Below are 57671 nucleotides of genomic sequence, written 5' to 3'. Positions count from 1 at the left end.
TTTGGCATAAACTAACGCAACAGGCAATTTTGCCAGAAATAAAAACAGCACTAATATTGGTAACAGAATTAAAGAGTTTGGATGTGCCAAAAGTGATCTTAAATTGAGTTTAACCCCCGTCATAATAAAGAAAATAGGAATAAAGAAGCCATAACCAATTGAAGTCAATTTATCAGCAGTTTCCTGACTAGGCTCCAACAACTTCATTACAATGCCAGCTAAAAAGGCCCCTAAAATATTTTCCACTCCGACTCTTTCAGCAACTGTTACCAAAGCAAAAATTAAGAAAAAGGCCAAACGAACATCTAACTGCGTAGTTGATTTGGTCACTTTAACAAACCACAGATATGGCTGCTTAAAGTGCCACAACAGCAAAATAGCTACGCCAAAAAGCAAAATAATAAGCCACAATTGTCCGGTATTGCCACCATTAATCGCAGCATAAACCGTCAATAGCATTAACGGAATTACTTCTCCTAATACTGCAGTTAATAAAATCGTCTGACCTATCGGCCTATTTAAAATGTCCTTTTCTTTTAAGGTCGCAATTACTACTCCCAGTGCAATCGTCATGAAAATAATGGTTGCAAGCATCGTATCGCCAAATAAGCCAAACCATTTTAAAACTAATGCCAGGCAGACAGATAACACGGCTACGCCTAAAAACGCCTCTAATGCAATTTTAAAGGGTGAAATTTGATCCTGCTTTTTTTCTTGCTTATGCTTAGGTTTCAGTAAATCAAAGTTGATTTCCATCCCCGACAAAAACAATAGCAAAATGACGCCCAAGTTTGATAAAAACGCGAGGTCATGTGTTGGCTGTACAATGTTAAAACCACTGGCACCAAGAATAATACCAATGATAATTTCGGCAACGGCCGTAGGAACAGCATTTACCTTTAATCGGGCCATTAAGATAGGAACAATTAAGGCAAACAAAACAACTAGGAATAAAGACAATTGTGCCACCAGGATTACCTCCTCATTTATTCTTAGTCGATTATACAAAATATTGACGAGCAGAGAAAATAAAAAGGGACAGCAAGTATTCAATAAATTAAAATCTGCTGCACATGCACATAAAAACAGGTCACGACAATTATCATGACCTGTTTCTTTAATTAAAAATTGGCTGCTTTAACAAAGCGATTAGTGTCAATTGGATAGTACTTATTACCATTAATATTGACGCGGCCGCCATATGTCCGAACGGATTTGCCCTGCAAAAGCTTGGTAGTGCCAATACGAATTCCGGTAGTATCGTAAATATAAGCATTATGAGTTAACACCCGCTTGGAACCAACAATATTGCTAGCTACAACGTATTCATTTTCCCCAACTTGGAGATATTTTTTACCATTTATTATTTTTTCTTGTGCCACGGTTACCACTGTCCCGGCAGTTTTTAATGCTGCATCAGTACGTTTACCTTGAGCATCATATGTATAAGCATCATGCATCAAAGTTTTCTTACCAGTCGGTGCTTGAGAAACAGGGTCGGAATCAGTTGCAGGAGTATTCGTGGATTCAGTTGAATCAGTTGGGTCAGTTGTATTTGCTGGATTTGACGAATCGTCAGTAACCGTGCTGTCATCAGGAACGGTAGAAGTAACGGTTTCTGCTGCCTGCAAATCGTAATAGTGCTTCAAAAGTGAGTAAAAGTCATTCATTGAATAACCCCATTTTTTGAAGTAGCCGTCAGGATCGGTATGGTTAGTACCCCCTAAAAAGCGCGATACAGCATGATGGGACCAGATTGTCCCTTTACCAGTATTAGATGCATTAGAAGGCTTGATGTTATATCGGTGCAACAACTTAGCAGCATAAATGGCATCGTTATTCACACTTTTAGCAAATTTCTTTCTGCTAGTTTCTTGACAAAGTTCAATTTGAATAAAACGGTTGTTGGCTACTGCTCCAGCGCCCCAGACACCATAGTTAGGAGTCATCATTTGGATAACCTGCTTGTGATCTACAAAAGCGTGAACATAGGAGTACATATTTTTCCATTCACGGTTAAAATAAATGGCCTCATTATATGCGGATGCCCCGGGAGTTGCAGTTTCATGAATAACAATACCCTCCGGCTTTCCTTTTCTGTACTTAATTTTATTCCCATGAGCGTAAAACTTATTATACTTAATATTCTGCGTTTGGAGCATTTTGTGTAAGAAAGTAACGCCAACATAGCTGTTTTGTTTAGCAATTGAGTTAATGGAGGCAGCCTCTACCATCTGAGACTGATTAACGTTAAAAATAGGTGCAACTAAACCTACTCCGATAGCCACAGTAGTTATTAGTTTCTTTATCTTCATCTAATTTTTTCATTCCTTATTTTTGCTTGTTATAATTTAACTTTGTCTAGAAATTGCCTTTCTTAACATACTGGTGAATACCTACCCGATAATACTTAAGTCCATATATTGAAACTGCTCCACCGTAGGTTGCGACAGATTGACCCTTCTTTAACACCTTTTTATTGTCACGATTGCCATAATCGTTGTAAACAAAAGCATTTTTCTTGATCAGTCTCATTGTGCCGTCGATATTGCCACTGGCAATGTATTGATTTTCACCAATGCGATAATATTTTTTACCCTTAATAGTTTTAGTGCCGTAGGTAGCAATCACCTTGCCGGTATTGCCTACTTTAATTGCCTTGGCCTTTTTTACGCGTTTGCCTTTAGAATTGTAAATATAAGCGTTATGCATCAAGGTCTTGTTAACTTTTTTCTCACCCTTTGGAGCCTGAGAAGCCGGTGGAAGAGCACTGCCCATGTTTAAAATAGTATCGTTAACCCAGCCTTTACCGGCAATATACAAGCGCTTTTTGCCATTATAAAAAGTAATAGTCTTAGTTACAGTAACTGCATCACCTTTAGCAACTGAATCGGTTTTGGCAGATACTGAGTGGTCAGTTGGCCAAGCATAAGTGGCACCTGCTTTTTTAACAACATAGGATTTACTAGTGTTCGAAATCTTAGGATCGTATTGCGTTAAGTTCGAAGTTGTTATCCTAGTGTTTAAAATAGTGTTGTAATTATTGGCGGTAGCGTATGTACCAGTTAAAGCCTTGGTGGCATCTGCATAAGAAGCAGCATTTTCAAGCCATGCTCCTTTGTAGCGTTCTGGCTGCCAAGTAACACCTAAGCGAAGTTTTTGACCATTATCATCAAATGAATCCTGATAAGTATTGTATTTCCTAAACTTCGCTGTCACGTAGTAGCTCTTGCCATTTTTGTCTTCTTCACGTGTTTTAGAAGAATAGGTTGCTCCTTGCCAGCTGTCATCAGCCTTCATTCCGAATAAATTATTGGCATTAACAGCCAGACCGGATTTGCCCCAGTTAGATTCCACAATTGCCTGTGCAATCATAACTGAAGGGTATAACCCATATTTTTTAGAAACTTTTTGTGCCTGCTTAACAGCAGTATTTAAAAAGGTTGTTTCATCTGCGCTGGCTGCAGATACTGTCTCAGCTTTTGCTGGAGAATTGGCAATTAAGTTGTTGGTAACTGGCATCAAGAGCGATGCACCAAGCATAGCCGCTGAAAAGCCAGTGATTAGTCTTTTTTTCATAAATAAAATTTCCTCCTTAACCGACATCTTTATTGTATCGGGCAATTAAAGTATTAACAATAGAATCCGCTTATTTGTAGTCAAAAAGTAATATTGCTGATTTTAATATTACAAATAGTAATTTATTTGTCTAAGACTTTCCGTAAATGATACAAAAGATCTCGTTTTAATCTTTGCAGCTGCACTCGATTGATACCTGTCTTTTCAGCTAAAGCACTGATTGTTTGACCACCGAGCAAATGATCAAAAAACAACATAAGTTCTATCTGCGTCATTTGCGCTAGCTCTTTTTCAAGTGCCAAATGATTATTCCAGTTAGCGAGCAAGCCAACCTGCTCTGCGGAATCAAAAACAATTTCTTGCTCAGTTATCCGTTTTTGCTTACGCAATAAGTCCAAAGTATGCCAGATAATTTTGCGAAAACTAAGGCGATCAACTTCAGTTCTTTTTCTGCCTGTTAACCTCGTCAACATTTCTGCGTAAATTATTATACCCTCTTGCAAAAAGTCTTCGTAATTAGTATAGTCCATTCTGACGTGGGCGGACCTCAGTGCGCCTCTGACTAATTTTTGATTGTGCCAGGCAGTTATAAATGCTTCTCTACTAATCTTCATTGGTGACATTCCTCTATTTCAAATATGTCACAAGCGCTTGTGCTCTTATAGATTAGCAAGATTGCTTAAAAATTAAAAAACACAATATTAAGTTTTTAACTGCTAGATTAACAAGTATTTAACTTTTACTTTCATTTTCTTCAGGCTTGTCTCATATATCATAGTTGCAATAAATTTACGGGTAAAAAAAGAGTAAAAAAATACACGAACTTCGTAAAGATCGTGCATTTTCTTAAAATAGAGTATCGGGACGTTTACTGTTTGAATAGGCAGTTTTGTGAGCATCAGAAATTAATGGTAATTCATAATAATCAGCCAAATAATTGCCATATCGCGCATGCTTTTTATCTAATAATTCGGCCATTACCTTTTTTAATGATATTTCTTCCAGAGATTGGTGGGGATGAAAGTAAGAAGATTGGTCAATGAGAGAATCTCCGACAGAACTTTTGACCCGCCAGCCCAAATTACTTTTTAAATGTACTGTACCCAGGAGGTAAAGTGCGTGATTAAAAAATAAACTATCACTTACTTTACGGGGAATGTGACGACTGCAGTTATCATATGTAAAAATATAGCTAAAGCGATTAGTGGTTACAGATTTAAAAGCAGTTACATTATTTCGCAGTGACTCAAAACTTGCCATATTATGCAAAGCAACCCAGTCAATATTACCAGTATTGTAGCTACGCAAGGAAAAATACGCTAGGCGACCTGTGGCAATCACATTGTGCCCAACTAAATTAATCTTACGCGAAAATTCCCTTTGAAATTCTAGCCCAGCCAATAGACAATTCTGAGCAAAAGACGTTAGGTGCGCTTGAGTGCTACGGCAGCTTAAAACAATCCCCAAATTATAATCAAAAATTACGCTTTTGTACTTGCCTAAAAGTGGCTGTTTCTGAAACTGGTATAAAGCAATAGTTGCAGGATTTACACAATAAAATTCATCTTCAACCAAGTATTTATCTATTTCCTGATCTATGCCAATTCTCTGACGTAAAAGCTTTTGCGACCAAAAACGATATTTATGCCCACTAGGCAGGTTCCAGATATCACTTTCTTTTTTTGACAATTCATTCCTCTCCTTTAATTAAAGTAGACGAATACTATTATATCGAAAATGTTATCGCTTGCATAGATCAATCAAAGGTAAAAAAGCACAAAAAAACAAGAGCGATATAATCGCTCCTGTTTCTAAATTAGCTATAAGACTAATTATTTAGCAAAGTTTGCAACCTTAACGTATTGCTTAGCAGGTCCACCAATTCTGTAGTAAGCCTTACCATTCTTGAATGTGTAAGGTGAACCATAAGTAGTAACTTGTGAGCCAGCCTTCAATACCTTTCTGTTTGCACGCTTCTTGCTGGTCTTATATACATAAGCGTTGTGGCTTAATGTACGTGAAGTACCATCAATGTTGTCAGCCATTACGTATTGGTTGTCACCAATTCTGTAAACTAAGCTACCATCAGCAAGTTTAGATGCTTTACCAAATACATCAACTGTAGTGTAAGCAGCTAATGTCTTAGTACCAACACGCTTGTGATCCTTGTCGTAGATGTATGCATTGTGCATAACCTTCTTAGTTTCTTTAGCTGCTGGTTGGTATGAACCATCAACATATTTACTTTCTACGTAAAGGTTTGAATCTGAGCTGTTAACACGAGTGTATGACTTGTCGCCAACCTTGATTGGGTCACCAAATGTAGCAATGATGTCACCATTCTTAACAGTAGTCTTAGAATCAGTTACAGTGTTACCTTCAATCTTGTAAACTGGAACATCACCATCAGATTGAACAGTCTTGTATTCTGCACCCTTTACACCAACAGTCAAGTAGAATACAGCCTTAGTAGTCTTACCTTCAGCGTTAGTTGCACTTACAGTAACTGGGTATTTACCAGCAACCTTAGTGTTAACTTTACTTACATCAACAGTAGGTGTCATTGGAGTCTTGTCAGTAGAACTTACAGTTGTTGCAAATGCTTTAGCAATAGCATCAGTGTCTACAGTACCGTTAACAGGAACGTAGTTGAATTTAACGCTGTCTGGAAGCACATCAATGTTCTTAGTACCATTAAATGATTTGTTACCGTTGTAGTCAGTAAGTGTCATTGCTGGGAATGAATCGTCACCCTCAGTTGGGTTAGGATTTACTGTTACCAAGAAAGTGCCAGTCTTACCATTTGTAGCATAGAAGTGTAAAGTAACTGGGAATGAAGCTGCAGGTTTGTCAAAGCTCTCGTTAGCATCATTCTTAGTAGTTACACCAACAGCTTTAAGAGCGTCACGAACGTCCTTCTTTACGTCAGTAAAGTGAGCTGTTGCTGGTGTAGTACCATTAGTAGTAGTAACGCCAAGAGTGTACTTATTCTCAATAGCTTGAGTAACTCCTAAAACGCTGTAGCTGTTTGATGAAACATCAACAGATCCAGCATCTACAGCTCTACCAGTAGTTATGTCCTTAACATAAGGAGCACCAGTAAGGGCTGTGTTAGCAAGATTAAATGTATCACTTACTACAGGAGCATTAGAAATAACACCTGATTTATCTGACTTCCTGGTATATTCAGTATTGCCAGACTTAAGTGTATAATCAGTTTCAGCCTTTAAGCCAGTAATAGTTACATATACAAGAGCGCGATAAGTTTCTTTAACAGAAAGATTATTAGCGTTCTTACTGTCATCAACACCAGCTGCAAATGCTGGTGTACCATCTGTTGTATTAACACCAGTCAATTGTGTACTTGTAAATACCTTAGCTGATGAAGTAGATACAGCAGCGCCAGCTGGTAATGTTGGGTTTGCTAATGAAACAGTTAACTTAGATGCTGGATCACCGTCTGTCAAACTCAATGGGTTAGTAACACTAAGCTTAAAAGCTGCTGTAGTAGAACTATTATTAGTGGTTCCACCAACAACAGTAACATTAGTATCAGCAAATACTGTTGATACGCCGGTTGCAGCGACTGGAGCAACAGCTAATAAAGCAGCTGCAGCAGCACTAACAATTCTTAAATTTTTCTTCATGTGGTCTTTCCTCCTTGTGTATATACAAAATAGTAATAGGCTATAGGTTCAGTCGTAATGAGCCTACATTGTTACAACACCCTTCAAGCCGAATTCATAAGTTTATAACTCTTATGAGGTAGCTTTCGAGCTGAAGAACGCGCATGCGTACAGGCTTCGAACCTGAAGCATAGCTATTACTTACCACATTTCTTATTGTACCTACCTTTTGCTTAAATTGCAAGACATGTAGTTATTTAACATACTTTTGTAATAAACGCTTACAGCTTTGCAAGCCACTTTTAATTTTACCAGAATTAACAAAGCCCTTAACAGCAATACATTCAATGTTTTTCTGCACTAAAAAAGTTATTTTATTTCCAATTAAATTTTACAAAATAATAACAAAATAATTCGGAATAAAGTAAAAATCACGCCAAACTTGCCTTGACGTGATTTCCTATCTGTACTGATTATTTTTGCCTAAAAAACTGTTTGATTTTAATTATCGTTTCTTTAATCGTCTCCAAAAACTGCAGGTTATATTGACTGACCCTGAGTATTATCGAACAAACTAGTAACAGTTCGTTCAACATATGAAGCAGATTGTGGAGTTTTATACAGATCCACCCCTTCTTGCGCAAATGCTTTTGCATTTGCTATTATTTCCATTGCATTCTTTACCTCTGTGCCTGCCAAATTTGTGGCAGCATCCGGTAAAGACAAATTAACCTTTTTGTTTGCACCGTTTAAAAATACTAATTGTAAAGTTTTGGTCTTAGTTACCATATTATTTGCTCCTGTCTTAATCATTTTTAGTTGCGAAATTTTGTTATTCATCACCAATAGGAATACCCTGTCTTTGAATTAAAGTCGCTGCACCTAGATCATCACCCTGCAATTGTGCTAAAGCTGCACCTACTTTAGCCAAACTGCCAGCTGTTGCTCCCTCTTTAACGTTCTTTAGAATTCGTGATTTAGTACCGTCTTTGCTGTATTTAGAATTTAAAAATGTGTATTGGACTGATTGTTCTAATAATGCAAAATTCATATTATTTTTTCTTCCTTTTCTTAATAGTGTAATCAACCCGCGCGCCAGATGTCTTACACTATTACTAACGAAAACGGGCGGCAAAATGTAACATTTTTTCTTAAAAAATGGTCACGTAAAGGTGAAAAAACACCATTGAGTAGTCAAATCTGCTTAAACCATCTATAATTAAACTAAGTATTAGTAAGGAGGATAAATTCCTATTATGAAAAAAACGACAATTGGTACGATTGTAGCAGTAGTAATTATCGCTATTGGTGGTGGCATTTTTTATGCAACACAAAAATCCAATAATGATAAAGTTGAAGCTTCCTATAATAGTGCAATGACTACTGGTAAAAATGCGGTTGCTGATAAGGACTATTCAGAAGCAAGCTCTGCATTTGCCAAAGCTTTCAGTATCAAGAAAACTGACCAGGCTAAAGCTTATAAAAACCAGTCGGACAATATGGCTTCCGCAATTAGCGCAACTAAAAAAGGCAAATATAATGATGCGTTAAATGAAACTGCCAATGTAATTCAAAGAAAAAACGGCTATGCAGTCCTAGTAAAACAAGGTAAAAAATTAAAGACTACTATCGAAGATGTTCAGGATAATTATGAACATGAAATTCAACCAATCTTCCTCGCTGCATCCCAAGCAGAATTAGCTAAGCAATATCTTAAAGCAGCTGACCAATACCAAAAAGTGCTGGATCTGCCTTATATTGATGAACAATATTACAGTCAGTACAAGAAGAAGGCCGAAAACGGATTAGCAAATAATCAAAAAGCTGCTAAAGAAAATAATAATGGTTCTTCAAGTCAAAGCTACAATTCAATTTCAGGCAAAGGACCAGATACTGGCAATGCCGGTAAAACCGGTGAAGGTTCTATGGGCAACCACAAGGTACATGGTAAAACAGTTACTAATAAGCAAATAGCACAACTACGTAAACGTGTAGGCAAGTTTGGCTATGATTCAATGTCTTGGAGCCCGCAAGATTTGATCGATCTTTACAGAAAGTCTGGTCGAACTAAGCCAAGCAAAATTACCAAGCAAGATATTCAAAACTATCTTAAACCGTAACAAACAGTAATAAGCTAAACTCAATATACTGAACCGTCCCGATTACTACATGGGACGGTTTTTATTTAGCCGGTTTATCTATTTTATTGCAGTTGCGCAAAATGCTATAATTTTATTAATATAATTAAAAACTACCATATATAAGAGGTTAAATTGCTTCAATAGTTGCTTTTATAGCCTAAACTCTGTAAAATGACTATTGACTTTCACGTTTCCTATTTTTATTAAAGGAGTGTCTGCTTTGACTGAAAAAGAAAATAATAGCAAAGAAAAAGATAACGAAAAAGAACAAGAAAAAAAGAATAAAGAAGAAGAAATCAAGGTTGTGATGCCTGACGCTGAATGGACTACGATGCCAGAAGAAGAGTTTAAAGAGCAACCCGATTACCTTAAAGTTTTCGCTGACTTTTACATTGCTCAGTTTAACCAACGCGATTTGGAAATCATGAACTTATATGATACTAATTCCAACATGGTTGACATCAACCACTATCTGCTTAATAACATTAAATTCACTCGCAAAGAATTGGTTAAACATGTTTTGCAGTATCATGCTCAGAATTTCCAAAGCATAATTGACGAAATTGCTGCTAAAGATGGTGTTGATGCAGAAAAAATGACATCATATAAAGACTGGAATAACTGGTACGAAGAGCGTCGCAGTAAAATTTCAACTTCTTTATCATAATTTACTTGTACTAAAGCAAAAAAAAGAACAAAATAGATACTTGAATGAGAATGCCACATTGACATTCTCTTTTACTTAAAAATGAATATTTCAATATTGTCTATGGGAGCACATAATTACTATGGATAAAAAGAAGAAGCGGATTTCGGCCGCCGGTCTGTTAATTACCATCGGTATCGTTTATGGTGATATCGGAACTAGTCCGCTCTATGTAATGAAGTCAATTGTTACGGGTAACGGTGGGATTGCCAATGTTGATCGTGATCTGATTTTAGGATCAATTTCACTAATTTTCTGGACAGTAACATTACTTACCACCGTTAAATACGTTATGATTGCGCTCAGAGCTACCAACCGTGGTGAAGGTGGTATTTTTGCATTATATGCTTTGGTACGTAAACGAGCCAAATGGCTGGTCATGCCAGCACTGATCGGTGGGGCTGCCCTCTTAGCTGATGGGACATTGACGCCCGCCGTAACTGTCACAACCTCAATCGAGGGACTGAAGAACATGCACTTTGGTTCCCACGTTCCCGTTCCTAATCAGAATGCCGTCATCATTATTACGATCGCTATCCTGCTGGTACTTTTTTCAATTCAAATGCTTGGCACCAGCAGCATTGGTAAAGCATTTGGTCCTATAATGTTTGTCTGGTTTACGTTTTTAGGCGTTATTGGTCTCTATAATATGGCTAATGACTGGTCAATTTTAGAAGCACTGAATCCTGTTTGGGCTGTTAAAATTCTTTTTAGTCCATCTAACAAGGCCGGCATCTTCATTTTAGGTTCAATCTTTCTGGCCACTACCGGTGCAGAAGCACTCTATTCTGATGTCGGTCATGTTGGTAAAGGCAATATTCGCGGATCATGGCCTTATGTTTTTCTCTGCTTATCTTTAAACTATCTGGGCCAAGGTGTTTGGATTCTGCAAAATCCACATTACCAAACAAACGGTGGTGAACTGAATCCATTCTTTGAAGCTGTACCAGGAGATTTACGACTTTTTGCCATCATTTTGGCTACGGTTGCCGCAATTATTGCATCTCAGGCACTGATTACCGGTTCATTTACATTAGTATCTGAAGCAAGTGGTCTGAAATTTTTACCACGGATGAATATTAATTATCCTACTACTAAGCATGGACAAATTTACATTCCTTCCGTAAACAAAATGATTTGCGTGGCAACTATCGCTATCGTGATTTTTTTCCGGACTTCAGAACATATGGAAGCAGCTTACGGATTGTCAATCACAGTCACAATGTTAATGACGACATTGCTGCTCTTTGAATACTTAGGTTCAAAGCATCACCCATTAATTTTACGCCTTTGCTTTTTACTAGCCTTTGGCTTTATTGAAGGCATGTTCTTGATTTCCAGTTTGACCAAGTTTATGCATGGTGGTTACGTCACTGTTTTAATTGCCGGTTTCATTGGCGTCATTATGTTCATCTGGTACTTTGGCAATAAAGTGCGTGACAAGCATGAAGGTGCTCATACCTACGTTCGTTTGGACGAATACACTGATATGCTGACGGATCTAAGCCATGATGATGATTATCCCACATACGCTACTAACTTAGTTTATATGGCAAAAGTTAAATATAATAAGTTTGTCAAACGTGAAATCATGTACTCCATCTTGGATAAAAGACCTAAGCGTGCTCAGGCCTATTGGTTTGTAACTGTCAACATTACCAATGAACCTTTCACAGCCAGATATGCTGTTAATACTTTTGGCACTAAGAATGTCATTAACGTGCAGCTATATCTTGGGTTCAAGAAACAAACCAGTGTTAATGTTTATCTGCGCCAAATTGTCCATGATTTAATTAAAGATGGTACTATCGAGGCACAACCGCAGGAGTACACTACAACTCCCGGTCGTAAAGTGGGTGACTTCTCATTTGTAATTGTTAATGAAGTCGTCAGTCCTTTAACCAGACTTAAAGGCTTTGAAAAAGTTATGCTAAAGGCACGAGTTTGGTTACAAAACCTGTCTTCTAATCCAGCTTCATGGTTTGGATTGGAATACACAGACACTGTGGTCGAGGAAGTACCTCTCATTTTAGGTAAACCAAGACATAACTTGCATATTAAGCGGGTTGCACCACGTGACTATTCCAACTTAAAGAATAAAGAAACTGAATAATATAAAATAGCATCTGTGAATTAATTTTACAGGTGCTATTTTTAGTTAAAGAGATTTTTCTGGCTCTATAATTAAGTTAACAAAAAAAACATTGTTCTGATTGGAACAATGTTTTTATTTTTAATATTAATTACCAAATATGTACTCGTTTCTCTGGGTCAAGCCACATGCCATCTTCAGGCTTAACATCGAAGACTTTGTAAAAGTCATCTTGACATTGGCTTTGAACGTTGGCACGTAATGGACCAGGAGCATGAACATCAACAGCAGTTTGACTCTTAATTGATTCAGTCAATTGTTTATTAGCCCAAATGCGTGCAAAGTTTTCAAACAGTTTCTTCAAATCATCATTTTCATTCTTGGCAGCTTCAACAGCAGCAGTTAAACCACCCTGATCAGCAATATTCTCAGAAACTATTTGCTTACCATTGAGTTTAACTGGTCCATATTCGATACCGTCAAACAAATCAATTTCGGCTTGTGTCCGTTTCTTAAACTCAGCATAATCCTCATCAGTCCACCAATTAGTCATATTGCCTAATTCATCAAACTGTGCACCATTGTTATCAAAGGCATGGGAAACTTCATGAGCAATTACGGAACCGATGCCACCAAAGTTGGCAGCTCTGTCTTGCTTCAAATCATAAAATGGCTTCTGCAAAATGGCTGCAGGGAAAGTCAAATCGTTTCTTTGCGGATCATAACAGGCGTTAACTAAGTTACCAGGCATTGCCCAGACAGTTCTGTCAACCTCTTTGTGCAACTGTTCAAAATTGTACTTTTGCTCTGCAATAGCAAAAGCCCGTTCATTAGAATAAAGACTGCCACCTTGACTAGCTGGAATAACCTTTAAACGATTATAGATCTCTTCAATTTTATCTGGATAACCAATCTTTAAAACCAAAGCATCGAGTTTAATGATTGCGCGTTTCTTAGTTTGCTCAGAAAGCCAATCGTTATTCTGCAGGCGTTCTTTGTAAACATCAAGCATACGGTGAATCATGTCTTCAACGTCTTTTTTGGCATCTTCACCAAAGTAGGTTTGGCCGTAATAAACCCCAACTACTTCGCTAAATGAACCATTTGCAATGTGATAAGCTTGTTTTTCACCACTTGACAATTGTGGTTGACCGTTAAGAGCCTGAGTAAATGGAAACGCTGCTTCACGAAAATCTTGTGACAAAACATCGGCAACATCATTAATAAAGTTGACCAGCATCCAGCCTTTGATTTCGGCAAAATTGTCCTTATTGATGATCTCATTAATATGATCCAGGTAGCGTGGTTCCTGCACAATAATTCTGTCAGGTTCTTCACCAATTACTTCCTTCAGGAAATAAGAAATTTGGAAATCTGAGAATTTAGCCTCAAAATCGGCAATCTTCATTGGATTATAAGTAGCTGGATAGTCTGCCCATTCTTCTGTAGACTTAACAATCTTAGATAGTTTAGCATCAAACTTAATAGCATCTTCTGCATATTTTTCTGCTTTTGCTTGATCAATACCAGCCATGGTTAACAGCTTAACTGATTGCTTTTGCAAAATATCTAACAATTGAGGGGCATCAGGAGTTTGATAAGTCGTAGTGTCAGGCAAGAAAGTTCCAGGACCTGCAAAATTCAACGCATTAACTTTGGTGTTCTTCATGTCAGGCTCAACATCAAGACCAAAAGGAATTGCAACAAAAGTTACTAAATCTGGTGCATTTAAATTAAAGTCAGAGAAATCTTTTAAACCATCAAGAAGTTCCAAGTCTGACTTAATTGGTGCAGCTCCATCAGCGTTTCTTTTATCGAAATCTCTAGCTAATTTGTATAACTTAACGGCTTCATCAAAATCAGGTACATTTGGTACTTCTTTTTTTCCAGCAGCAAAATCCGCAAAGTCCTGCATCAAATGCTTCTCAACGTCAACATCAATACCATCAAACGAGGCCATTCGTGACCGATCTTCCGGAATTTTAGTTTTTTCAATCCATTCTGAGTTAACAGCCAGGTATAGGTTGTCCTGCGGGCGTGCATCAAGCTTAGGTTCGATGATATTACCACTACCGCCTCGAACTGCGAAGTTTTTATTCATTCAGAGAGTCCTCCCTTTTCTATCTAAATTAAAAATAGACTAAATTAATATTATCATTCTAATTATACCCTTAACATTAAAAAAATTTTACAAAATTACTTATAAAGCGTGATATGCTTACGCAATTTTGCGTGCAAGGGCAATAAGAGCAATACCATCAGAAAAATGCCACAGGCAGCAATAATAAAGAATGGAATGTAACCCGCACGATCAATTATCATACCGCCAAATAAGGGACCAAAAGCCTGACCAATACCACGGGCAACATTAATTTCACCCTGATATTTGCCCTTGCTGTTTGCCGGAGATAAATCGTTAATGTATGCCGGAACCGCTGGAAAAGCAGTTGCTTCACCCAAAGTCAGAATAAACATTGATAGTGCAAAGTGAGCAAAATCTTTGGCAAAAATCAACGTGCCAAAAGAAATGGCAAACATGAGCGTGCCAAAAATAATTTGCTGAAACAAGTTCTTAAACAAGTTAGGATAGCGGGCTAAAATCACTTGAATAATGACTATTACGGCACCATTTAAAGTCCATAACAAGCTATACAAATGGAAAGGTATTCCTAATGAAACCATGTAAACCGACAGGTTTGACTCCCAGTTCATGTACATTAGCCATGTCACAGCCAAAGAAACCAAAAACCCGACCATTAACATCACGTTGTATTTGGGCATAGGATCAACTTTTTGCTTCACGCCCTTTTTAATACCGTTCTTTTTGCGCTTTTGGTGAAAAGTATTGATCGGACGATAATGAATTGCTGCATTAACACAGGCGATGGCAAACAGTGAAGCTGCTAAAATAAATAAGAACTCAATTGAAAAGTCGTAAAGATATCCTACCAGCAGCGTTCCTGTGACAGTACCGACATTTTGGGCAAAATAAATCAAATTAAAAACATAACGCCCTGAATATTTACGCAAACTTGTTGCTATTGAGTTAATTAAGGTACCATTCCAACCACTGATGCAACCGGTAAGAATAAGCCAAAACCAATATTGCGGCCAGCCATGGAAAAAAGCCATCATGAACAAAACAAAAGCATCCAGTCCTAATCCTGTAACAATTAAGGGGTATGGGTTCAGACGGTCATATAAGCGGCCAGCTAAAAGCGAACCCAATACATTGCTGGCACAATTGCAAAATAAAACAACCCCTATTACAGAAAGGCTGATGTGTAATTGCTTGTTTAAATAAACCGAAGTCAAGGGCCAAACAAAACTCGACCCGATCCACGTGGCCAGCTCCCCCAGTAAAAGCCAGCGTAACTTAATTTCTGTTTCTTCATGAGATCCATGTTTAAGTTTCATTTATTCAGTCCTTTCTTTTTTAGTTTCCATTTACCAGTTTAGCAAGAAGTATTAAAAAAGAACACCCCCATTTAAAATAGCTGAACTGATATTTTACATACAAAATAATAATTTTATTCTTAGAGAAAAAAGATGATCACCAGTAATTTGCTGCAATCATCTTTATTGCTATTTAATTAATGCAGGGTCTAAAAGAATTGACCCTTATTTTCTTGATAATACTTTTGATAGCGTCCTTTATAATTATGGAACATATACTTCAACAGCAGCCACCGTTTAAAATTGCGGTCCTGATCATAAAAGACTGTTGTACCATAACGTCCTTCATGAATTAGCTCCTCAGCCATTCTCTTTGCTTCATTATCAACGGCGTATTGCTTAAACACATTGACAGGTATGCCTAACCACAATTTATGTTTTGACTTTAATTTATTACCGTAAACCGGCTCCTTATCGTTTAAGCTGTCATAAACATAGTCATCCACATACCATTTCGCTAAGTTATAACCATTAAGTGTTACATAAAAGCTTGAACGACCTTGGCGCAGATTGATTTCAAAGAATTTATATTTACCATCTCGCGTATCATACTTAATATCAAAGTTGGCCATCCCCGTATAATTGATTTTTTCCAAGAATGATTCAACTTGCTCGTAAAGTTTTTCGTCATAATCAGGTAAAATTGCCATATAATTGCCAATTGACTGTGGTGTCGGATCCTCCAGCAACGGGTGACCCATGCACATCATCTTGATATGATGTTCCTTATCAACATAGGCGTTTAATACTCGCATGTAGGAATCATCACCGGGAATAAAATCCTGCAAAATCAAGTCTTCTTGATAGCCATTTTCATAAATCTTGGTGACAATGTCACGCAATTCAGTTTCATTATGAATGGTAAAAGCTTTTTTACGACCTTCAAACTGCACATCAAGCCAGGAAACAGGATCTTCCGGCTTGAGTTCCAGAGGATAGCCAAAGGGAAGTGCCAGATAATTTTCTGCCTTGTAATCAGCCAGCGTCACAATCTTGGTTTTAGGGTATGGCAAACCACATTCTTCAGCTATCTGGTAAAAGTTTTCTTTTGAAATTAGTTTTTGTAATAAATCGTAGTCAACATAGGGAACAACAAAAACTTGTTGCAGTTCTGCCTTATGTTTGGCAAGCAGTTCAGAATAGCCGTCTCCACACGAAATCAGAATTACCGGTTCTTCATGGTTCTGGTAAATTTTCATTTGCTCACGCATAACTTCAATAAAAGTAGGATCTTCACTGAAGCCATGATGTAACTCCACACTGACAATTTTAGAATAACGTGTTGCCGCCAGCTGACTGTCAGCCAGCGCCTTTACGCTGATACCGTATGCCTCGTTAAACGATCGGGCCATGCCGTAAACATTAATGTCACTGCCAAGTAAAATTGGCGTAAAGTTTCGTTTCATTAATAAATTGTTCTCCTCATTAAACCAGCTTGCCCTGCTTAATCAAGCTGGCAACTTCTGGTTGAACATGCTGGTATTTGGCAACTGTGCCCTCATAATCAACAAAGAATAATTTATACCATACCAAAAATGTATAAATAGTCCAAATTTGTCGACGATGGGAACCGTCACCCTTGTAGTTTTCATCAAGCAGGGCCAAAATTTTATCCTGCTCAAAAACGTCTTGTACGAAGTCTTCACTGAATAATTCGCGCACTTGTTTATAAAAACGGGGTTCTTGCAACCATTCTTTGATTGGGGTTGGGAAGCCTAATTTTGGTCGTTTAGCCCATTCATCCGGTAAAACCTTTTCTGAAGCCTTGCGCAAAGCATACTTAGTGTCATGCTTGTTCACCAAGTAATCAGTTGGAATTGAATTGGCTCTTTCTGCAACCTTTTTATCAAGGTATGGCACCCTTAACTCCAGGGAATGGGCCATAGAAATTTTATCCGCTTTTTGTTCAATATCATTTAACATAAAGTGGTGCAAGTCAATGTACTGCATCTGCCGGACATTGTCGAGGTCTTTTACCTTTTTGAAGTCACTTTGATAAATCCCGTTGACAGTTAATTTATTCCGATAAGATGGCTTTAAAACACTGTTAGCATCTTCAGATGTAAAGATAGTCGGATAATCCATGTCATAGATTACTGATTGACCAACGTAAAATTCACTTGGTTCAGCTAAGTTGGTGTACAAATGAACTTTCCCTGGGAAGTTCGGCATTTTTTTAATTCTATGTGCCAGTTTAACCCTGGTCTTCTTCGGCAACTTTTTGCATTGGGAAGTAAACACTTTAATAATGCTGTTGTGCGTGTGCATCCCGTAGTTAACGTAACCGGCAAACAACTCATCCGCACCTTCGCCAGACAAAGCAACTGTCACATGTTTACGTGCCATCTTGCATAAATACCATAATGGAATTATTGACGGGTTAGCATCCGGCTCATCCATGTGGTACTGCATTTCCGGGAAGTCATGCATGGCCTCATCTGCCTTAACCTTATCAGAAAAGAAATGCCAGCCCTTGATATCAGCCAAGGCTTTGGCCTTTGAAGCTTCATCATAAGTTGCATCATCAAAAGAAATTGAGAAGACATCATCCGGATTTAATATACTAGTGATGTAACTTGAATCCACGCCTTCTGATAAGAAGGCACCAACTGGGACATCGGCAATATGGTGCAATTTAACTGACTCGTGTAAATCTTCGTCAATTTTGTTGACAGTTTCTTCAAAGCTTAAAGTATTGGCCTTATATTCTGCATCCCAGTACTGATGGATTTTCATTTCACCATCTTTATATTCGAACCAGTGACCGGCAGGAAATCTATAAATTCCCTTGAAAAAAGTTTCATGCAAATCATTATACTGGTTCATCAAGTATGGTTTAACAGCTTCAATGTTTAAACGTCTTTTAAAACCAGGCATTGCCAAAAAGCTTTTGATTTCTGAGCCTATCGTTAAATGACCATTCTCATCACTGTAATAAAGTGGCTTAATGCCAAAGAAATCGCGTGCACCATATAAGGTCTGGGTATTGTCATCCCAAATCGCAAAAGCAAACATGCCACGAACACGCTTGAGCAAGCCATCCATGCCCCACTCTTCAAAGCCATGCAGAAGAACTTCTGTATCGGACTTAGTGGTAAAAGTATGACCTGCAGCAATTAATTCATCCCTCAATGGCTGGAAGTTGTAGATTTCACCATTGAAGATAATGGCCATTGTTTTGTCTTCGTTGTAAATTGGTTGACTGCCGCCACGCAAATCAATGATTGATAATCTTCTAAACCCTAAAGCAACTTTATCGTTGGTATAAAAACCATCTGAATCAGGACCACGATGCATAATTGCCGCCATCATTTTACCGATAACGGCTTGTTTATCATTTATTTCTGGATTATAAAATGCAACAATTCCGCACATTGCTTATCTTCCCTTAATTTATGTTACTTTGTATATTTTTGTCTTTAATTTAACTTTTCTATTATATGCTAAAAGCCGGGCAAATTCCAAATTGCCCGTCGCGACTTTACTAAATATAAAAAATTCTGCGTTTGCTGGCAGCACCATAACCAAAAGCCTGAATATAATGCCTCTGTATGTCAATATTCACAATATAACCCGCAAATTCGGTTTGGTGATCAATTTGTCTTTTCCAATTCTTGTTATATTTAGTGGTTAAAGCATGATTAGGACCCATCAGTGCCGAACAGTTAAACAAGATATACTGAATTCCGTTAATGCGGTATTGGTCTTCCCTGTGTCTATGACCGCAAAAGTAGGCAATAATGCGCGCATTTTTCACATTAGTAAAATCAAAGTCATTAGCTAAACGAAATTCTGGTGGAATTCCGTGGCTGGAATGCATCTGCCCTTTTTCACCCTGATTAAAAGCAACTAGTAGCTCGTGCAGAGAACGGCCATTATACTTTAAAGCATTTGAACCCTTACGATTAATCGGATTAGCATGACTCATAAAGATAATTTGCTTATTTGAGGACTGCTCCAGTATTTCAATGATTTCTTCAATTTGATCTTCTCTCACAGCCAAAGTAAGTTTCACATCATATTTTTTTCTGCCTTGTGCATCCAAATAGTAAGGCAAATCAGACGTATTAACGGAAATAAAACGCAAATCGTCCACATCATAATAAGAAACTCCATGTTGCCGGGTAATATAATGAATGCCTTTTTGTTTATACAAAGCAGGCCACATAATCCCTTCAAACTCATTTTCAGGAAAAGAGGCGCTTAAATCATGATGTTCATCAAATTTGTCATTTTCATCATGATTTCCCTTAATAAGCATATAAGGCACTTTGTCGGAAACAAATGAATCACGCAACTTAGTTAATTCACTTTCGCCCAAAAAGCCGGTATCAGAGCCATCAATCCAGTCGCCCAAATGAACTTTTAAACTTAACAATCCTGAGTCGTCAAGGTAAGAAAATTCGTTAACGTGAGTTAAGCCGTTCCAGCCATAAAAGTCCATACTGTTACGGTCTTTATAATGGGTATCAGTAATAACGCTGACATTAACAGAGTTTTTTCCGGTGCGAATGTGGCCTTTGGCTCTTTCAACAAAGCGATCCAAATACTCTTCTACAACGTAGCGTCTGCCAGTTTTGCGACTGACAAAGGCACGGTAGCGCTGCAGTTCAGGACTGAACCTGCGGACATATTCAGGTTCTAATTTATCCGTACTTTCCAAGCTGAGAGCTTGATGCAAAATTTTTTCTTCATCTTGGTAAACTGTCAGAGTATACGGCTGATCATTAGGTGTACCCTGTTCACCATCAACATGATACTCTCCCACAGTTAAATAATTTTGCATAGGATCAAGCTGTGCATCTTTTTTCTTAAATAAAGAACGTAACCTAGCCCCGTTTATCTTATCAGCTAATCCTTTAGTATACTTTAAAACACCCATATTTTGCCTCAAGCAGAAAGAAAAAGAGCTGAACACACATTCAGCTCTAAAATTATAAACTTTTTTCTAAAGCGTGTGCCGCTAAACCAATTGACAGAAGTGCATCTTTAGACAAAACCCCTTGTAATGTTTTTGGCGCTACTTCTTCAACGGCTCCAATTACTTTTAAACTGTAACTAACGACATGAAAATCTACCAAGTTATTGTAAAAACCATCCTCATAGGGATTTTCATGATTATAAGTTAAATTAATTTCATTTTTATCAACAAAACCATCAACATGGTTAGTTAAAATCCGATCCTGCAAATCGGTTAATTGCTCTGATAACTTAATTAAAGTCAGTTTATGATCACTTTCAGTGTCGTAGTATTGTTCTTGAGTCATGCCGAAGTATTCTTTTATTGGCTTATGCAAAACGTGCAAATTATCAATTACACGATAAACTGCCTCGGCATCAAAATCTGTTTCTTTATTTAAAATACTTTCTTGATTTGCGGCCAAGTCATCGGCCAAAGTTATTATTTCTAACTTCTCCATGGTATCCTCCTAAAGTTCATTATATATTATACCAAAAAAACAGCCATTGCACTTTTTGAAGGAAAAGTTTCTGATATTTTAGGAAAAAGAAAACAATTAAAAAATTCCAACCAACAACTGACCAAATTGTTTTTAAAAGAATAAAAATCTTTTGGCGTATTTATTTATGAACGTTAATATATATTTAAGGAGAATAAGACATGAACAATATTACTCGCTGTCCTTGGAGTGACCACGATGATTCCTTACTTAAGGATTACCATGATCATGAATGGGGTAAATTAAACTTAGATGAACGCTATTTATTTGAAATGCTGGTGCTGGAACTGTTTCAGTCTGGTCTTAGTTGGTCTACAGTTTTGCATAAACGGCAAAATTTTCGGCAGGCTTTTTGCAATTTTATTCCCGCAGAAGTTGCACAAATGACTGAACAGGATCAGGCGCTCTTATTGCAAGACAAAGGAATCATTCGCAATCAAAGAAAAATAGCCGCTGCAATCACCAACGCACGCGCATTATTAATTATTGACGCTAAATACGGCAATTTTGCCCATTATTTACAAAAATTTATTCCCACTCCTATTATTCATCATCCTCAGACAAGTGATGAAGTACCAACAACAAACAAGATTGCCCAAAAACTAGCAAGGCAGATGAAACAAGACGGTTTTACTTTTGTTGGTCCTGTAATTCTATATTCATTCCTGCAGAGCGTTGGCCTAATCAATGATCATTTAGAAAATTGTCCCTTTAAATATCACGGCTAAAAAAAGTGAATCAAGCTGAAATTTACATACTTGATTCACTATATTCAGATATTTTCGTTTTTAGACTAATTTTTTACGGATCCAGCCCGAAATCCAGTCAATGATCACAACCATAATGATGATACCGAGTAAAATGATACCAACTCGGTTCCATTGACGGTACTGCAACGCAATGATTAACGGGTAACCAATACCACCGGCTCCAACTAAACCTAAGATAGAAGCAGACCGAATCGAAACATCAAACCGGTATAACGTGTTTGAAATTAAAGCCGGCATTAAATTAGGCAAAGTAGAAAACATAATAATATTTGTCTTTGAACCACCAACAGCTGTAACTGCTTCGTTAGGACCATCCTCCAGGTTTTCAATTGCTTCAGAAAAGAGCTTGGCCAGCATCCCCACTGAGTGAAAGCCTAGTGCCAAAACACCGGCAGCAGAACCTGGTCCGACAGCTTTAATAAACATTAAGGCTAAAACAATTTCTGGAAATGATCTGATTACTGCCAGCACAATCTTGCCTGACCGTGAGACATACCAGTGCTTGTGTTTAGTATTTGCGGCCCAAAAAGCAAAGGGCAGTGAAATAATGGCAGAAATGAATGTTCCTAAAAAGGCAATGCAGACAGTTTCCCATAATTGCGACAGCAGGTCTTCACCTGAGCCGTTATAGACATAAGACCAATCAGGATGAAAAATGCCAGAAAAGATCGCACCGGCAATTTGTCCGGCTGTTTCTTTGATTCCGCCAAAATCGATTCCTGTGCATGACCAAATAATTAAAACTGCGGTAACAATTGCTATGAGCCAGTGCAAAACACGTTTTTTAACATCTATGGGCCTAGGAGGCAATTTTTTCATACTTGTATCCATTATTGCATCAACGCCTCCCGTGATTTAGATGAAACATAATCAATTAGTACCACTACTATAATGATCACGATAATAATTGTACCCGTCTTAGGATAATCAAAGATTTGCAGTGTCTGTTGCAGATACAAACCAATACCACCGGCACCGATATAACCTAAAACGGTTGAAGCACGCACGTTAATTTCAAATGCATACAAGCAATAGGAAATAAAATAGGTAATAACCTGAGGCAAAACCGCAAAGACAATGATTTGCAGCTTATTAGCACCAACAGCAGTCAAGGCTTCAATTGGACCCGGATCAATAGTTTCAATTGCTTCGTAAAACAGTTTGACCACAATCCCGAACGTACAGATAGCCAGGGCTAAGACACCGGCTACTGGCCCTATACCGACAATAGCTACGAAGATAGCACCTAAAAGCAGGTCGGGAACTGTTCTGATGATATTCATAATGATCCGCAATATCCCCGTAAGTGCTTTGTTTTTCACAATATTGCGAGCAATAAGCAAAGAGTAAATAAAAGCAATTACAGAACCGATTGCTGTACCCAAGATCGCCATCTTAATAGTTTCCAGCAAAAGTGGTACTACTGTACCCAGATAAGACCAGTCAGGATGCAGCATTTGCAAGAAAATGTCGGCAAACTGCCCAAAGTTGGCAAACAAGGCGCCTAAGTCAGTTTTGGTTTCATTAGTAGAAATGAATAATCCAGCAATAAAAAGCAGTACCCAAAGCAAATTTAAGATTTTAAACTTTTTCTTAGGCAAAGCCTTCAGCTTTTCTTGCTCTGTGCTACTCATCTTGATCACCACCGGAATAGATCTGATCAAACGTTGTTGCTGGAGTATCAGACATCTTGCCGTCATAGATAATTTCACCAGCACGAACGCCAATGACCCGCTTGCCAAATTCCTGTGCCAGTTGCACGCTGTGCAGGTTAATGACAACAGTCATGCCATGCTTTTCATTAAGCATCTGCAAGTCTTTCATCACCCGGCGTGAAGTCTGCGGGTCAAGTGAAGCCGTTGGCTCATCTGCCAGAATAATATCCGGGTTTTGGGTCAAGACACGCGCAATCGCTACCCGTTGCTGCTGTCCACCGGACAATTCATCAGCCCGAGAGTATACTTTGTCTTCAAGATCAACTTGTTGCAAAGCATCATAGGCGCGTTGTTTATCTTCTTTAGTAAAAAGGTTGAGAGTGGACTTCCAAGTGGGATAATATCCAACTCTGCCAGTTAAAACGTTACGCATCACACTTGAGCGCTTTACCAAGTTAAAGCTTTGGAAAATCATCCCAATATGACGACGCAAAGTTCTTAACTTTTTACCTTTGGCCTTAGTAATAGATTCACCATTAATTAAAATATCACCCTCGGTAATATCAATTAAACGGTTAATCGACCGCAAAAGCGTTGATTTGCCGGCGCCAGATAGACCAACAATAACGACAAATTCACCTTTATTGATAGTTAAATTGACGTCTTTTAAACCAACAACATCTTTGCCATAAACTTTTTTAACGTTTTTTAATTCGATTATTGGCTTAACTGCAGAATCTGCCATTATATACTTCCTTTGTATTCCCTATTTTTTGGTCGATTCAATAACTTTTTCATATTTACGCACAACGTTAAAATCACTGTCTTTAGTGTGAACGTATCCTTCATGGGTGTAAATACTCTCGATGACTTTTTTACCCTTCTTAGACTTGCCAATATCGATAAATGCCTTGGCCAGCTTCTTTCTGAATGAATCAGACATGCTGGGAACAACGGAAATAGTATCGTTTGGAATAGGTTTAGTAAAGTAAATTGGTACTACTTGACTCATGATTTTAGGATTGTCATCTTTCACAATTGTCCGTGCATCTTCAAATACAAATGCGGCATCTGTGTCACCATTGAGGACATTCAAAACAGCTTGATCCTGACCAGTCACAGTGACTAATTTGCAACTCTTGCGTACATCAAGACCTTTTTCCTTCAACTCGGCAATCGGGAAAACGTAGCCGGCTGAAGAGGTTGGGCTTTGAATAGAAATTGACTTGCCTTTTAAATCTTTCCAACTCTTAATTTTAGAATTTTTCTTAGCTACAATCTCAGCACGATAGAAGTTAACCAGTTCCTTTGTTGGACGTCCGTTTGGTTGTTTAACCCCATATCTTTGTGCTTGCAGCAACACATCTGCTGCTCCTTGCTTATGAGCTAAAATGTAACCATTTGGCGGCAAAAAACCTACATCAACTTTCTTAGACTTCATTGCTTCTACCACGGTGTTATAGTCGGTAGACATTGAAACGTGAACTGGAATACCTAAACGGTCTGACAGCATCTTTTCCAGTGGCTTTGCACGAGACTCCAACTTAGTTGCTGCCTGACTAGGAACGAATTGGACGTTCAATGATTTGGGCGTGCCGCTATCTTTGCTCTTTTCCTTATTTGAGCAAGCAGCTGCCATTAATGCTACTAAAAAAACAGCAGCACAAGCTAATATTTTTCTAAATTTTCTCATCATGCCCTCCCAGACATAAAAAAAGACTTTAGCCAAAAACACAAACGTGAATTAAACTAAGTCTTTCAATAACACTTTTACTAAAAAAGCGAACAATACCTTTTTGAAAGGAACGAAAAGGCTTTTTTGCAAAAACTTCAATGAACGCTAGGCGCCGTTGATATTTTTGCATTACCTTCACTCTCCTTTCGCCATACTGTATTTATTCTATCAAATAATAGCAGAAATGTTTTATTTAGAAAAGAGAATTGACTATAAATCTTATTTTGTTTAAGAAAGTTTATTTAATTCCTATTATGTAGCCTTTTTAGATTTTTAAAATATTGGGCAAACTATTTCTTAGTAGAAGCAATTACTTTATTATATTGACGAATAATGTCGTAGTCACTGTCTTTTGCGTAAGTATAGCCTTCTTGGTTATAAACATTTTCAATAATCTTCTTACCTTCTTTAGACTTGCCGATAGCGATAAATGCTTTAGCCAATTTCTTCTGGAAGGATTTTGGCAAACTTGGGATAACTGAAATAGTATCGTTAGGAATACGCTTGGTGAAGTAGATTGGTACTACCTTGCTCATAATCTTTGGATCATCATTCTTAACATTATTACGTGCATCTTCAAATACGAAAGCAGCGTCAGTATCACCGTTTAAAACGTTTAAGACACCTTGATCGGCACCCTTAACAGATACAGTCTTGCAACTCTTGGTTACATCTAATCCCTTTTGCTTTAATTCAGCAACTGGGAATACATAACCAGAGTCGGAAGTGATGTCTTGAACAGAAATTGACTTGCCTTTTAAGTCCTTCCAGCTCTTAATTTTTGAACCCTTCTTAACCAGGATTTCACCACGGTATGAATTAACTAATTCTTTGGTTTGAACACCATTTGGTTGCTTAATACCATAACGAACTGATTGTAAAAGCAGGTTAGCTGCTTTTTGCTTGTGAGCCATAATGTATGCGTCTGAAGGCAAGAAACCAACATCAACTTTCTTTGACTTCATAGCTTCAACTAAGCCATTGTAGTCAGTTGACATTGAAACATGGACTGGGATGCCAAGGCGCTTGGACAAAAGTTTTTCCATTGGCTTAGCCCGTGCTTCCAACTTATTGGCAGCTACGCTGGGCACAAACTGAACGTTAAGTGATTTTGGCGTATTACTACTTGAACTAGACTTCTTACTTGAATTGGAACATGCTGTCACACCGACTGTTAGTAACAAAGCAAAACATGCTATCAGAAACTTTTTAATTTTGGTCATTTGTTTTTTATACTCCTAATCAATATATGCTTACGATATTTCTTGTTTTTGAGCATAAACTTAGTTGTCACATTAATGGCAATACATTTATGTAGCTTTTCAAATAAAATTGACCTGAATTAACTTCCACTGCTATTTTCCATTGCACCCTCCTAAAATTGAGCAAATAAAAAGGCAAAATATGACTATGTCATATCATGCCCTTGAAGATATTTTGAAAGAAAAACGAACGGTTAACGAAGCTAGTTGAAAAGTATACAAATAGGAAAAGATATTAAAAATTTTTCCATTTACTTTCATTGCCCTCAACCTTCCAAACAGTATAATTACGTTCATTCATTGAAAATGATACCATAAATATTCGCAAAAACGCAATAAAATATCGGATTTTATTTTGCTTTTGTATTATGAAAGTTAATTTTACGAACATCAATAATACAATATTTTTTAAGGTTCCTTATTTTGCACAAAAAAGACACACGAATTATTTATCGTATGTCTTTTATTTTAGAAACCTATTTGTTGTCCTTTCCTGGCTTAATTGGATTATTGTCAATATCCGTTCTGACAATTAAAACATCAGCCAAAGCATGTTGATTAACATATTCTGTAACAGAACCCATCAACATTCTTTCAACTGCATTTAAACCAGTTGCACCCATAATAATCAAATCATTATGATGGTCTTTAATAAAGTCATAGGAAATAATTGCTTTCGGGCTGCCATAACGAATGTGGTAATCAATATCATCAAAACCCAAATTGTCATGAGCCCATTCCTTTAAACTCTTGAGGTATTTTTCCGAATCTTGCGTCATCTGATAAACGGTGTCGCCTGTAATCAGCGTATCTTGCATCTCACCTAAAAACTGTCTGGTATCAATTACGCTTAAAACATCAATGTGGGCATTTTCCGTCATTGCAATTTTAACTGCTTTATCAAAGGATCTTTCTGCCGACTCTGAACCGTCGACTGGAACTAAAATACTAGCTTTTTTCGTTTCCATGTTCTCACCCTTTTGAAATATATTGTTCTTTTGTTTATTTTACCATAATTTCGATATACTCTTGGCTTTTTTTATAATTGTTTATATACTTGTTTATTGCTAAAATTAGGTGTAATCGTCAAATGTAAAGGTGGAGGTATCATGACCCAAAAACTAAAAAATCAATTAATTGGCGTAAAAAGTGGCCGTAATTTTCGCGAGCTTGGTGGCTATCAAACTAGTAGCGGCAAAACCGTCAAAATGCACAAATTGCTTAGAACCGCTAATTTGGCATCGCTTGATAAGACTGATCTGAAGTTTTTACAAGATTATGGCGTAAAATACGTTGTTGACTTTAGGAGCAAGGACGAAGTTGACCGCGAACCTGATCGTATACCTGAAGGTGCTATTTATAGCTTTGATCCAGTATTTAGCGAAGATTTGACTGAATCTTCTAAGGGAATTGATGAGATTCTCAGCGAAAAGCATCAGGATCCTAAAGCTGGATTTGACCACATGTTTTTAGCCTATGATGACATGATTAAAAGTGAGTCTGCCCAAAGAGCCTATCGCCACTTTTTTGACGTGTTGCTGGCTAATGACCAGGAAAATCAAAGTGTGATTTTTCATTGTACTGCTGGCAAAGACCGGACTGGTTTTGCGGCATTATTAATTTTATCGGTTCTTGGTGTGCCCTTTGAAACAATCAAAAAAGATTATCTGTTAACAAACGTTGCCACCAAAGACTTTGTTCATAATTTTTTACAAAAAGCTAAAGATGAAGGAGCAAATGACGCAACCCTAAACATCTTAAAAGACTTGCAAACTGTGCATTCTGAATACATTGACTTTGTACTTACAACTATAAATAAAAATTATGGTAGCGTTGAAAACTACTTACGTGATATTATGAGATTAACTGATGATGAAATCAGTAAGTTGCGTGAAATTTATTTAAATTAGGTTTAATGGTAAGGAGAAATTTTATGACTAAAACAAAAACTGTTTATTTTGGTGCCGGTTGGTTTAACGATAAGCAAAACGATGCTTACAAAAAGGCAATGAAAGCTTTAGAAGAAAACCCAACCATTGACCTGGAAAACAGTTATGTTCCTTTGGATCATCAATACAAAAACATCAGCGTTGAGGAAAATCCTGAATATCTGCGTGATCGTGAATGGGAAACTGCAACTTACCGTGGCGATTTAACCGGTATTAAAGCCAGTGATGTTATGATCGGAGTATATCTACCTGATGAAGAAGATGTAGGTCTTGGTATGGAACTGGGCTATGCTTTATCACAAGGTAAATACATTGTGTTGGTCATCCCTGATGAAGACTACGGCAAACCAATTAATCTAATGAGCTGGGGCGTTTGCGACATTGCCCTTAAAGTGAGTGAATTAAAAGATTTTGATTTTAATAAGCCTCGCTTTGGCTTTTATGATGGTGCTGTTTATTAAACAGAGCTGTGTTTAAGCAAAATTAAATAAGACATATAAAAACCGTTTCTAGCGAAACGGTTTTTGTGTGAGCAAGCTATGATTGTTCAAGGCACTTTAGCTTAGTGCGTAAGATTAACTGCATATTGTTAAATTAATGCTAGCTTTAAAATTTAAAATGTCTTTATTAATATTGCTCTATAATACTTAATTGCACCATAAAGGTATCCATGCTAGAATACATATGTAAGAAAAAGGAAGACTTACGCCATAAGTCTTCCTCACGTAGAGCCGCCACAAAGGACGGTAACTGCGCTTATAATATTTTTTGTTTTACATTAAAACCGCCCAGCTAGTATCTAGGACGGGTTTTTGATGCGATTATTTATCATGATGCTTGTCAATAAAAACCGTTTCTAACGAAACGGTTTTTGTGTGAGCAAGATATGTCTGTTCAAGGCAGTTTTGCTTAGTGCGTAAAATTAACTGCATATTGTTAAATTAATGCTAGCTTTGAAATTTAAAATGCATTGTATTCTTTTACGCTATGAATTCTGCTCTAATACTTAATTGCACCATAAAGGTATTCATGCTAAAATACAGTTGTAAGAAAAAGGAAGACTTACCTCAATAAGCCTTCCTCACGTAGAGCCGCCACAAAGGACGGTAGCTGCGCTTATATTAGTTTTACATTAAAACCGCCCAGCTAGTATCTAGGACGGTTTTTTGATGCGATTATTTATCATGATGCTTGTCAATAAACATTAACAAGGTCAAGATAAACATGCCAAAGTTAAGCATTAAACTTAACGCTTCGGCAGTGCTCATCAACTGCTGCTCCTTTCTTTTGGGAGACTGAAGTATGAATCAAAATTGTTCATAGGCCTCACTTCCTTCATGAAAGCGGCAGCTACCGTCCTTTTAACTTTTCTACGCTAATTAAATTATAACAAACCAATCTCAAATATTAACCAGATTTTAGAAAAATTACCTATAATCATATACACCAGGCCACTAAAATGGTTTGGTTTTTATTTTGAAGGTTATTTCAGTAGTTACAATACTTATTAATGCACGCCCCAAATGCTAATCATGCCTCTGCCATGGTATCTGCCGTTTATAATTTTGAAGTAAGGTCTGCCCCAGCAGATAGTTCGTTTCTCGTAGTATAGCAATTAAAGTTATGGGAACAAATAAAGCGACACTCTTTAAAACAAATTTTCTATATCTAAATTATTTATTCTGTCAAATAATCTAAAATGCGAAACATTGCCCTTTTATTTTCCTTAGGAACAGGATGCTCAATAATTTGCTTAGCTGTTTGTTTCAACACCGAACCGGATAGATATTGCGCGTCGTTGACCACAATTTCTTTGATATTATCTGTTTCTGGTTCTAAATGAAACTGCAAACCAACAGCTTGTTTTCCCAAGACAAAACCCTGATTTTGTAAATTATCATTGGCAAATAAGACCTCAGCTTCATCTGGTATTTCAAACATTTCTTCGTGCCAATGCAATACTTGCAATTTTTCAGGCAAGTCGTTTATTAGTTGAGATTGCAATTTGACTGGACCCCAGCCTACTTCTTTAACCGACGCCTTTTTAACCTGATAGCCTAAAGTTTTAACAATTTGTTGAGCGCCAAAGCATACTCCTAAAACTGGCTTTTTCTCCCGGAATAGCTGCTTAATTAACTGCCGTTCCTGCTTAATCCATGACAGATCATCATTTGGACTCATAGGACCACCCAAAATAACTAGTAAATCTGTTGTGGCAGCTTCAGGCAAAATACCAAACTGATAGGGATGATATACATAAAAGTCATGCTGATGCAGGTCGGCCCATTCCTGAATTGAACCGGGGCCTTCGTTTGGCGTGTGTTGTAAAACGTTAACTCTCATCACTTTGCTCCTTTAAAATAAATTAGCACCACAGTGTTTTTACTAAAATATTCAAATAATAATTTAATATAATTTAATGATAAAATGAAGTTTAATTTAATTAAAGCTTTTTATATTCCAATGTACCAGGAGAATGCAATGTCTTTCAAAACTTTTTTTAAAACACTACCTAAGTCATTATTATTGGGAATTCTAATTGCAACTATAATTTATTCTTTTGATGGCGTGGTTTTATCATCAGTAGTTTCAAATGTGACACTTTTCAACCGCCATACACCCGCTATAAAAGCAGTGTTGTATATCATTAGCAGTTTGCTGGCTCTGGGATTAGTTTATTTCGCCATGACCCTAAAGCAAATCTGGATCAATCAGGCAATCAAATTAATGAATATCAAAATAAAAGACAGTTTTGTTTACGGTCAGATAGTTAACCCTGACTTTGCAGCAGTTGCTTCAGATAATGTTTCAAAGATTTTTAATGACTTCAAGTTGATTGAAACTAATTATTTTAAAAATTTTTTTGAATTGTGTGGCGCCATTTTGATGGCTGTAATATCCAGCTTTTATATTCTTTGGCTTAATTTTGCAATTGGGATTTTATTCATTTTGTTTTCACTGCTGCCAATGCTTTCATCCAAAATTTTTGGCAAAGTATTAAGTGATTCCTCTGAAGCTTGGCAAAAAAGCAGCAGCACTTATTTAGGTAAAGTAACCGACTTGTTTAATGGTATTCGCACAATTAAAACTTATTTAGCTGAAAAAACAATGTTTGCAGATACAGAAAACTACTTGCAGCAAACAGAAAATTCTTACAAAAAGATGAATGACTATCAAGCTTGGGCCATTTTTCTCAGCGCCATTCTTTCTGCATTGAGTTTTATTCTTCCTCTTGGTGCAGGTTTGTTTTTTGTTATCAATGGTCAGGCCGAACCAGCAGCTATTATCGCCATTTTCTTAGCCAGTGACCGTGTCGTTGGGCCCCTGAGAAATGCCGCACAATGCCTAAATGAGATGAAGACAACAGAAAATATTCGTAAAAGTCTCAAACTGTATTCGCTTGAATTTGCAGAAAACAAGAATAGTCACCTTAATTCTCCTAGCATCAAGATAGATGATGTCAGTTTTGCTTACAATGACAAAAAGGTGATTTTGACAAATTTAAGTTTAACAATTCCATTCAGAACCAAAATTTTAATTACTGGTAAATCCGGTGCAGGCAAATCAACAATCTTCAACTTAATAGAAGGCTTCATTAAACCTACAAGCGGACAAATTTTTCTTCAAGATGGTTCTCAAGTAGTTAAAAATATCGCTGGTTCTGGTGAACTTGCTTATATTGCTCAGAGTCCATTCATGTTCAATGACACTTTGCGTCTTAATCTGACTCTAGGTAAAGAGTTTTCGGATGAAGAATGCTTGAAAGCACTAAAAGCAGTCGGGTTATTAGCAGAACTAGGTGATAATTGTTTAGACAAAAAGTATGGTGAAAATGGCGCCAATCTGTCAGGTGGACAAAAGCAAAGAATTGAAATTGCTCGTGCACTGATTTACCGTAAAAAGATTATTTTAGTAGATGAGGCCACCTCGGCTTTAGATAATGAAACAGGTAAAAAAGTGCAACAAGTAATAAACAGGTTGAACTGCACTGTGTTGGAAATTGCACACCATTACGATGAGCATATATTTAAAGACAATAACTTTAAACATTACGTGTTGCAAGACAACACTCTTTTAGAACAGAATAAATAAACTTAATACAAATTTTTTATTATTCGGCTATATATTGAACCAGGGCCTTCGTTTGGCGTGTGTTGTAATACATTAATTCTCATTATTTTGCTCCTTTTAAAATAATTTAGCATCATAATGTTTTTAATAAAATATTATAATAATGTTTTAATATTATTATAATTTAATGATAAAATAAAATTTAAGTCTATACAGTAAAAAGATTAATTTTTTTATTGCGTAGCCTTATTAAATTTAATTTGAAAGGTTCAAATGATGCTGAAGTATAAACTTAATCCGAAAATCGCCTTATTCTTAATGGGCATTTTACAATTTTTAATTGGTATTCTTTTTATTTATTATCACAAAGATAAGATAGCTATATATACTTACTTTTTCTTTGGTGTAATATTAGTGCTAGGCACTATTTTCATTAAAACCACCCACCCTGTAAAAATTATTCAAAAAGCTAATCTGGATGGCGGAGAAAAGTTTTGCAAATACTTAATTTTAGCAGCTTTGGCATTTTCGCTTCTAGTATTAATTTTTGATAGGAATAATCTAACTTCGTATATTCCACAGATTGATGCATACTTATTTTTTATCCTATTTTAACCTATTGGTTCCAGGAAAAGTAGTAAATAAAAAGTACTGCAACAGCTCAATCAAAACATGCGATACTTTTTAATTTCCAATTCCAAAACGAATTGGATTTTTTTTGCATATAAATCCCAACAGCTTTATTTTTGATACTTACAACATAATAGCCCCGTTCTTTAGTTCCACCTTGAAACTCGCTAATTTTCTGGCAGCGATCACTTGTTTTAAGAGAATGTAAAAATTTCGCTGTTTTTCTATTAGTTGCTACTTGGTTAATTTCTCGTGTATCGTGATTCCTTATTATGTGATTAACCTGGTACTGTGCTACGTCAGGTACATAGTCATTTGATGACCAATAGTAAAATAAAAAAAGACAAACGGCAACAATACATGTAAATATAACCAATTTTACTTTCTTAGTCATTATTGCCACCTCATTTACAATATTGACCAAATAATAATTCATTTTATTAAAAAAGCAACATATAAAAATGACTGGCTATCATTTGCATAATGATAACCAGTCCTTAACTATATATTGATAAGCTATTCTAATTAGTAGAAAAATTTCCTTTAAATTTTATTAATTCCAAATTTAACTCAGCCAATTATCTATCTTAGATGTTCCACATATATCCGTTCCCTTAGGATCCAGCGCGTTTTCTATTTCTTTTCCAGATATTTCGTTCCCATTTTCTTTTATTTCCTCAAGATTATCTTTGTTAACTGTATTTATAATGAACTGATAACCACCGTTTTTATTATCCCTATTTACATATTTATCATCTACTTTTTTATAAATGGTAAAGTATTTTCTAAAGCCAAAATTTTTTTGTTCTCTAACTAAGCTATATCTTTCACCATTATCTATTTTTGCTTTATAAAAGTGGTAACACTCACTTAACCTTCTTATGTAGTTTTTTCCTTTCTCCCCGATACATTCCTCAGGATCGCCAAAAATCCTATTAGACTTTTTTTCGTTGCAAGGCTCACAAACTAATGCCCAGTTTTTATAATAATCATTGCCGCCCTCTTTTTTAGGAACAATATGATCTATTTGACTATCAGTAAAACAAAGATCTTTACCACAATAAGCACATTTTCCGTCATATAAGCAATAAACAATTCTTTTTTCTTGTTCATTTAGAGGCGGGGTATTATTGGGAACTTTAAAACCAAACCTGCTGTGATATTCTGCTGCCCCAATAATTTTGCAGCCATTTTCTTTCATTCTATTGAGAATCGTATTTTGATTTTCAAAGTCTGCTTTTTGCATATCTTTTAAGACGTAATCCTCTTCTACAACAATAAGGAGTTTATGACCTGCTTGGGTAAAAAAATCTTGAATATCTTCAAATACTTGCTTTACATGAGGTGCAGATTGGGTTTTAACAGATCCTGTGCATAATATTTCGCCATTATGAGTAGAATATAAATAAGAAGAATTTCTCCCCATATAGCCAATTGCATTAAATTTTGTTAAGTCAATGTCATTAATTTCTTTAATCTTGCTACAAGGTAAACTCGAAAAAGACATGTTCCTTAATTTGTGTAGTAAATTAATTTTTTTATTGCACTGAATCATGGCTATCACCTGTTCTTAAATTTGGATTATTATTTTGTCACTTTGATAATAGCACATTATTACTATACATGTATTAAAAAGGCTTATTTTAATTTTTATCAAAGTTAAATAGCTTTATTTTTATCATAGAAAAAATGCTTCTTATAATTAGATTACAAATCTATTTAATAGAAGCACTTTAACGTTAAAATTCTTATTACAAATTATTTTATGCTTTTAATAACTAATCGTTCAAAGCAACTTTTCTGAATATAAAATATACTGCTGCTAGTGCACATACCTGAACTACTCCAAGAAGAATGCTGACACTGTTTAAAGCAGTGAAATTCTTAAATAGCAAGTAAGATGCAACTGGGGGTATAACAATAATTGCAACCGCTACACCCGCAAAAATTCTGTTAAGAGCTTGCAGTTGCTCTCTTCCTGCATATTCCATTCCAGCAAATAATACAAGAAGTAAAACCATAATCCACAACATTGTTTTACCTCATAAATACTTTATCGTTTACTTTGTTGCCCGACGATCTTTAAACATATAAAAGAAGCCTAACAAAATAAGCAAAACTATTACAGAATAAAAAGACGGTAAAATTTGACCAAATTGAAAATTATGTACTACTAATTCGTAGGCTAATAAGGCAACGGAGGCTAATATCAACACCATTCCCCTATTTGTTCTAAGAATTTTGATTATTGGATTATCTTTATAGATTTTACCCAAACACCAACATGCAATGATCAAAGCTGTATATGCTATAATTTCAGTCATGTATTATCCTCCTTTCCAAACAAATGTATAAAAGACATATTCTTACGTCGTTTATGTAAGATAACGACTTTTTAATCAGCGAAATAAACCAAATATAATTATTGATTTATTTCCAAACTAAGAATAACATTAAATCATTATTAATAATGTGCAAAATCAGCACATTGTTTTAAGAGTAATAAACTTAAAAAGAGTGCAACCATGAGTAATTTTGGCAAAACAATTCATAAACTTAGAACTACACGTAAAATGACCCAGCAAGAATTAGCACAGGATTTGTTTGACCGCAGCACAATTTCTAAAATTGAGAATGCTGAATTATCAACGACTTACGAAAATGAACTTAAATTAATAGAGCGATTGGGTCTAAACCCTAATGAGTTTGAATATATTAGTAATGGTTATCATATCAGTACCAAAAATCAGCTATTGCATCGGTTTTTAAACCTTGACGGCAGCATTGATCAAAACGAAATAAAAAATTTGCTAGAGGATTGCCTTTGGGTCAAAAACGATAATGATATTAAACGTATTGCCATTATCCTTAAATCTCTATTATTAGTTGATAAACCAAAGGGATATACTCATGCACAAGAACTTGTCCAACCAATCTGGTTCGACTCTCTTAGTGATCTCCAAGTTTTCACAGTTACAGATATTACAATCCTTAATTCCATCTTATTTGCTTTTGACTATCGAACAGCAAACGAAATTATTTCCAAGATTATTGCAAATATAGACAATCATTACCCATTTATGAGAACTCTGAAAACTAATACGCTAATTAATCAGGCAATAATACAAATGACGCATCACAAATTTAAGTTAGCTGTCGCTACTTTAAATAGTTTAAAACCTTTATTAAAGAGTCTAAGACAGTATGATAAATTGCTTGTAGTTAATGCTCGAATTGCAATTTGTCAAAAACACAAATTAGAAGCACTAGAACAGATTAATTTATTAGAAAAAATTGGTGCTGATAATTTAGCAAGGCATTTAAAACAGGAAATCAAAGAATTTTTTTAAATAAAAACATTAATGCCCACTTCTAATGTTACTAACAAAAGCCATCTAAAAATAAACCTTTGAAATTTCAAAGGTTTATTTTTTATCTTAAAAAATTAATGGTACAGTAGCTAATCGTCATCAAAATGAAACATACCATTTTTTGTTTACTATTGCCTATCACCTAAAAAATCTAATATCATATATTGTATAATATAGCTGAAGATAGTATAATAATGTTAATAATAAACAGCAAAATTTTTATTATTAAAAAACAAAATCTGCTTTCATAATATCGTAATTGATTTAACTAACTATTGAAAGTCAGCTCGTTTAAATTAAAATGAGGGGGTAATTATAATGAAAAAGATTTTTAAATTTGGCATTTTTTGTGGAATTGTTGGTCTTCTTACATTCGCAGGTTTGAAAATAGATAGTGCTTTACAAAAGCCTCAAGTAGCAGAAGCCAAAACTAATCAAACTACCAAAAGAGTTTACACAGTTAAAAAATTTAATAAAATTAAATTTTCTTCATACAGACCCAATACTATTGTTACTTTAGGTGACAAATACCAGGTCAAAATTAAAGCTAAACGTGGTGGAAATGCACAAAAAATTAAAACCAAAGTGAAAAATAAGCAACTAACTATTTATGATAAGCCAGAAAAGCACTTTAATGATGGCTATTATGAAGTCACTGTTACTGTACCGAGTAAGAACGCTTTGAAAAAGGTATCAGGATATTTACGAGGAGGTTCCGTATATTTAGAGAAGTTAAATGTCCCAGTAATAAATCTTAAGTCAAACATTGCTTATTTAGCTCTGGATCATATTTCTTCTCAAAACGTTAAGTTAAAGATTAAACATCAAGTTTTAGACATAATGGATTCAAATTTACAAAATTCTTCCATTAACATTGGCAAAGGCAATATAGCTTTTAACGATAGCAAGATCAAAACTAAAGTATTCATTACCAAAGGCGGCATGCTTATTAATGATTGTACTTTTTCGGGTGATAGCTCGTTTACTCTTAATAAGGGAGTATTTTCAATGACTGGTTCGCCAAAAATCAATTATGATTTGCGAGTTAATCCTAAGCATAAAATTGTAACTGATACTAAAGATCATCGTAATCGGCTTCTTATATCCGTACCAAACAAGCCAACCGTTAAAGTAACCAGCAAAAATGCAAATATAGAATTTTTTAAATAAGCTTTACTTGTTTAAATTTAATATAAGTATACTAAGGAAATAAAAATGAAAAAGATTTTTAAAATTGGCATTTTTTGTGGAATTGTTGGTCTTCTTATTTTCGCAGGTTTGAAAATAAATAGTGCTTTGCCAAAGAATCAAATTACAGAAGCTCAAACCAATAAAATTACCAAAAGAGTTTACACAGTTAAAAAATTTAATAAAATCAAATTTTCTTCTTACAGACCTAATACTGATGTTACTTTGGGTAACAAATACCAAGTCGAAATTAAAGCAAAACGTGGAGGAAATGCACAAAAAATCAAAACCAAAGTGAAAAATAAGCAACTGACTATTTATGATGAACCGGAAAAACACTTCAATGATGGCTATTATGAAGTAACTGTTACTGTACCAAGTAAGAATGCTTTGAAAAAGGTATCGGGATATTTACGAGGAGGCTCCATATATTTAGAGAAGCTAAATATACCAGTAATAAATCTCAAATCAAACATTGCTTATTTTGCCTTTGATCATGTCTCTTCTCAAAATGTTAAGTTAAAAATAAAACATGAAGTTTCAGACATAATGGATTCGAATTTAAAGAATTGCTCTATTAACATCGGTAAAGGTAATATGACTATTGATGACAGTAAAATCAAAGCTAAAGTGCACATTAGCAAGGGTGGCATGACAGTTGTTGGCAGCACTTTCATGGGTGATAGTTCCTTCACTCTTAATAAAGGATTATTTTTGATGACAGATGCTCCTAAAATAAGTTATGACCTGTGCGTTGATCCTAAGCATAAAATTGAAACTGACAATAAAGATTATCATAAACGCCTATCTATTATCGTACCGAACAAACCAACTGTTAAGGTAATTAGTAAAAATGCAAATATAGAATTTTATAGATAGATTCAATTTGTTTTAATTAGAAATGAAGAAATTAACTATGAAAAGATTATATAAATTAGGCAGCTTTTTAGGAATCATCGGATTATTGGTGCTCATTGGCGCTAAGGCAAATAATTTCCTACAAAATCCTCAGTATCAAGATGACAAAGTCGTTTTTGCCAAAAAGTCTGCATCTCAAAATAAAGTCAACAAAAGTTTTAGTGTTAAAGATTTTGATCAAGTCAAACTTAACACCAATAGGCCTGATATCAAATTCGCTGTAGGGAATGCTTTTAGTGTACAAGCCAGCGGAACTCACAGAGCACATATCGCTCTTACCAGGGTCAGCGTTAAAAACAGAAAACTAACTATCTATGACAAACCTACCGGTCATCATAATTATGGCGGATATACAGTTACCATAACGGTTCCTAATAAGAACTCTATAAATAAGGTTACTGGGAATTGTGATATCAGTGATATCTACTTCAACGGTTTGAATATTCCAAGTGTTGATGTCAAAACAGGCTATGGCGATGTTATCCTTAATCACGTCAACTCTGAAAATGTTAGTGTCAAGCAAACAAATGGTGACTTGAAAGTCTTAAATTCAACAATTAAAAACAGTACAGTTAAATTAAGCGTTGGAGATTTAACAATTAAAAATAGTAAGTTCAAAACAAAGGCCAATTTAGCTTTAGCACCTGACTTCAAATACAGTAGTGTCAAAATTCAAAATTCCAGCCTTTTAGGAAATAGTTCAATTAATTTGGCTATAGGTGACTTTGTTATGACGGGTGCTCCGAAAATCAGTTATGATTTGACAACTAAACCAAAAGGTAAAATCAAATTTCAAAGCAGACATTACACTCATCAATTTTCTAAGACTGTTCCTAATCAACCACTTCTTAAAGTAAACAGCAGAGGAAATATTAAAATAGATTAATTAAAATGAAGGTAAATTAGAAATGAAAAAGTTTTATCAAATATGTGGCAGTATCGCTACTTTAGCAGCTCTTCTTTTTGCAGTTGGCATAGTAAACAACAATTTTTCGAAAACTGGAATCGTTGATGCAAAAGCCAGTCAAACTACAAAAACAAATAGCTACAAAGCAGTTGTCACAAAAACAAAGAAAGGCAAAGTCAAGAAAACTTATACTGTTCCCAAATTTAGCCAAATCAAACTTGCTTGTTACAGACCAGATGTGGTCATTGACTTAGGTAAAAAATTTAAAATCACTGTTATAGGAGAAAAAGGAGCCGATGTTAATAAAATTAATACAAAAGTGGACAACAATCAGCTTACTCTTTATGATGAACCCGAATATAAATTCAACGATGGTGACTATCAAATAAATATTACCGTTCCCCACAAAAATAGCGTAAAAAAAATAACTGGTTTCAATTATGAATATGGTGTCATAGTAGATAAATTGAATATTCCCAGTATTAATTTAAGCTCAACTGCAGGATCCCTTTTTATTTCAGACGTTAAAGCAAATAATGTGACCTTTACAGTTAAAAACTATGACGCCAAACAAAATCATGACGAGGATAATGAATGCATAGATGTCTTTGATTCTAAATTAAAAAGCAGTAATTTCAATGTAAATAAAGGAAACATTTATATTTATAGTAGTAAGCTAAAAACTAATACTTTTATCAATCATGGCAATTTTAATTTTGGCAACAGTAAAGCTATTGGCCAAAGCACAATCGATCTAAATACCGGTAATTTTAGCATGTTCGATATGTTTGATTTGCCAAAAATCAATTGTGACCTTACAACTGATTCTACACAAAAAATAAAAGTTGGTAAAAAATACTATTCTCATCATTTTTCTACCCCTTCTCAAGCAAACCCATTGCTTAAAGTTACCAGTAAAACTGGCAAAATTTCAATATCTAAGGATTAAGCTATATAGTCTAGCGTCAAAACTCACACAGTAAAATTAGTCAACCTAATTTGATATTCTTTGCACCTATTTACAAATTAAATATAAAATAGAATAAAATCATTATTTAGGAGTCCAAATTGATCATAGACACTAAGAAATTGCAAAAAGCAGTCATGGAAAATAAGAAAAAACACGGTTTCAATACCACAGATATTGAGTTTGAATTATTACGATTACATGGAGAAGCTAATGAGTTATTTGAAGCCTGGCGCAAGAATAATAAGAAAAATATTAATGAAGAATTAGCCGATGTGGGGATATTCTTACTGGGCATTGCAGAAATGCTTGGCAGTGATTTGGGTGAAGACATTGTTAATAAAATGAAAATAAACGAAAAAAGAATATACAAAAATGGCGTTAAACTTGGTCCTGCTGATACAGATAAATAGACCGATAGCTTTGGTTTAATAACAGCATGGTCAAGCTATCAGCTACTCATTCAATTCTTGCAAAAGTTTAGGAACAGGCAGATATTTTCGACTTGCGTAGGTTTGGTTTTGCTTTTTACGGCTTTAGTGGAACTTATAGATAACCCGAGAAGTGGCTCAGGTCTTCTTTCTATGGAAGCTGGCCTGCTATGCGTATTATTCCCCTAATGAACATTTAGAAATAGTTATTTCTGAAAAGTGTAATCTTAATTTGACAAAGGTCCCAAAATTTTCTCAATTTCGGGACCTTTTTATAATACAAAAATGCGCCTAACAGCTTATTCTTACTATTAGGTGCATTTAAATTATTTATTCAGGTTTTTCAAAATTATTTATTTGACAGTTTTTTGCTTGGCGTTTTGCTGTGCTTCTTCAGCTGTATTGATAGGACTTAGTCTAACACCGGCAATAAATCTAACATCACTCGCTTTGACATAGCTATCACCAAAATCTACTTGATCACCGCCTCTTCCGTCTGGCTTATCAGTGGCATAAAACCTATGACCCTTCATATGGTAAAACAGGTCGGCTTTATTTTCGGCTGGCACCCAAATATAAAGCAATTTATCTACCTTTATATTACCTCCCTGTTTCCTGATTCTTTGTCCATCATTATCTTGCTTGGTGCCATCGGCATTATAGACATCTGTATCTTGATAAAATCTAATATAAGAATAATGCTCAAGGTCATAATAATGATGCGGAAGTTCTTTTTGAACTTTAACGTCCAGGCAATAGAGCCAATTATTCGTCCCTTTAATACGATAAATAGTAGGATTTGGGATAGCCGAATGACCAATCTCCTCCGCATAGTTATCTTCTTCAGCTCGGTCGACTACGAACGTAGTACCTTTTTTAGCCTTTTTAACAGTTTTGACCCCATTATCGATCTTATAAATTGGTGCACCACCGTCGCTTGTCACTGTTGCGATAGTTTCTTCAGTGTTTGAAGCAATGATTTTGCCCAAGTTGCTGGCTCTCACATATTGTTTAGCGGGACCACCAATGCGGTAATAACGTAGACCATTCTTAAACTTAACGGTACCGCCATAAGTTGTAATGGAAGTTCCTTTTCTAATTAAACGATAGTCAGCCCTGCGTGAACTGGTAGCATAAACATAGGAATTATGCTTAACTTCACGTTTAACACCGTCAAGGTTATTAGCTTTGATATATTGCTTTTTGCCGCTAATTTTATAGTATGGGGCATAGGGTTTGAAATCTAAGATTAATGGCTTTTTATCAACTTCAATCCGGCGAAAAGCTGGATATTTAGTGTCTACCTTTTGTCCATCCTCATCGTATGCTTGTGATGTATACATAACGGTTCTTATAGTGCTGGGAATCTTTGCCTGAACAGTATGGGCTTGATGATTAAATGCCCAAATTGCAGTAAGTCCTAAAAAACCAGCTGCTAAATAATGAGTAAGTTTCTTATTCATGTACTTTAACCTCTCTTCTCCAAAAAATGCTATCTCTATTTTTGATTTTCTAATTTCTGCAATCAAAACAAGAAATTATATAATTTCATTCTGTACTTTTCTTAGTGATTAATGAAGGTAAAAAATGGTGAATTAAATTAGGCAAATATCTTAATAAAAAATGCATCCAATAGCTGGCTTTTACTATTAGGTGCATTTAAATTATTTAGTTCTCTTAAAATAATTTATTTGGTCATTTTTTGCTTAGCAGCTTGACTTGCTTCTTCAGCTGTGTTGATCGGCTTTAGTTTTACGCCGTCAATAAATCTAACATCACTCGCTTTGACATAGCTATCGCCAAAATCTACTTCACTACCGCCACTTCCGTCTGGCTTATTAGTGGCATAAAACCAATGACCCTTCATATGATAAAACAGTTCTGCTTTATTTTCGGCTGGTACCCATATATAAAGCAATTTATCTACCTTTATATTACCGCCTTGTTTCCTAATTCTTTGTCCATTATTATTTTGCTTGGTGCCATCGGCATTATAGACGTCTGTATCTTGATAAAATCTAATATAAGAATAATGCTCGGAGTTATAAAAATGATGCGGAAGCTCTTTTTTAACTTTAACGTCTAGGCAATTGAGCCAATTATTCGTCCCTTTAATGCGATAAATAACTGCATTTGGAATAGCCATATTGGTTATATCGTCAGCATATCCTTCTTCTTGAGCTCGGTCAACTACGAACGTAGTACCTTTTTTAGCCTTTTTAGTAGTTTTGAGACCATTATTGATCTCATAAATTGGAGTCCCACCGTCTTTTGTCACTGTTGCGATAGTTTCTTCGGTATTTGAAGCAGTGATTTTGCCCAAGTTTCCGGCTTTCACATATTGTTTTGCAGGACCACCAATGCGGTAGTAGCGCAAACCATTCTTAAACTTGACGGTACCACCATAAGTTGTAATGGAGGTTCCTTTCCGAATTAGGCGGTAGTCAGCCCTGCGTGAACTTGTAGCATAAACATAAGAGTTACGTTTGACCTTGCGTTTAACGCCATCGATGTTATTAGCTTTGATATATTGCTTTTTCCCGCTAATTTTATAGTATGGGGCATAGGGTTTGAAAGTTAGGATTAATGGTCTTTTTTCAACTTTGACCTGATGAAAAGCTGGATACTTAGCTTTAACCTTTTGTCCATCCTCATTGTATGCTTGCGACGTATACATGACAGTTCTTATGGTGCTGGGAATCTTTGCTTGAACAATATGGGCTTGATGATTAAATGTCCAAATGGCTGTTAAGCCTAAAAAACCGGCTGCTAAATAATGAGTAAGTTTCTTATTCATGTACTTTAACCTCTCTTCTTCAAAAAATTGCTATCTTTATTTTTGATTGTCTAATTTCTGCAATCAAAACAAGGAATCATATAATTTTATTCTGTGCCTTTCTTGATAATTAATGAAGGTAAAAAATGATAGACTTAATTAGGCAAATATCTTAAAATGATTTATTTGGTTATTTTTTGTTTAGCGTTTTGCTGGGCTTCTTCTGCAGTGTTACTCGGACGTAATTTTAGGCCAGCAATAAATTTAACATCTTTTTGCTTAACATAGCCATCACCAACATCTATTACAGAGGTTCCTCCATCTCGTGAGGCAGAGGCGTAAAATTCATGACCCTTCAAGTGGTAAAATAATTCAGCTTTCGTTTCAGCTGGTACCCAAATATAAAGCAATTTATTTACCTTTAAAAACCCACCTTGTTTTCTGATCTTTTGTCCGTGATGATCTTGCTTAGTACCGTCTGCATTGTAAACATCTGTATTTTTATAAAACTTAATGTAAGAATAATGTTCAGAATCATAGTAATGTACAGGCATTTTCTTTTTGGCTTTAACTTCACTGCTCAATAACCAATATTTTGTACCCTTAATATGATAAGTAAATATTTGGGGATCATCTTCATCTCCTCCATTATTTTCAGCATAGTCTACCGTAAATTTTGTACCCCTTTTGGCTTTCTTGGAATAAGTATCGTCTTTAATAAAATCATAAAGTCCAGCTCCTTCTTTTGCAGTTACTTTCACAGTTGTTTCTTCTGTATTAGAACTAATAATCTTACTTAAGTTACTGGCTTTAACATATTGCTTTTTTGGTCCACCAATGCGGTAATAACGTTGCCCGTTTTTAAATTTGAAGGAATTGCCATAAGTTGTAATTGTATTGCCTTTTCTAAGCAAACGGGAGTCAGCCCTCCGAGAGCTTGTAGCGTAAACATAAGAGTTTCGTTTGACCTTGCGTTTAACACCGTCAATGTTACTTGCCTTGATATATTGCTTTTTACCTTTAATTTGATATGCGGGTGCAAACGGCTTAAAAGAAAATGGAATTGGTTGATCATCTAACTTAACCTGAGTATAAGCTGCATATTTTCCTTTTACTTTATCACCGTACAAATCATAAGCCTGGGCATCGTGCATCACTGTCTTAACAATACTTTTAGCTTCTACAGTATTAGTTTGTTGGTTTAGCACCAGACATGCAGAAATGCCCAATATAGCAACTGCTAGGTAACGAAAAAGCTTTTTAGTCATATAATTTTTACTCCTTTCTCTTAAGACAGGCACTGTTGTTACTGCATCGCTCTTATTTCATAAAAATGCAAAACAAATGGTAGCGCAAACATACTGGCTATAATTCATTCTGAACCTTTCTCAGTAATTAATGAAGGTAAAAAATGGTGGGCTTAATTAGACAAATATCTTAATATATATGGAGATACTTAATTTTAAACTTTCTTCGTTGAATTTATATGTATTTATACGTATAATAAGAAACATGGAAGGTTTACTTTATGACGAAGACGCCGAGAGAAATTATCAAGATTTTAAAAAAGCAAGGCTTTATAAAAAAGTCTCAAAACGGATCCCATCTAAAAATGTATAACCCCATTACAAATGTTACTATTCCTGTTCCCATTCATCCGAAAGAAATGAAAAAAGGACTAGAACAGAGAATTCTAAAAGAAGCTGGATTAAAATGAATTTTTCAGCTAATTTTTACATGTTAGGAGGAATTAATATGTCTAAACTTTTAGTATACCCTGTTATACTTCACCCTGAAGACACTGGCTATACTGTCGAAGTTCCAGATATTACAGGTGGTTTTACTCAGGGCGAAGATTTAACTAATGCTTTGGAAATGGCTTCTGACATGATTGGATTAATGTTGGAGGACACGACTAATTATCCTAAACCATCTAAGTTAGAAAGTATCCATGTTGCTGACAATGATATTAAAACTATTGTTGCCATTGATATGGATGATTATAGACGCAATAATTCCAAGACAATCCGCAAAACAGTAACTGTACCAGAATATCTGGTAAAAATGGGCAAAGAGAAAAATTTAAATTTTTCTGCTGTACTAACTAAAGCCTTAAAAACAGAATTAAATTTATAACTAGAAAAAATAAGTCCTGGAAGTTAAGTAACTTTCGGGATCTTTTTACAATTTTTGAACTAATTGTTAAATAGCATAATACAAAATAATGCACCTAATAGCTGATTTTTACGGCTCTTTGTCAAATCCTGTTGATAGAGATTAAACGAAAAGAATCAAGCAGCTAATAAACTGCTTGATTCTTTTTATTTACATCAACGACAATGAGCAATTATTTATTTAATTGACATTTCTAATTTTGCCAGTTGTCGAACACTTTTATAATTAACAAAGTTATAACCATAGTTAAAATTAACGGAATAATCATTTCCCAAGCCGTTAGGGTCTGTACTTGACTGCTAATCGTAGCTTCCCAAAAAGCGATTAATCTTATTTGCCATGCCCAAGGAATCACGGGCCAGATAAAATCAAAAAGACTGGTAATGCTTAAGCCTGAGATTACAACACCAAAAAAGCCCAGAATCATGGCACCACCAACATTAAACTTTAATACTATCCATTGTGCTAGTTCGTATTGAATAAGACCGAAAAGTGCAAAAATAAAACTGGTTAGTAAAATTTTAATAAAGGATATATTATTTATCTGAAAAGCAAATCTTAAAATAAAGAAATAAATTAAACTCATTCCGATAATTTCAAAGAAATATAATAACCAATAATAAAATAGCTGCAGCCCAATAGTTACGCCTTTTTTGCCAGGATTAGCCAACCAATTTTTACAATGACCAGCTTTTTCTTCGCGATCAAAAACTAGACCGATAACAATGCTAATAACTAGCGGAGAAATAAGCGCCAGCAATTCGTAAAACGTTATTATCATAACCGATGAGTTTACAATGTTTTTTCTTGTACCATAATAAAATCCCATTAATAATGGATAAACAATTAAAGTTAACAAATGTAAATATAATAAAAAACTCCGCTTAAGTTTAACGTTTTCTGACCGAAAAATATTTTTAAGCATTTTTAATTACCTGCTTCTTAAATGATCTGGCAGCGAGATAACTGAGCAAAATGAAAAGCAGAATAGCTGCTGCTATAATCCAGTAGTTATTTGAACCTGCCACATTATGACTTAGAGGTAATCCGTTAATATTCATTTTTATTAGCGGTACTGGGAAAAGTTCAGACCAGGTAAATGGCCAAATTTTGCCAAGGAAATAACTATTTACTTCTATGCCGCTAAAAATTCCGGCAAAGGCCAATACAATAGTTACATACATATTAGTAAGGCGACTAAGCCAAATATATAATGGAATTTGCCAAAGATTAACTAACCAAATACCCAAAATTGCCAAAAAACATGAAATTAACGAGACACTAATTTCAGAAATAAAATAAAGCAAACTTACGAAAAGAGCTAAGAACAAAGAAGAAACTAATGTTAAAAGTGCCACGTGTAGAATTCTACCCAATTCATAATCAAATAAATTGTAAGGTGAGCTCAAAATCAACTTATAATTCGTGCTATTCTTCTCGTGTCGGTCAATTAGCCCAACAACCAAAGCAAGAAATAAGGGAAACCAAATGGTACTCCACTGATTAATGACACTTTGAATAGCATAACCAGTAGTAGCAAAAAGCACTGTCACTACAATTATTACTAAAAGAGGATAAAGCCACAATAACTGCCTGACAAGTGTTCTTTTTGTTTTTATCACTTCAATAGACAATGAGTTAAGCATTCGTTACACCAGCATTCATTAAAGTATCATTAAATAATTGTTCCAAATTTTCTGTATGATCTATAGTTTTTTCAAGCAAAAGCTGGCCTTTACCGATAATACCAATTTTATCGGCTAAACGCTCGACTTCAGAAAGCATATGACTAGAAATGATAATAGTAATGCCTTCTTTTTTAAAACTAGAAATCAAATTCCGCAATTGCTGAATGCCCAGTGGATCAAGTCCATTTGTCGGTTCATCCAAAATTAACAACTTGGGTTGACCAACTAGAGCTAATCCAATTCCAAGCCTCTCTTTCATTCCCAAAGAAAAATTTTTAGTTAACTTTTTCCCCGTATCGCTAATGCCTACTTTTTCCAGAATTGGTTGTATTTCGTTTTCTTCGACCCCTCTTAAACGACAAACTACCTGGAGATTTTCAGCAGCCGTTAAATTTCCATAAAGAGGTGCATTTTCAATCAGGGAACCAATAGCAGATAAATCCGCTCTAGACCAATCGTGACCAGCAAACGTAATAGTACCGCTAGTAGCGGGTATGATTCCCGTTAAAATCTTCATTAAGGTAGTCTTACCTGCGCCATTAGGTCCTAATAGACAATAGACCTGATTTTCTGGGACATGTAAGCTTATTTGATTGAGTACAACTTGATCTTTAAACTTTTTTGTTAGTTTATTTGTTACTATTAAATCAGACATGTTTTCCTCTTTTATAATAATTTTTGTTGTTAAAATATACTCAAATAGTTTTTAATGCCAAACTATATACAAGCAATTTAACAATATTAAAATCAACTCGTATAACATAATAAAGATGATTATATTATATATAAAAAAGCAGATCAATATATTTTGTAATAGTAGATATCAAAAAGGAGTTTGCTCTAAACAAACAAATTGAGCACACATCTTTTGGCTACACCAATTTCAAAAATTTTCTGATAAGGATCAGATTGGAAGAAAACAAAGAAAATAAATAATCAGTATATTATATACTTTATTCTTTTCATTTACTCTTTATCAACAAAATTTGACAAAGAACTGTTTTTGCCTTTTCTTTCAGATTTTAAAGCAATAGCAAAAGTCGCAATTTCATTTTGATTTCGCATACTTAAATAAACGCTTCTCTTTCTCAAATGATACTCTATTTGTACTACTATTTGAGTATCAATTCTACTCCTTAAGTTCTTTTTAAATAATTTACTTGGCTGTATTTTACTCAGAAATTATCAGCAAATTTTATATTTAGTGAAATTTGTAAAGTCAATTTATATGGTGGTATTAATTTTTATTACTTTATAAATTTTAATATATATACAAATTAGCTATACTGATGCATCTTTGTATAACTGACACTTTTCTTGTGTTACCATAGGATACAATGAAAGTGCTACAAACGCTTTCAGATACTGATAAAAAGGGGATTTTTTCAATGAATCAAAAAGTAGTCATCATTGGTGCTTCTCATCCAGGTCATGAGGCAGCCATCGAATTATTAGACAGATATAAAGATCTTGATGTCACTATTTATGAAGCAAGTGATTTTGTTTCATTTATGTCTTGCGGAATGAAGCTCTTTTTAGAAGAAAAAACTACCGGACAAGACAATGTACGCAATTTTTCACCTGCTGATCTGGAAAAATTAGGCGGTAAGATTATCAATAATTCACAAGCAGTTGCGTTAAATCCGGCAAATAAGCAAGTTACAATTAAAAATACCCAAACTGGTCAGACTGAAGAAGTTAATTATGACAAATTAATCTTGTCTCCAGGAGTTGATCCACTTCAATTACCTGTTCCAGGGGCAGATTTAGACTACGTTTATTTAATGCGGGGTTACAGTTGGGCTAAAAAGATCAATGAAGCTCTTCATAATGATGAAATTAAAAATATCGTTGTGGTGGGTGCTGGTAACGGAATCGCTGCCGTTGAAGCTGGTGTTTTAGCTGGTAAAAACATGACCTTGGTTGATGCCAGCAACCATATTTTGGCTAATTATTTTTCAAAAGACTTTACCGATGTTTTTGAACAAGAAATGCGAGACAAGGGTGTCGATTTAAAGCTTGATACCAAAGTTACTGGTTTTACCAATGATCACCTAGTCCAAACTGATCATGGTGACATTAAAGCTGATTTAGTCATAGTTGCTGCAGGCATTGTTGCTAATACTGACTGGCTTAAAGATACTATTAATTTAAACCAACGCGGTTATATTGAAACAGACGAATATTTGAGGACTAATCAAAAAGACGTTTATGCTTTGGGTGACGCTATTTGGCCACTGTCAATCCCAGCTAATAAAAGGATGCCAATCCCTTCAGCAGTCGCTGCTCGCCACGAAGCAAATTACTTAGTACAACATTTGTTTGAAGAAAAACCAAGCCGTCCATTCCCAGGTTTAGTGGGCGGACAATTACTAGAATTTGGTGATGTACATGCGGTAGTTAGCGGCCTCCCACAAAAATCTGCTGAATTTGCCGGCATTAATGCTGCAACTAGCATCTACATCGATCATTTGCGTCCAGACTTTATTCCTGCAGATGATAATCCGTTAGGATATATTTCCTTAACTTATAATAAGGACACTCATCAGATTCTGGGAGGTTCAGTTATGTCCAAACATGATATCACCGCTCAAGGCAATGTCTTAAGTTTAGCAATTGGTCATAAATTAACATTAGAAGATTTAGCTGAGCAAGACTTCTTCTTCTCACCAAGTTTTGATCGGCAATGGAATATTTTAAACTTAGCCGCACAACATGCGCTAGGTTTACACAAGTTTTAATTAATTTTAATAGGTGCTAAACCTTGTAAAATACCCCATTTTAGTGTCTTACTATGTTTAGTAAATTTAATAAAAAAAGAAGTTTTGCAACTCTTTAAAAATAATTAGCCACTTGATGTGTGGTTAGTTGATGAAGAAATAAAAGACTGTCCTTAACTACGAAATGAGTCCCGAAAGTTTTCTAACTCTCGGGACTCATTTTAATGATTTTCTTTTTTTCTTCTTAATTTGGATTATTTATCATATCACATATTTTTGTAAAAAAGTTTTGATACAACCTTCTATTTTTAAATAGTGACTTAATTATTTTTTCCCATAACTAAATTATCAGAATTAGCAATCAAAATCCGGTATCATTTCACTGCTGTACTTTTAACTAATTGGGATTAGCTGCCTATCTTCTAATTTGTAGGCATGGGTGAACTTACTTTGCAAGTCCTCTGGAATATGGTGATCAATCTCAACCACTGTCAAGTCGGAAGATAAAATCATTTCATGAATTTCATGAGCAGTTTGTGGGTCAAGGGATGCGGTACCCTCATCAATCAGTAAAAAGTTACGATTATATAAAAGGGCACGAGCAATTTCTATACGTTTCTTTTCCCCACCTGACAAGTTAGTTCCGTCTTCTTGAATTACGGCGTCAAGGCCAATCTTTTGCATTAATGGCGTTAAACCCGCTTCTTGAATGGCATGCTCAATCTCTTGGTCAGAAAAGTCACGCCCCAAAGTCAGGTTAAAACGCAAGGTATCATGAAAAATATTCGAATCCTGGTTGACTTCTCCAAAGTAATCAGGCTGAGGAGAAACAACCTTACCATTTGGTTCAACTAATTCCACTGTTCCCTTGTTCGGTTGGATAATATTTGCCATTAATCTGAGCAATGTGCTTTTACCCTGTCCGCTGCGGCCAGTCAGCAGAATTTTATCACCACGATTAACCGTCAAGCTGGCATTTTGAATAATAGTCTTATCCTGATAGCCAAAAGTCACATCATCGAGTTGCAAGTCTTTGAAATTTATTGTCGTCATCTTGTCACTCAGAGTAGATTGTGGTAATTCCTTGATATCAGTCAGCTTTGTTAACAAGGGCTTAGCCGAGTTAATCGTTGTCATTGACCGGTTGATGGCCAAGATAGAATTCACGATCCAAGAACTGGAATACTGAACCATAATAAAGGAAGAAAGAGGCAAGCGCTTGTCTAAAACAAATAAAATACCAATCCCAATGGGCAGAAATGATAAGGTATAAGCCAGAATACCAGCCAGTAAATTGCTCATGGCAATCGTATTTTCCCGTTTCTGTTTGGCTGCAGCTGTTTCAGTAATTGCCTTCTTACCTTTCAGTAAAAAGAAAGGCATCGCATTATAATCCAAGATTAGGTCAATGTGCTTGAGATAATCCGACATAAATCCTGTGTATTTGCCAACACTAGCACTCCAGGCTTTAGAACTCTCCATAACCCGTTTGGCCATAATTTTTGGAGCAATTGCTGAAATAATTGAGAAAAGCATAAAAACAAGAGTCAGGATAAAGTTCGCATTGATAGCCATAGCCAAACATAGCAGCAGGTTAACAATACAAGTGATTAAATTAAATACTTCTTTGACGTAATTATTTTCTACCAACTCTAAATCGTTAGTGACAAATGACAACTTATCAGAAACTGGTCCTTGTTGTTTAACAAAATCGGAAGATAGCAGATCACTGCGCACGTTTTTATTGAAGAGGTAGATGTTCCGATTTAGTGTCCTCTCGTAAAAGTAGCGGGCAACAGTTAATAAGAAAATAATCAGAACAATCAAACAGACTTCCAGAACTACTCGTCTTTTATCACCAGCTTCAACCATGGCAAAGATTTGCGAATAAGACCACGTATTAAAAGGAGTAGCAAGACCTACGATCAGGGTCAACAAAAAACATAGGATTATGCTTTTGTTATCAAAATATTTTTTCATAATTGTTTTTACCTTTCATTTATATTTAACATATTTTGCTAAAATGGTCTTGTTCCATAGAAGCAATATGATTTATCTTGTTTAAATCTTTCCCGTTACTGTTTGTTCTTTTAATTTAATCATAATTTTAATTTAATCATAATTTTATTTTAAAGTATATATTTATTTTCTAGGAGGTAATTTTTAGTGGCTAAGTGGTTATCACTAAAAACTTAAAAACTTCTGCCATTAAAAATAAATTTAACTAGCAGAAGCAATCAGGAGTTGTTTAGTTCAAAAATACTAACGTTTCTATGCTTTAAAATTTAAATATTATATTAAAAATCTTGATTCTAATTACCAAGATAATTTAGGCAAAATAATACACTCAAATTTATTCTAAATTTGAGTGTATTATTAAGACCTATAATTCTTTTTTAGTTTAATTTGGTAATTTTTCTGCTACTTAGTTTATAAACATTATCATGTAATGCCGCAATTTTTTTGTCATGCGTGACTGTCAAAATTGCTTTTCCTTCATCTTTTATTTTTTTAAATAAATCAATGATTGTCTTGGCATTCTCTTCATCTAATGATCCAGTAGGTTCATCCGCCAATACAATGTCTGGATCGTTAATTAAAGCCCTTACTGCAACGGCCCGTTGCTTTTGCCCACCTGATAGTGTACTTGGTTTCCTTTTTAAAAGAGATTCTATGTTCAAATATTTGGTCAATTTATGCATTCTGCTTTTAATTTCTTTTTCATTCCTTGCTTTTTTGGGCAAATAAACTGTTGGTAGCAAGATGTTTTGTTCAACAGAAAGTCTTTGAATTAAAATTGGTTCCTGTAGCACAAAGCCAATTTTTGTGTTACGCAACTGCGACAATTCCCTATCATTACAGAGTGATAGATCTTGTCCTTCAACAATAATTTGACCACTATAAGAATTGTCAAGTGAGCCAATCAAATTTAGGAAAGTTGTCTTACCTTCGCCAGAAGCGCCTATTAAAGCTGTCATTGTTCCTTTTTCTAACGAAAAATCTATGTCCTTTAAAATAGGTTGTTCCTCGAAGTTTTTACTTAAGTGATTAACATATACAGCTTTACTCATAACTTATTCATCATCCTCAGATTTAAAGGTATTTTATTGAATTTATAAATGATTAACATTGATGAGATAGTACCAATTATTAATAATGCTAAAAAGCTTAAAATCATACTAATTGATTCAATTCTAGGAAGAGGAGTTGACAAAATAATCTGAGCATCTATACCAGCTCGGTTTGAAGCTAATAAATAGGCATTTCTCATCACATAGATGGTAACTGGTATAAATGAAACTATTGTAAGTAATAGTTGGTATAAAAACGTTATAATATATAATTGATCTTTTCTTAATCCAAGTGAAATTCTAATGGCGATTTCTTGTCTCGATTCTGACAAACTTTTCCAAATATTCCATAAAAATAGGCTCAGAAAAATAATCAGCATAATTATAGATACTAATAATAACAATAAAACTCTTGGTTTATATTCTGCATAGAAGTCGTTAATATTATCTTTTACTGAAATAAATTTTACTGTAGCAAAAAGATCTTTTTTAATAGTTTTAGATAATTTTAAAGCTTCATTTTTAGATGCATTATAAATCAATAAATCCTGAAAAGCTGAAACTAGTTGAGTTGCATTAACCTGCCTTTTATCTTTATCAGTCAAAGGTCTAAATACAGTCTTATTAAGTAAACGACCTCCATCCATATTATAAACTGATGGTAGCCTCAGATTTTCTTTCAAAATGCCGATAACTTTATAAGTTTCATTTTTTCCATTTGCTGGATTTAAAATTTTAAAAGTGGATCCGAGCTTTATATTTTTTAAACCTGGACCAACAATCGCTGGGATTTCTTTAGTGTCAGCAACATATTCTGAATTTGTAAACAATCTGCCTTTTTGCACTTTAAGAGGATAAAATTTAAAGAAATTACTGTTAATTGTATCTAAATTTATGGATACAGAACTATTAGGAATTTCAGTATTAAATGACCATCTGGATGAATAATGATAGTTGTGATCTATATAATTAAATAACTTTTGTGCTCTCTGATTTGTTTGTTTAATATTTTTCTTATTGAAGTCATAATGCAATTGACTGCTAGTCATCTGATTATTCCCCATAAATACGTCTTTTTTAATTAATTGTTGTAAATCATTCTTACCTTGTAAGACATACAAATTAGAACGGATAAGGGTATAAAAGATAAAGCTAAAAGATATCATAGTAACTAAAGTCAAAAGCACTAAAACCAAACGCTTTAAAAATACATTTTTGATGAATTCCCTATACACTATTTTAAACTCCTACTATTAATCAAGCTTTAATACAAGTAATCACAAGTAGTATACATAATCTGAGCATACTAATCACAATAAACATTAGGCAGACTTTACTTAAAAACAAATAATTAAAGGACATTATTATACATATAAAAAGCACAGATACAGTATTAGTGATTAACAGCAATGAAGGAATTTGATATTTCATTCGCCATATTGTCGATCCAACTATTATTCGTATAAGTTTCTCTTCTTTCATACTTTCATTTAAATGATATATATAAAGAAGAGTAATGGCATTAACAAAAATTGGGATGAATATAACAAGGATATCGCTATCAAAAATCAGCTGCAAAATACCATGAATATCCTTTGGAACAAGATTATTTAAAACATATATTGCAATTACAATGTTATTTAATAATTCAATCAAAAAGCTAAAACAAAAATCGGTTAATTTAAGAACATTTTTAGTCACTAATAAATCAATACCTTACATATATTATAAATAACCCTAAAAAGAGAAGACCGCATCTAATAAAATTAATAATATTCTCGCATCTGTCTCTTAATTAAAATTTTAATAAATTTTATTTAAATTATACAATTATAGAATATCATAAAAGTAAATACATATCCTAGATATTATAAAAAGTTTTACAGAAATTTTTCATTTTATTTTGTAGCTAAAAAAGAAGCCTTGCAAAACAAGTTTTCTTTGAAAACAAGTAATTATCCAAATTTTGATTAATTTTCACCTGCTCTAATTATTAGCAGCAGACTCTGCTTGGGCTTGATCCTCGACTTCTGCTTTTGTGTTACTTGGCTTTAATTTGATGCTATGAACGAACTTGACATCGTTTGTTTTCGCATAGCGATCGATTACTTCAATTCATTAGGTATGCATGGTTACCTATAGATACTTTTAACTCTTTCTCTTGCTAATCCTGAGATGTCAACAACATAATTTTAGCCTACTACCAGCCAAACACTGAATAAATCAAAAAAGTACACGCAACAGCGACAATCATATAAGAAATACGACAAATAATATATAATCTCCTTACTAATTTTGCCCGTTTTGCATTATAAATATAGGGAATACTTGTATAATGCTCTCTTTCTTTTTTAGTTAAATCTGCGTTCATATATATTTCTGCTAACACGTCAACAATGAAAATCAAATTTCCTATAAATAGAATAACAACTTCTGATGTAAAAAAAGCCCAACTTAATAACAGAACAATAGCCGCAATAAACCGGCTGGCCTTTATCATTACCACTTCTCTCTCAATTCCAGGCTTTGCTACAAATTCTACTGTAGAAGCTGCGACTTCTTTTCGTGATTCCAAATTAAGCTTATGCCAAGCTTTTGACTTGAGATAAATAATATATAGCGATGTTATAAATGCAATAGTAAAGAATATTAAAATAATAATTTCGTAAATCAAATCGTAATTCGTAGTATCCATAAAAAGCTCTCCTAGTCTATTATGTTTTGCAACTATTTAAAGGCTTGCGAAGTTTTGATTATTTTAGCAGTTTAAATACTGTAAACTTTTTTGTTTCATACACTATACACTGTCTTAAGCTTTAGCATATCATTTATTATTGATATAACAAATACCCATTGAAATAAAATAATTACAAAAAGTCTAAAATCGATATAACTTCGAGAAATTTTGTGCTCTGCTTTTGTAACTGTTAAAAAGAAGATTATAAATGGCAACATGCAATCCCTGACTCAGTCCACTTGTGCAAAATTAATTCAGTCATGATATAATGTAATTGTAAAGAAAAGAGGTCTTGCGCTAACAAGACCTCTTTGAAAACAAGCAGCCGCTCTAAAGGCGGTTAGCTATGTGAGAAATAGAAGACTATCCTCGACTTGCTAAAGTATGATTGGGACGGTCTTTTTTATTTCTTGTGATTATTGATATAATCTAACAGCACAATAATAAACGTGGCGAATGCCAACATTATTTGTAATGCCTGGTAAACGCTCACTTCTCTTTCTAGCTATGCTAGTCCTATGCTAGTCGCAATCATTACTCAGCTCGTTGTGCAAAATTAATTTAGTCATGATATAATGTAACTGTAAAGAAAAGAGGCCTTGCCACTAACAAGACCTCTTTGAAAACAAGCAGCCGCTCTAAAGGCGGTTAGCTGTCTAGGTAATAGAAGACTATCCCTAACTAGCTAAAGTATGATTGGGACGGTCTTTTTTATTTCTTGTGATTATTGATATAATCCAACAACACAATAATAAACGTGGCGAATGCCAACATTATTTGTAATGCCTGGTAAACGCTCATTAACTGCTTCTCTTTCTAAAAGATTTCGTGCCATAGGCACCATCTCCTTTCCAGATCAACAGCCAACCGCCCTCAAAACAATTTGCTTGAATTCTAAATTAATTATAACAAATACTGTTTGCATATTGAATAAAAGAAGAGCTATATAATTAACTAAACGGCTTGGTGTAAATAACTTTCACTCACCTTAAAGAATCAACAGAATAGTTGGTTTCTTCCAGCTGATGAATTAAAAAGTTAATAGTGAGTTGGCTTTAACGAAACCATTCTAAATACTTTTTACTCTGTTTAATAAATTTCAATTAAGGATTAACTTTCGATATTTAACGAAGCTAGTCCTTTTTGTTTTGTCCTGGGTCTTTTTTAACTGAGACTTTTTATAACTATCCACTTGCTATTTACAATAAAAACAGAAATTAGCCTTATGATCTGATATAGATTATGATCTCCAAAATTAGAAGAAGTTTATATCATCTAAATGAGTTATTTGTTTAATTTTATGTTGGTTTTTAGGTTATTTTGACTTTTAATTATTTATCTGCCTATAATTTATCTATTAACCACAGGCTAGTTATATTAATATGTAATTTTATTTGTAAGGACTTACTTATGGCAAATAATCAGAATAACGAAAAAAATGAGAAAACAAAACAATTTTATGATTTTTTAAAATATACAATAGTCTTATTTGCGATTTTTATTTTAATTAATTTTTTACTGACAAAATATTTAATAGTCAAATGTTCCGTATCTGGTATCTCGATGCAACCAACTTTTGAAAATCAAGAAA

General features: G+C 34.9%; 57 protein-coding genes (2 of these 57 only partly in view). 18 read left to right on the top strand and 39 right to left on the bottom strand.

From position 1 onward, the window contains the following. The 8 genes from H3U49_RS03675 to H3U49_RS03640 form a co-directional block, all read right to left on the bottom strand. Positions 1-969, bottom strand: the 5' portion of a protein-coding gene (locus H3U49_RS03675; protein ID WP_198179776.1) for a cation:proton antiporter family protein. 861 nt of this gene lie to the left of the window's left edge; 969 of the gene's 1830 nt are visible here — the first part of the coding sequence; the start codon lies at positions 967-969; its stop codon lies beyond the left edge, outside the window. Between the two features lie 152 nt (positions 970-1121). Further along, positions 1122-2315 carry an SLAP domain-containing protein gene (locus tag H3U49_RS03670; RefSeq protein WP_198179774.1) on the bottom strand — a complete coding sequence of 398 codons (1194 nt, stop codon included), beginning with the start codon at positions 2313-2315 and terminating at the stop codon, positions 1122-1124. Between the two features lie 46 nt (positions 2316-2361). Further along, positions 2362-3579, bottom strand: a complete 1218-nt coding sequence (locus H3U49_RS03665; protein ID WP_198179772.1) for a glucosaminidase domain-containing protein — start codon at positions 3577-3579, stop codon at positions 2362-2364. A 122-nt stretch (positions 3580-3701) separates the two neighbouring features. Next, positions 3702-4193 (bottom strand): sigma-70 family RNA polymerase sigma factor, encoded by a 492-nt coding sequence (locus tag H3U49_RS03660; RefSeq protein ID WP_198179770.1) that lies wholly within the window; start codon positions 4191-4193, stop codon positions 3702-3704. A gap of 232 nt (positions 4194-4425) precedes the next feature. Next, positions 4426-5268: a hypothetical protein gene (locus H3U49_RS03655; protein WP_198179768.1), complete on the bottom strand. Its 843-nt coding sequence runs from the start codon at positions 5266-5268 to the stop codon at positions 4426-4428. Between the two features lie 143 nt (positions 5269-5411). Next, a complete protein-coding gene (locus tag H3U49_RS03650; RefSeq protein ID WP_198179766.1) occupies positions 5412-7226 on the bottom strand; it encodes an SLAP domain-containing protein in 1815 nt (604 codons plus the stop codon). A gap of 519 nt (positions 7227-7745) precedes the next feature. Beyond that, positions 7746-8045 (bottom strand): DUF2922 domain-containing protein, encoded by a 300-nt coding sequence (locus H3U49_RS03645; RefSeq protein ID WP_232347630.1) that lies wholly within the window; start codon positions 8043-8045, stop codon positions 7746-7748. Continuing rightward, a complete protein-coding gene (locus H3U49_RS03640) occupies positions 8038-8256 on the bottom strand; it encodes a DUF1659 domain-containing protein (RefSeq protein ID WP_198179763.1) in 219 nt (72 codons plus the stop codon). Before H3U49_RS03640 ends, H3U49_RS03645 begins: the two co-directional genes overlap by 8 nt. Before the next feature lie 205 nt (positions 8257-8461). Here H3U49_RS03640 and H3U49_RS03635 point away from each other — a divergent pair, with 205 nt between their 5' ends. The 3 genes from H3U49_RS03635 (at position 8462) to H3U49_RS03625 (ending at position 12165) form a co-directional block, all read left to right on the top strand. Continuing rightward, positions 8462-9325 (top strand): hypothetical protein, encoded by an 864-nt coding sequence (locus H3U49_RS03635; protein ID WP_198179762.1) that lies wholly within the window; start codon positions 8462-8464, stop codon positions 9323-9325. A 241-nt stretch (positions 9326-9566) separates the two neighbouring features. After that, entirely contained in the window at positions 9567-10013 is a 447-nt protein-coding gene (locus tag H3U49_RS03630) for a hypothetical protein (RefSeq protein WP_198179761.1), read from the top strand. A gap of 121 nt (positions 10014-10134) precedes the next feature. Next, positions 10135-12165 (top strand): KUP/HAK/KT family potassium transporter, encoded by a 2031-nt coding sequence (locus H3U49_RS03625; RefSeq protein ID WP_198179760.1) that lies wholly within the window; start codon positions 10135-10137, stop codon positions 12163-12165. 130 nt (positions 12166-12295) lie between these two features. Here the strand turns inward: H3U49_RS03625 and H3U49_RS03620 are convergent, their stop codons facing one another. From H3U49_RS03620 to H3U49_RS03595, 6 genes are all read right to left on the bottom strand, one after another. Next, a complete protein-coding gene (locus tag H3U49_RS03620; RefSeq protein ID WP_198179759.1) occupies positions 12296-14245 on the bottom strand; it encodes a M13 family metallopeptidase in 1950 nt (649 codons plus the stop codon). 95 nt (positions 14246-14340) lie between these two features. Next, complete coding sequence (locus tag H3U49_RS03615) at positions 14341-15561, bottom strand: MFS transporter (RefSeq protein WP_198179758.1); 1221 nt, start codon at positions 15559-15561, stop codon at positions 14341-14343. A 188-nt stretch (positions 15562-15749) separates the two neighbouring features. Then, positions 15750-17006 carry a carboxylate--amine ligase gene (locus tag H3U49_RS03610; RefSeq protein WP_198179756.1) on the bottom strand — a complete coding sequence of 419 codons (1257 nt, stop codon included), beginning with the start codon at positions 17004-17006 and terminating at the stop codon, positions 15750-15752. Between the two features lie 19 nt (positions 17007-17025). Beyond that, positions 17026-18975, bottom strand: a complete 1950-nt coding sequence (gene asnB, locus H3U49_RS03605; RefSeq protein WP_198179754.1) for an asparagine synthase (glutamine-hydrolyzing) — start codon at positions 18973-18975, stop codon at positions 17026-17028. A gap of 109 nt (positions 18976-19084) precedes the next feature. After that, positions 19085-20482 carry a metallophosphoesterase gene (locus H3U49_RS03600; protein ID WP_198179752.1) on the bottom strand — a complete coding sequence of 466 codons (1398 nt, stop codon included), beginning with the start codon at positions 20480-20482 and terminating at the stop codon, positions 19085-19087. 52 nt (positions 20483-20534) lie between these two features. Continuing rightward, the gene (locus H3U49_RS03595) at positions 20535-21020 is read right to left on the bottom strand and encodes a hypothetical protein (RefSeq protein ID WP_198179750.1); all 486 of its coding nucleotides are present in this window, start codon (positions 21018-21020) and stop codon (positions 20535-20537) included. A gap of 200 nt (positions 21021-21220) precedes the next feature. Here H3U49_RS03595 and H3U49_RS03590 point away from each other — a divergent pair, with 200 nt between their 5' ends. Beyond that, the gene (locus H3U49_RS03590) at positions 21221-21787 is read left to right on the top strand and encodes a DNA-3-methyladenine glycosylase I (RefSeq protein WP_198179748.1); all 567 of its coding nucleotides are present in this window, start codon (positions 21221-21223) and stop codon (positions 21785-21787) included. A 60-nt stretch (positions 21788-21847) separates the two neighbouring features. Here the strand turns inward: H3U49_RS03590 and phnE (H3U49_RS03585) are convergent, their stop codons facing one another. The 7 genes from phnE (H3U49_RS03585) to H3U49_RS03555 all read right to left on the bottom strand — a co-directional run bounded on the left by phnE (H3U49_RS03585) (position 21848) and on the right by H3U49_RS03555 (position 27449). Further along, the gene (gene phnE / locus H3U49_RS03585; protein WP_198179746.1) at positions 21848-22660 is read right to left on the bottom strand and encodes a phosphonate ABC transporter, permease protein PhnE; all 813 of its coding nucleotides are present in this window, start codon (positions 22658-22660) and stop codon (positions 21848-21850) included. Further along, positions 22660-23463 carry a phosphonate ABC transporter, permease protein PhnE gene (gene phnE, locus H3U49_RS03580; RefSeq protein WP_198179744.1) on the bottom strand — a complete coding sequence of 268 codons (804 nt, stop codon included), beginning with the start codon at positions 23461-23463 and terminating at the stop codon, positions 22660-22662. The genes phnE (H3U49_RS03585) and phnE (H3U49_RS03580) overlap by 1 nt, the downstream gene beginning before the upstream one ends. After that, positions 23456-24229, bottom strand: a complete 774-nt coding sequence (gene phnC / locus H3U49_RS03575; protein ID WP_198179742.1) for a phosphonate ABC transporter ATP-binding protein — start codon at positions 24227-24229, stop codon at positions 23456-23458. The genes phnE (H3U49_RS03580) and phnC overlap by 8 nt, the downstream gene beginning before the upstream one ends. 21 nt (positions 24230-24250) lie before the next feature. Continuing rightward, entirely contained in the window at positions 24251-25177 is a 927-nt protein-coding gene (locus H3U49_RS03570; RefSeq protein ID WP_198179740.1) for a phosphate/phosphite/phosphonate ABC transporter substrate-binding protein, read from the bottom strand. Between the two features lie 28 nt (positions 25178-25205). Beyond that, a complete protein-coding gene (locus H3U49_RS03565; RefSeq protein WP_198179738.1) occupies positions 25206-25349 on the bottom strand; it encodes a hypothetical protein in 144 nt (47 codons plus the stop codon). 160 nt (positions 25350-25509) lie between these two features. Continuing rightward, a complete protein-coding gene (locus tag H3U49_RS03560) occupies positions 25510-26442 on the bottom strand; it encodes a phosphate/phosphite/phosphonate ABC transporter substrate-binding protein (protein ID WP_198179736.1) in 933 nt (310 codons plus the stop codon). A 515-nt stretch (positions 26443-26957) separates the two neighbouring features. Continuing rightward, a complete protein-coding gene (locus tag H3U49_RS03555) occupies positions 26958-27449 on the bottom strand; it encodes a universal stress protein (protein WP_198179734.1) in 492 nt (163 codons plus the stop codon). A 141-nt stretch (positions 27450-27590) separates the two neighbouring features. On the opposite strand from H3U49_RS03555, the gene H3U49_RS03550 reads away from it, so the two are divergent. Next, positions 27591-28391: a tyrosine-protein phosphatase gene (locus H3U49_RS03550; protein ID WP_198179732.1), complete on the top strand. Its 801-nt coding sequence runs from the start codon at positions 27591-27593 to the stop codon at positions 28389-28391. 23 nt (positions 28392-28414) lie between these two features. After that, entirely contained in the window at positions 28415-28891 is a 477-nt protein-coding gene (locus tag H3U49_RS03545; protein WP_109586793.1) for a nucleoside 2-deoxyribosyltransferase, read from the top strand. Positions 28892-29605: 714 nt separating this feature from the next. Here H3U49_RS03545 and H3U49_RS03540 read toward each other — a convergent pair. Both H3U49_RS03540 and H3U49_RS03535 read right to left on the bottom strand, forming a co-directional pair. Further along, a complete protein-coding gene (locus H3U49_RS03540) occupies positions 29606-29698 on the bottom strand; it encodes a putative holin-like toxin (RefSeq protein ID WP_081945322.1) in 93 nt (30 codons plus the stop codon). A 409-nt stretch (positions 29699-30107) separates the two neighbouring features. Then, entirely contained in the window at positions 30108-30773 is a 666-nt protein-coding gene (locus H3U49_RS03535) for a type 1 glutamine amidotransferase (RefSeq protein WP_198179730.1), read from the bottom strand. 138 nt (positions 30774-30911) lie between these two features. Between H3U49_RS03535 and H3U49_RS03530 the strand changes: the two genes are divergently transcribed. Next, on the top strand, positions 30912-32522 hold the full coding sequence (locus tag H3U49_RS03530) for an ABC transporter ATP-binding protein (protein WP_198179728.1): 1611 nt from the start codon (positions 30912-30914) through the stop codon (positions 32520-32522). A gap of 252 nt (positions 32523-32774) precedes the next feature. Then, on the top strand, positions 32775-33116 hold the full coding sequence (locus tag H3U49_RS03525) for a hypothetical protein (protein WP_198179726.1): 342 nt from the start codon (positions 32775-32777) through the stop codon (positions 33114-33116). Between the two features lie 46 nt (positions 33117-33162). Here H3U49_RS03525 and H3U49_RS03520 read toward each other — a convergent pair whose 3' ends face one another. The 4 genes from H3U49_RS03520 to H3U49_RS03505 all read right to left on the bottom strand — a co-directional run bounded on the left by H3U49_RS03520 (position 33163) and on the right by H3U49_RS03505 (position 35455). Further along, a complete protein-coding gene (locus tag H3U49_RS03520) occupies positions 33163-33525 on the bottom strand; it encodes a hypothetical protein (RefSeq protein WP_198179724.1) in 363 nt (120 codons plus the stop codon). A gap of 171 nt (positions 33526-33696) precedes the next feature. Next, positions 33697-34686, bottom strand: coding sequence for an HNH endonuclease (locus tag H3U49_RS03515; protein ID WP_198179722.1), 990 nt, complete (start codon positions 34684-34686; stop codon positions 33697-33699). A gap of 223 nt (positions 34687-34909) precedes the next feature. Beyond that, the gene (locus H3U49_RS03510; protein ID WP_198179720.1) at positions 34910-35164 is read right to left on the bottom strand and encodes a hypothetical protein; all 255 of its coding nucleotides are present in this window, start codon (positions 35162-35164) and stop codon (positions 34910-34912) included. Between the two features lie 27 nt (positions 35165-35191). After that, entirely contained in the window at positions 35192-35455 is a 264-nt protein-coding gene (locus H3U49_RS03505) for a hypothetical protein (RefSeq protein WP_198179718.1), read from the bottom strand. Between the two features lie 201 nt (positions 35456-35656). Here H3U49_RS03505 and H3U49_RS03500 point away from each other — a divergent pair, with 201 nt between their 5' ends. The 6 genes from H3U49_RS03500 to H3U49_RS03475 all read left to right on the top strand — a co-directional run bounded on the left by H3U49_RS03500 (position 35657) and on the right by H3U49_RS03475 (position 40895). Next, complete coding sequence (locus H3U49_RS03500) at positions 35657-36481, top strand: helix-turn-helix domain-containing protein (RefSeq protein ID WP_198179716.1); 825 nt, start codon at positions 35657-35659, stop codon at positions 36479-36481. A gap of 339 nt (positions 36482-36820) precedes the next feature. Continuing rightward, a complete protein-coding gene (locus H3U49_RS03495) occupies positions 36821-37672 on the top strand; it encodes a DUF4097 family beta strand repeat-containing protein (RefSeq protein ID WP_198179715.1) in 852 nt (283 codons plus the stop codon). A 45-nt stretch (positions 37673-37717) separates the two neighbouring features. Further along, positions 37718-38569, top strand: coding sequence for a DUF4097 family beta strand repeat-containing protein (locus tag H3U49_RS03490; RefSeq protein WP_198179714.1), 852 nt, complete (start codon positions 37718-37720; stop codon positions 38567-38569). A gap of 37 nt (positions 38570-38606) precedes the next feature. Then, a complete protein-coding gene (locus H3U49_RS03485; RefSeq protein ID WP_198179713.1) occupies positions 38607-39494 on the top strand; it encodes a DUF4097 family beta strand repeat-containing protein in 888 nt (295 codons plus the stop codon). 22 nt (positions 39495-39516) lie between these two features. Further along, positions 39517-40464 (top strand): GIN domain-containing protein, encoded by a 948-nt coding sequence (locus tag H3U49_RS03480; protein WP_198179712.1) that lies wholly within the window; start codon positions 39517-39519, stop codon positions 40462-40464. 119 nt (positions 40465-40583) lie between these two features. Continuing rightward, positions 40584-40895, top strand: a complete 312-nt coding sequence (locus H3U49_RS03475) for a MazG-like family protein (protein WP_198179711.1) — start codon at positions 40584-40586, stop codon at positions 40893-40895. Between the two features lie 371 nt (positions 40896-41266). Here H3U49_RS03475 and H3U49_RS03470 read toward each other — a convergent pair whose 3' ends face one another. The 3 genes from H3U49_RS03470 to H3U49_RS03460 all read right to left on the bottom strand — a co-directional run bounded on the left by H3U49_RS03470 (position 41267) and on the right by H3U49_RS03460 (position 44957). After that, positions 41267-42376: an SLAP domain-containing protein gene (locus H3U49_RS03470; RefSeq protein ID WP_198179710.1), complete on the bottom strand. Its 1110-nt coding sequence runs from the start codon at positions 42374-42376 to the stop codon at positions 41267-41269. Positions 42377-42600: 224 nt separating this feature from the next. Beyond that, positions 42601-43710, bottom strand: coding sequence for an SLAP domain-containing protein (locus H3U49_RS03465; protein ID WP_198179709.1), 1110 nt, complete (start codon positions 43708-43710; stop codon positions 42601-42603). Between the two features lie 161 nt (positions 43711-43871). Continuing rightward, positions 43872-44957, bottom strand: a complete 1086-nt coding sequence (locus tag H3U49_RS03460) for an SLAP domain-containing protein (RefSeq protein ID WP_198179707.1) — start codon at positions 44955-44957, stop codon at positions 43872-43874. A 260-nt stretch (positions 44958-45217) separates the two neighbouring features. On the opposite strand from H3U49_RS03460, the gene H3U49_RS03455 reads away from it, so the two are divergent. Together H3U49_RS03455 and H3U49_RS03450 are read left to right on the top strand one after the other, a co-directional pair. Then, positions 45218-45406 carry a type II toxin-antitoxin system HicA family toxin gene (locus tag H3U49_RS03455; protein WP_198179705.1) on the top strand — a complete coding sequence of 63 codons (189 nt, stop codon included), beginning with the start codon at positions 45218-45220 and terminating at the stop codon, positions 45404-45406. 38 nt (positions 45407-45444) lie between these two features. Next, positions 45445-45825: a type II toxin-antitoxin system HicB family antitoxin gene (locus H3U49_RS03450; protein WP_122052988.1), complete on the top strand. Its 381-nt coding sequence runs from the start codon at positions 45445-45447 to the stop codon at positions 45823-45825. A gap of 232 nt (positions 45826-46057) precedes the next feature. Here H3U49_RS03450 and H3U49_RS03445 read toward each other — a convergent pair whose 3' ends face one another. The 3 genes from H3U49_RS03445 to H3U49_RS03435 are packed head-to-tail and all read right to left on the bottom strand — an operon-like array spanning position 46058 to position 48207. Continuing rightward, complete coding sequence (locus tag H3U49_RS03445; RefSeq protein ID WP_198179703.1) at positions 46058-46789, bottom strand: lantibiotic ABC transporter permease; 732 nt, start codon at positions 46787-46789, stop codon at positions 46058-46060. Next, positions 46782-47510, bottom strand: coding sequence for a hypothetical protein (locus H3U49_RS03440; RefSeq protein ID WP_198179701.1), 729 nt, complete (start codon positions 47508-47510; stop codon positions 46782-46784). The genes H3U49_RS03445 and H3U49_RS03440 overlap by 8 nt, the downstream gene beginning before the upstream one ends. After that, a complete protein-coding gene (locus H3U49_RS03435; RefSeq protein ID WP_198179699.1) occupies positions 47503-48207 on the bottom strand; it encodes a lantibiotic protection ABC transporter ATP-binding subunit in 705 nt (234 codons plus the stop codon). Before H3U49_RS03435 ends, H3U49_RS03440 begins: the two co-directional genes overlap by 8 nt. 733 nt (positions 48208-48940) lie before the next feature. Here H3U49_RS03435 and H3U49_RS03430 point away from each other — a divergent pair. Further along, positions 48941-50293: an FAD-dependent oxidoreductase gene (locus H3U49_RS03430; RefSeq protein WP_198179696.1), complete on the top strand. Its 1353-nt coding sequence runs from the start codon at positions 48941-48943 to the stop codon at positions 50291-50293. A 372-nt stretch (positions 50294-50665) separates the two neighbouring features. Here the strand turns inward: H3U49_RS03430 and H3U49_RS03425 are convergent, their stop codons facing one another. From H3U49_RS03425 to H3U49_RS10020, 6 genes are all read right to left on the bottom strand, one after another. Next, on the bottom strand, positions 50666-52252 hold the full coding sequence (locus H3U49_RS03425; protein ID WP_198179694.1) for an ABC transporter ATP-binding protein: 1587 nt from the start codon (positions 52250-52252) through the stop codon (positions 50666-50668). A gap of 416 nt (positions 52253-52668) precedes the next feature. After that, positions 52669-53343, bottom strand: coding sequence for an ABC transporter ATP-binding protein (locus H3U49_RS03420; RefSeq protein WP_198179692.1), 675 nt, complete (start codon positions 53341-53343; stop codon positions 52669-52671). After that, on the bottom strand, positions 53340-54578 hold the full coding sequence (locus H3U49_RS03415) for an ABC transporter permease (RefSeq protein ID WP_198179690.1): 1239 nt from the start codon (positions 54576-54578) through the stop codon (positions 53340-53342). Before H3U49_RS03415 ends, H3U49_RS03420 begins: the two co-directional genes overlap by 4 nt. 965 nt (positions 54579-55543) lie before the next feature. After that, positions 55544-56038: a hypothetical protein gene (locus tag H3U49_RS03410; RefSeq protein WP_198179688.1), complete on the bottom strand. Its 495-nt coding sequence runs from the start codon at positions 56036-56038 to the stop codon at positions 55544-55546. 445 nt (positions 56039-56483) lie between these two features. Next, positions 56484-56573, bottom strand: a complete 90-nt coding sequence (locus H3U49_RS10025; protein WP_081945396.1) for a putative holin-like toxin — start codon at positions 56571-56573, stop codon at positions 56484-56486. 218 nt (positions 56574-56791) lie between these two features. Continuing rightward, a complete protein-coding gene (locus tag H3U49_RS10020; RefSeq protein ID WP_366125402.1) occupies positions 56792-56854 on the bottom strand; it encodes a putative holin-like toxin in 63 nt (20 codons plus the stop codon). Between the two features lie 636 nt (positions 56855-57490). On the opposite strand from H3U49_RS10020, the gene lepB reads away from it, so the two are divergent. After that, on the top strand, positions 57491-57671 hold the 5' end (the start) of the coding sequence (lepB, locus tag H3U49_RS03395) for a signal peptidase I (protein WP_046332697.1). Its footprint extends 476 nt past the window's final position; 181 of the gene's 657 nt are visible here — the first part of the coding sequence; its start codon is at positions 57491-57493; its stop codon lies beyond the right edge, outside the window.

It is taken from the genome of Lactobacillus sp. W8174, assembly GCF_016100975.1.
Lineage (GTDB): Bacteria > Bacillota > Bacilli > Lactobacillales > Lactobacillaceae > Lactobacillus > Lactobacillus juensis.
Note: the sequence above shows the minus strand (reverse complement) of the source record. Positions and strands in the feature narration are given on the sequence as shown.

Bases quoted from the DNA above. Each gene is read 5' to 3' on its own strand.
- H3U49_RS03670 (WP_198179774.1), bottom strand. From the start codon at position 2,315: ATGAAGATAAAGAAACTAATAACTACTGTGGCTATCGGAGTAGGTTTA.
- H3U49_RS03665 (WP_198179772.1), bottom strand. From the start codon at position 3,579: ATGAAAAAAAGACTAATCACTGGCTTTTCAGCGGCTATGCTTGGTGCA.
- H3U49_RS03660 (WP_198179770.1), bottom strand. From the start codon at position 4,193: ATGAAGATTAGTAGAGAAGCATTTATAACTGCCTGGCACAATCAAAAA.
- H3U49_RS03650 (WP_198179766.1), bottom strand. From the start codon at position 7,226: ATGAAGAAAAATTTAAGAATTGTTAGTGCTGCTGCAGCTGCTTTATTA.
- H3U49_RS03645 (WP_232347630.1), bottom strand. From the start codon at position 8,045: ATGAATAACAAAATTTCGCAACTAAAAATGATTAAGACAGGAGCAAAT.
- H3U49_RS03640 (WP_198179763.1), bottom strand. From the start codon at position 8,256: ATGAATTTTGCATTATTAGAACAATCAGTCCAATACACATTTTTAAAT.
- H3U49_RS03635 (WP_198179762.1), top strand. From the start codon at position 8,462: ATGAAAAAAACGACAATTGGTACGATTGTAGCAGTAGTAATTATCGCT.
- H3U49_RS03625 (WP_198179760.1), top strand. From the start codon at position 10,135: ATGGATAAAAAGAAGAAGCGGATTTCGGCCGCCGGTCTGTTAATTACC.
- H3U49_RS03620 (WP_198179759.1), bottom strand. From the start codon at position 14,245: ATGAATAAAAACTTCGCAGTTCGAGGCGGTAGTGGTAATATCATCGAA.
- H3U49_RS03615 (WP_198179758.1), bottom strand. From the start codon at position 15,561: ATGAAACTTAAACATGGATCTCATGAAGAAACAGAAATTAAGTTACGC.
- H3U49_RS03610 (WP_198179756.1), bottom strand. From the start codon at position 17,006: ATGAAACGAAACTTTACGCCAATTTTACTTGGCAGTGACATTAATGTT.
- asnB (WP_198179754.1), bottom strand. From the start codon at position 18,975: ATGTGCGGAATTGTTGCATTTTATAATCCAGAAATAAATGATAAACAA.
- H3U49_RS03600 (WP_198179752.1), bottom strand. From the start codon at position 20,482: ATGGGTGTTTTAAAGTATACTAAAGGATTAGCTGATAAGATAAACGGG.
- H3U49_RS03595 (WP_198179750.1), bottom strand. From the start codon at position 21,020: ATGGAGAAGTTAGAAATAATAACTTTGGCCGATGACTTGGCCGCAAAT.
- H3U49_RS03590 (WP_198179748.1), top strand. From the start codon at position 21,221: ATGAACAATATTACTCGCTGTCCTTGGAGTGACCACGATGATTCCTTA.
- phnE (WP_198179746.1), bottom strand. From the start codon at position 22,660: ATGGATACAAGTATGAAAAAATTGCCTCCTAGGCCCATAGATGTTAAA.
- phnE (WP_198179744.1), bottom strand. From the start codon at position 23,463: ATGAGTAGCACAGAGCAAGAAAAGCTGAAGGCTTTGCCTAAGAAAAAG.
- phnC (WP_198179742.1), bottom strand. From the start codon at position 24,229: ATGGCAGATTCTGCAGTTAAGCCAATAATCGAATTAAAAAACGTTAAA.
- H3U49_RS03570 (WP_198179740.1), bottom strand. From the start codon at position 25,177: ATGAGAAAATTTAGAAAAATATTAGCTTGTGCTGCTGTTTTTTTAGTA.
- H3U49_RS03565 (WP_198179738.1), bottom strand. From the start codon at position 25,349: ATGCAAAAATATCAACGGCGCCTAGCGTTCATTGAAGTTTTTGCAAAA.
- H3U49_RS03560 (WP_198179736.1), bottom strand. From the start codon at position 26,442: ATGACCAAAATTAAAAAGTTTCTGATAGCATGTTTTGCTTTGTTACTA.
- H3U49_RS03555 (WP_198179734.1), bottom strand. From the start codon at position 27,449: ATGGAAACGAAAAAAGCTAGTATTTTAGTTCCAGTCGACGGTTCAGAG.
- H3U49_RS03550 (WP_198179732.1), top strand. From the start codon at position 27,591: ATGACCCAAAAACTAAAAAATCAATTAATTGGCGTAAAAAGTGGCCGT.
- H3U49_RS03545 (WP_109586793.1), top strand. From the start codon at position 28,415: ATGACTAAAACAAAAACTGTTTATTTTGGTGCCGGTTGGTTTAACGAT.
- H3U49_RS03540 (WP_081945322.1), bottom strand. From the start codon at position 29,698: ATGAGCACTGCCGAAGCGTTAAGTTTAATGCTTAACTTTGGCATGTTT.
- H3U49_RS03535 (WP_198179730.1), bottom strand. From the start codon at position 30,773: ATGAGAGTTAACGTTTTACAACACACGCCAAACGAAGGCCCCGGTTCA.
- H3U49_RS03530 (WP_198179728.1), top strand. From the start codon at position 30,912: ATGTCTTTCAAAACTTTTTTTAAAACACTACCTAAGTCATTATTATTG.
- H3U49_RS03525 (WP_198179726.1), top strand. From the start codon at position 32,775: ATGATGCTGAAGTATAAACTTAATCCGAAAATCGCCTTATTCTTAATG.
- H3U49_RS03520 (WP_198179724.1), bottom strand. From the start codon at position 33,525: ATGACTAAGAAAGTAAAATTGGTTATATTTACATGTATTGTTGCCGTT.
- H3U49_RS03515 (WP_198179722.1), bottom strand. From the start codon at position 34,686: ATGATTCAGTGCAATAAAAAAATTAATTTACTACACAAATTAAGGAAC.
- H3U49_RS03510 (WP_198179720.1), bottom strand. From the start codon at position 35,164: ATGTTGTGGATTATGGTTTTACTTCTTGTATTATTTGCTGGAATGGAA.
- H3U49_RS03505 (WP_198179718.1), bottom strand. From the start codon at position 35,455: ATGACTGAAATTATAGCATATACAGCTTTGATCATTGCATGTTGGTGT.
- H3U49_RS03500 (WP_198179716.1), top strand. From the start codon at position 35,657: ATGAGTAATTTTGGCAAAACAATTCATAAACTTAGAACTACACGTAAA.
- H3U49_RS03495 (WP_198179715.1), top strand. From the start codon at position 36,821: ATGAAAAAGATTTTTAAATTTGGCATTTTTTGTGGAATTGTTGGTCTT.
- H3U49_RS03490 (WP_198179714.1), top strand. From the start codon at position 37,718: ATGAAAAAGATTTTTAAAATTGGCATTTTTTGTGGAATTGTTGGTCTT.
- H3U49_RS03485 (WP_198179713.1), top strand. From the start codon at position 38,607: ATGAAAAGATTATATAAATTAGGCAGCTTTTTAGGAATCATCGGATTA.
- H3U49_RS03480 (WP_198179712.1), top strand. From the start codon at position 39,517: ATGAAAAAGTTTTATCAAATATGTGGCAGTATCGCTACTTTAGCAGCT.
- H3U49_RS03470 (WP_198179710.1), bottom strand. From the start codon at position 42,376: ATGAATAAGAAACTTACTCATTATTTAGCAGCTGGTTTTTTAGGACTT.
- H3U49_RS03465 (WP_198179709.1), bottom strand. From the start codon at position 43,710: ATGAATAAGAAACTTACTCATTATTTAGCAGCCGGTTTTTTAGGCTTA.
- H3U49_RS03460 (WP_198179707.1), bottom strand. From the start codon at position 44,957: ATGACTAAAAAGCTTTTTCGTTACCTAGCAGTTGCTATATTGGGCATT.
- H3U49_RS03455 (WP_198179705.1), top strand. From the start codon at position 45,218: ATGACGAAGACGCCGAGAGAAATTATCAAGATTTTAAAAAAGCAAGGC.
- H3U49_RS03450 (WP_122052988.1), top strand. From the start codon at position 45,445: ATGTCTAAACTTTTAGTATACCCTGTTATACTTCACCCTGAAGACACT.
- H3U49_RS03445 (WP_198179703.1), bottom strand. From the start codon at position 46,789: ATGCTTAAAAATATTTTTCGGTCAGAAAACGTTAAACTTAAGCGGAGT.
- H3U49_RS03440 (WP_198179701.1), bottom strand. From the start codon at position 47,510: ATGCTTAACTCATTGTCTATTGAAGTGATAAAAACAAAAAGAACACTT.
- H3U49_RS03435 (WP_198179699.1), bottom strand. From the start codon at position 48,207: ATGTCTGATTTAATAGTAACAAATAAACTAACAAAAAAGTTTAAAGAT.
- H3U49_RS03430 (WP_198179696.1), top strand. From the start codon at position 48,941: ATGAATCAAAAAGTAGTCATCATTGGTGCTTCTCATCCAGGTCATGAG.
- H3U49_RS03425 (WP_198179694.1), bottom strand. From the start codon at position 52,252: ATGAAAAAATATTTTGATAACAAAAGCATAATCCTATGTTTTTTGTTG.
- H3U49_RS03420 (WP_198179692.1), bottom strand. From the start codon at position 53,343: ATGAGTAAAGCTGTATATGTTAATCACTTAAGTAAAAACTTCGAGGAA.
- H3U49_RS03410 (WP_198179688.1), bottom strand. From the start codon at position 56,038: ATGGATACTACGAATTACGATTTGATTTACGAAATTATTATTTTAATA.